At 61.2% G+C, this 55581-nt stretch carries 57 protein-coding genes, 1 tRNA gene and 2 pseudogenes (1 of these 60 only partly in view); 25 read left to right on the top strand and 35 right to left on the bottom strand.

Annotated elements, in window-relative coordinates; genetic code table 11:
- The 3 genes from FHX03_RS10435 to FHX03_RS10445 form a co-directional block, all read right to left on the bottom strand.
- A partial coding sequence (locus FHX03_RS10435; protein WP_281413097.1) for a calcium-binding protein occupies positions 1-1152 on the bottom strand: 1152 nt, incomplete at its 3' end.
- Between the two features lie 17 nt (positions 1153-1169).
- Positions 1170-1538, bottom strand: a complete 369-nt coding sequence (locus tag FHX03_RS10440) for a hypothetical protein (RefSeq protein ID WP_131710887.1) — start codon at positions 1536-1538, stop codon at positions 1170-1172.
- 436 nt (positions 1539-1974) lie between these two features.
- Positions 1975-2730, bottom strand: a complete 756-nt coding sequence (locus tag FHX03_RS10445) for an autoinducer binding domain-containing protein (RefSeq protein WP_097625447.1) — start codon at positions 2728-2730, stop codon at positions 1975-1977.
- A 318-nt stretch (positions 2731-3048) separates the two neighbouring features.
- Between FHX03_RS10445 and tnpA the strand changes: the two are divergent.
- A pseudogene (tnpA, locus tag FHX03_RS10450) lies at positions 3049-3479 on the top strand (IS200/IS605 family transposase).
- A gap of 149 nt (positions 3480-3628) precedes the next feature.
- Here tnpA and FHX03_RS10455 read toward each other — a convergent pair.
- The 5 genes from FHX03_RS10455 to FHX03_RS10475 form a co-directional block, all read right to left on the bottom strand.
- Positions 3629-4831 (bottom strand): ABC transporter permease, encoded by a 1203-nt coding sequence (locus tag FHX03_RS10455; protein ID WP_097625446.1) that lies wholly within the window; start codon positions 4829-4831, stop codon positions 3629-3631.
- The gene (locus tag FHX03_RS10460) at positions 4821-5537 is read right to left on the bottom strand and encodes an ABC transporter ATP-binding protein (RefSeq protein WP_097625445.1); all 717 of its coding nucleotides are present in this window, start codon (positions 5535-5537) and stop codon (positions 4821-4823) included. Before FHX03_RS10460 ends, FHX03_RS10455 begins: the two co-directional genes overlap by 11 nt.
- Positions 5538-5549: 12 nt before the next feature.
- Positions 5550-6842, bottom strand: coding sequence for an efflux RND transporter periplasmic adaptor subunit (locus FHX03_RS10465; protein WP_183853560.1), 1293 nt, complete (start codon positions 6840-6842; stop codon positions 5550-5552).
- 160 nt (positions 6843-7002) lie between these two features.
- A complete protein-coding gene (locus FHX03_RS10470) occupies positions 7003-7377 on the bottom strand; it encodes a GFA family protein (protein ID WP_183853562.1) in 375 nt (124 codons plus the stop codon).
- Positions 7378-7385: 8 nt separating this feature from the next.
- Positions 7386-7595, bottom strand: a complete 210-nt coding sequence (locus FHX03_RS10475; protein ID WP_183853564.1) for a hypothetical protein — start codon at positions 7593-7595, stop codon at positions 7386-7388.
- Positions 7596-7966: 371 nt separating this feature from the next.
- Here FHX03_RS10475 and FHX03_RS10480 point away from each other — a divergent pair, with 371 nt between their 5' ends.
- A complete protein-coding gene (locus FHX03_RS10480; RefSeq protein WP_071086825.1) occupies positions 7967-8149 on the top strand; it encodes a hypothetical protein in 183 nt (60 codons plus the stop codon).
- A gap of 535 nt (positions 8150-8684) precedes the next feature.
- Here the strand turns inward: FHX03_RS10480 and FHX03_RS10485 are convergent.
- The 5 genes from FHX03_RS10485 to FHX03_RS10505 form a co-directional block, all read right to left on the bottom strand.
- Complete coding sequence (locus FHX03_RS10485; protein WP_183777707.1) at positions 8685-9764, bottom strand: ABC transporter ATP-binding protein; 1080 nt, start codon at positions 9762-9764, stop codon at positions 8685-8687.
- Positions 9765-9792: 28 nt separating this feature from the next.
- Positions 9793-10842: a carbohydrate ABC transporter permease gene (locus FHX03_RS10490; protein WP_183853565.1), complete on the bottom strand. Its 1050-nt coding sequence runs from the start codon at positions 10840-10842 to the stop codon at positions 9793-9795.
- A complete protein-coding gene (locus FHX03_RS10495; RefSeq protein ID WP_097625440.1) occupies positions 10839-11876 on the bottom strand; it encodes a carbohydrate ABC transporter permease in 1038 nt (345 codons plus the stop codon). Before FHX03_RS10495 ends, FHX03_RS10490 begins: the two co-directional genes overlap by 4 nt.
- 11 nt (positions 11877-11887) lie before the next feature.
- Positions 11888-13147, bottom strand: a complete 1260-nt coding sequence (locus FHX03_RS10500) for an ABC transporter substrate-binding protein (RefSeq protein ID WP_183853567.1) — start codon at positions 13145-13147, stop codon at positions 11888-11890.
- A 65-nt stretch (positions 13148-13212) separates the two neighbouring features.
- A complete protein-coding gene (locus FHX03_RS10505) occupies positions 13213-15732 on the bottom strand; it encodes a hypothetical protein (RefSeq protein ID WP_183853569.1) in 2520 nt (839 codons plus the stop codon).
- 185 nt (positions 15733-15917) lie between these two features.
- Between FHX03_RS10505 and FHX03_RS10510 the strand changes: the two genes are divergently transcribed.
- Entirely contained in the window at positions 15918-16976 is a 1059-nt protein-coding gene (locus FHX03_RS10510; protein ID WP_097625437.1) for a LacI family DNA-binding transcriptional regulator, read from the top strand.
- On the opposite strand, the gene FHX03_RS10515 is transcribed toward FHX03_RS10510, so the two are convergent.
- The 5 genes from FHX03_RS10515 to FHX03_RS10535 are packed head-to-tail and all read right to left on the bottom strand — an operon-like array spanning position 16963 to position 22094.
- Positions 16963-17706 carry an ABC transporter ATP-binding protein gene (locus tag FHX03_RS10515; RefSeq protein ID WP_097625436.1) on the bottom strand — a complete coding sequence of 248 codons (744 nt, stop codon included), beginning with the start codon at positions 17704-17706 and terminating at the stop codon, positions 16963-16965. The two genes, FHX03_RS10510 and FHX03_RS10515, sit on opposite strands and share 14 nt — an antisense overlap.
- On the bottom strand, positions 17703-18548 hold the full coding sequence (locus FHX03_RS10520) for an ABC transporter ATP-binding protein (protein WP_183853942.1): 846 nt from the start codon (positions 18546-18548) through the stop codon (positions 17703-17705). The genes FHX03_RS10515 and FHX03_RS10520 overlap by 4 nt, the downstream gene beginning before the upstream one ends.
- A gap of 1 nt (position 18549) precedes the next feature.
- Positions 18550-19452, bottom strand: a complete 903-nt coding sequence (locus FHX03_RS10525; RefSeq protein ID WP_097625434.1) for an ABC transporter permease — start codon at positions 19450-19452, stop codon at positions 18550-18552.
- Entirely contained in the window at positions 19449-20477 is a 1029-nt protein-coding gene (locus FHX03_RS10530) for an ABC transporter permease (protein ID WP_054183148.1), read from the bottom strand. Before FHX03_RS10530 ends, FHX03_RS10525 begins: the two co-directional genes overlap by 4 nt.
- A gap of 21 nt (positions 20478-20498) precedes the next feature.
- Positions 20499-22094, bottom strand: coding sequence for an ABC transporter substrate-binding protein (locus FHX03_RS10535; protein WP_183777711.1), 1596 nt, complete (start codon positions 22092-22094; stop codon positions 20499-20501).
- Between the two features lie 133 nt (positions 22095-22227).
- On the opposite strand from FHX03_RS10535, the gene FHX03_RS10540 reads away from it, so the two are divergent.
- The 3 genes from FHX03_RS10540 (at position 22228) to kdgD (ending at position 24940) form a co-directional block, all read left to right on the top strand.
- Positions 22228-22938 (top strand): FadR/GntR family transcriptional regulator, encoded by a 711-nt coding sequence (locus tag FHX03_RS10540; RefSeq protein ID WP_183853570.1) that lies wholly within the window; start codon positions 22228-22230, stop codon positions 22936-22938.
- 65 nt (positions 22939-23003) lie between these two features.
- Positions 23004-23978, top strand: a complete 975-nt coding sequence (locus FHX03_RS10545; RefSeq protein ID WP_183853572.1) for a mannonate dehydratase — start codon at positions 23004-23006, stop codon at positions 23976-23978.
- Positions 23979-24013: 35 nt separating this feature from the next.
- Entirely contained in the window at positions 24014-24940 is a 927-nt protein-coding gene (gene kdgD, locus FHX03_RS10550; protein ID WP_183853574.1) for a 5-dehydro-4-deoxyglucarate dehydratase, read from the top strand.
- A 113-nt stretch (positions 24941-25053) separates the two neighbouring features.
- Here kdgD and FHX03_RS10555 read toward each other — a convergent pair whose 3' ends face one another.
- The 4 genes from FHX03_RS10555 to FHX03_RS10570 all read right to left on the bottom strand — a co-directional run bounded on the left by FHX03_RS10555 (position 25054) and on the right by FHX03_RS10570 (position 29313).
- The gene (locus FHX03_RS10555; protein ID WP_409565139.1) at positions 25054-26265 is read right to left on the bottom strand and encodes an ABC transporter ATP-binding protein; all 1212 of its coding nucleotides are present in this window, start codon (positions 26263-26265) and stop codon (positions 25054-25056) included.
- Positions 26151-26999 carry a carbohydrate ABC transporter permease gene (locus FHX03_RS10560; protein WP_097625428.1) on the bottom strand — a complete coding sequence of 283 codons (849 nt, stop codon included), beginning with the start codon at positions 26997-26999 and terminating at the stop codon, positions 26151-26153. The genes FHX03_RS10555 and FHX03_RS10560 overlap by 115 nt, the downstream gene beginning before the upstream one ends.
- Positions 26992-27930: a carbohydrate ABC transporter permease gene (locus tag FHX03_RS10565; protein WP_097625471.1), complete on the bottom strand. Its 939-nt coding sequence runs from the start codon at positions 27928-27930 to the stop codon at positions 26992-26994. The genes FHX03_RS10560 and FHX03_RS10565 overlap by 8 nt, the downstream gene beginning before the upstream one ends.
- Before the next feature lie 78 nt (positions 27931-28008).
- Positions 28009-29313 (bottom strand): extracellular solute-binding protein, encoded by a 1305-nt coding sequence (locus tag FHX03_RS10570; RefSeq protein ID WP_097625427.1) that lies wholly within the window; start codon positions 29311-29313, stop codon positions 28009-28011.
- A 199-nt stretch (positions 29314-29512) separates the two neighbouring features.
- Between FHX03_RS10570 and FHX03_RS10575 the strand changes: the two genes are divergently transcribed.
- Genes FHX03_RS10575 through FHX03_RS10585 form a run of 3 tightly spaced genes read left to right on the top strand, consistent with a single transcriptional unit; the run spans position 29513 to position 32506 of the window.
- Positions 29513-30712 (top strand): ROK family transcriptional regulator, encoded by a 1200-nt coding sequence (locus tag FHX03_RS10575; protein ID WP_097625426.1) that lies wholly within the window; start codon positions 29513-29515, stop codon positions 30710-30712.
- A 34-nt stretch (positions 30713-30746) separates the two neighbouring features.
- Positions 30747-31847, top strand: a complete 1101-nt coding sequence (locus tag FHX03_RS10580) for a Gfo/Idh/MocA family protein (RefSeq protein WP_183853578.1) — start codon at positions 30747-30749, stop codon at positions 31845-31847.
- 17 nt (positions 31848-31864) lie between these two features.
- Positions 31865-32506 carry a ThuA domain-containing protein gene (locus FHX03_RS10585; RefSeq protein ID WP_183853580.1) on the top strand — a complete coding sequence of 214 codons (642 nt, stop codon included), beginning with the start codon at positions 31865-31867 and terminating at the stop codon, positions 32504-32506.
- Between the two features lie 187 nt (positions 32507-32693).
- Here the strand turns inward: FHX03_RS10585 and FHX03_RS10590 are convergent, their stop codons facing one another.
- Positions 32694-33173, bottom strand: a complete 480-nt coding sequence (locus tag FHX03_RS10590) for a DUF2938 domain-containing protein (protein ID WP_183853582.1) — start codon at positions 33171-33173, stop codon at positions 32694-32696.
- A gap of 240 nt (positions 33174-33413) precedes the next feature.
- On the opposite strand from FHX03_RS10590, the gene FHX03_RS10595 reads away from it, so the two are divergent.
- Positions 33414-34211 carry a creatininase family protein gene (locus tag FHX03_RS10595; RefSeq protein WP_097625422.1) on the top strand — a complete coding sequence of 266 codons (798 nt, stop codon included), beginning with the start codon at positions 33414-33416 and terminating at the stop codon, positions 34209-34211.
- Between the two features lie 128 nt (positions 34212-34339).
- Here the strand turns inward: FHX03_RS10595 and FHX03_RS10600 are convergent, their stop codons facing one another.
- A complete protein-coding gene (locus FHX03_RS10600) occupies positions 34340-35290 on the bottom strand; it encodes a LysR family transcriptional regulator (RefSeq protein WP_097625421.1) in 951 nt (316 codons plus the stop codon).
- A gap of 181 nt (positions 35291-35471) precedes the next feature.
- Between FHX03_RS10600 and FHX03_RS10605 the strand changes: the two genes are divergently transcribed.
- The 7 genes from FHX03_RS10605 (at position 35472) to FHX03_RS10635 (ending at position 41968) form a co-directional block, all read left to right on the top strand.
- On the top strand, positions 35472-36488 hold the full coding sequence (locus FHX03_RS10605; RefSeq protein WP_183853583.1) for an ABC transporter substrate-binding protein: 1017 nt from the start codon (positions 35472-35474) through the stop codon (positions 36486-36488).
- A 72-nt stretch (positions 36489-36560) separates the two neighbouring features.
- On the top strand, positions 36561-37385 hold the full coding sequence (locus FHX03_RS10610) for an ABC transporter ATP-binding protein (RefSeq protein WP_097625419.1): 825 nt from the start codon (positions 36561-36563) through the stop codon (positions 37383-37385).
- Entirely contained in the window at positions 37385-38236 is an 852-nt protein-coding gene (locus FHX03_RS10615; RefSeq protein ID WP_097625418.1) for an ABC transporter permease, read from the top strand. Before FHX03_RS10610 ends, FHX03_RS10615 begins: the two co-directional genes overlap by 1 nt.
- A complete protein-coding gene (locus tag FHX03_RS10620; protein WP_183853586.1) occupies positions 38236-39549 on the top strand; it encodes a cytosine deaminase in 1314 nt (437 codons plus the stop codon). The genes FHX03_RS10615 and FHX03_RS10620 overlap by 1 nt, the downstream gene beginning before the upstream one ends.
- Position 39550: 1 nt before the next feature.
- Complete coding sequence (locus FHX03_RS10625; protein WP_097625416.1) at positions 39551-40957, top strand: FAD-binding oxidoreductase; 1407 nt, start codon at positions 39551-39553, stop codon at positions 40955-40957.
- Entirely contained in the window at positions 40957-41538 is a 582-nt protein-coding gene (locus tag FHX03_RS10630) for an NAD(P)H-dependent oxidoreductase (RefSeq protein WP_183853588.1), read from the top strand. Before FHX03_RS10625 ends, FHX03_RS10630 begins: the two co-directional genes overlap by 1 nt.
- Before the next feature lie 37 nt (positions 41539-41575).
- Positions 41576-41968, top strand: coding sequence for a RidA family protein (locus FHX03_RS10635; protein ID WP_183853590.1), 393 nt, complete (start codon positions 41576-41578; stop codon positions 41966-41968).
- 37 nt (positions 41969-42005) lie between these two features.
- Here FHX03_RS10635 and FHX03_RS10640 read toward each other — a convergent pair whose 3' ends face one another.
- Positions 42006-42518, bottom strand: coding sequence for a MarR family winged helix-turn-helix transcriptional regulator (locus FHX03_RS10640; RefSeq protein ID WP_097625413.1), 513 nt, complete (start codon positions 42516-42518; stop codon positions 42006-42008).
- Between the two features lie 44 nt (positions 42519-42562).
- Between FHX03_RS10640 and FHX03_RS10645 the strand changes: the two genes are divergently transcribed.
- Positions 42563-44077, top strand: coding sequence for an FAD-dependent oxidoreductase (locus FHX03_RS10645; protein WP_183853592.1), 1515 nt, complete (start codon positions 42563-42565; stop codon positions 44075-44077).
- A gap of 21 nt (positions 44078-44098) precedes the next feature.
- Here the strand turns inward: FHX03_RS10645 and FHX03_RS10650 are convergent, their stop codons facing one another.
- Positions 44099-44779 (bottom strand): TetR/AcrR family transcriptional regulator, encoded by a 681-nt coding sequence (locus tag FHX03_RS10650; protein ID WP_183853594.1) that lies wholly within the window; start codon positions 44777-44779, stop codon positions 44099-44101.
- A gap of 158 nt (positions 44780-44937) precedes the next feature.
- On the opposite strand from FHX03_RS10650, the pseudogene FHX03_RS10655 reads away from it, so the two are divergent.
- Positions 44938-45635: pseudogene (locus FHX03_RS10655) on the top strand (SDR family oxidoreductase).
- Positions 45636-45694: 59 nt separating this feature from the next.
- Here FHX03_RS10655 and FHX03_RS10660 read toward each other — a convergent pair.
- The 3 genes from FHX03_RS10660 to FHX03_RS10670 all read right to left on the bottom strand — a co-directional run bounded on the left by FHX03_RS10660 (position 45695) and on the right by FHX03_RS10670 (position 46490).
- The gene (locus tag FHX03_RS10660) at positions 45695-45961 is read right to left on the bottom strand and encodes a hypothetical protein (RefSeq protein WP_097625409.1); all 267 of its coding nucleotides are present in this window, start codon (positions 45959-45961) and stop codon (positions 45695-45697) included.
- Positions 45961-46131, bottom strand: a complete 171-nt coding sequence (locus FHX03_RS10665; protein ID WP_010069037.1) for a hypothetical protein — start codon at positions 46129-46131, stop codon at positions 45961-45963. Before FHX03_RS10665 ends, FHX03_RS10660 begins: the two co-directional genes overlap by 1 nt.
- 101 nt (positions 46132-46232) lie before the next feature.
- Positions 46233-46490, bottom strand: coding sequence for a DUF982 domain-containing protein (locus FHX03_RS10670; protein ID WP_003586584.1), 258 nt, complete (start codon positions 46488-46490; stop codon positions 46233-46235).
- A gap of 386 nt (positions 46491-46876) precedes the next feature.
- Between FHX03_RS10670 and FHX03_RS10675 the strand changes: the two genes are divergently transcribed.
- Positions 46877-47704, top strand: a complete 828-nt coding sequence (locus FHX03_RS10675) for a nickel-binding protein (RefSeq protein WP_183853596.1) — start codon at positions 46877-46879, stop codon at positions 47702-47704.
- 153 nt (positions 47705-47857) lie between these two features.
- Here FHX03_RS10675 and FHX03_RS10680 read toward each other — a convergent pair whose 3' ends face one another.
- A complete protein-coding gene (locus FHX03_RS10680) occupies positions 47858-48151 on the bottom strand; it encodes a DUF982 domain-containing protein (RefSeq protein WP_097612589.1) in 294 nt (97 codons plus the stop codon).
- 309 nt (positions 48152-48460) lie between these two features.
- On the opposite strand from FHX03_RS10680, the gene FHX03_RS10685 reads away from it, so the two are divergent.
- Positions 48461-48643 (top strand): hypothetical protein, encoded by a 183-nt coding sequence (locus FHX03_RS10685; RefSeq protein WP_097625407.1) that lies wholly within the window; start codon positions 48461-48463, stop codon positions 48641-48643.
- Between the two features lie 706 nt (positions 48644-49349).
- Here the strand turns inward: FHX03_RS10685 and FHX03_RS10690 are convergent.
- Complete coding sequence (locus FHX03_RS10690) at positions 49350-50843, bottom strand: FAD-dependent monooxygenase (RefSeq protein WP_183853598.1); 1494 nt, start codon at positions 50841-50843, stop codon at positions 49350-49352.
- 116 nt (positions 50844-50959) lie between these two features.
- Entirely contained in the window at positions 50960-51817 is an 858-nt protein-coding gene (locus FHX03_RS10695; protein WP_183853944.1) for a LysR family transcriptional regulator, read from the bottom strand.
- 107 nt (positions 51818-51924) lie between these two features.
- On the opposite strand from FHX03_RS10695, the gene FHX03_RS10700 reads away from it, so the two are divergent.
- Positions 51925-52383, top strand: coding sequence for a DUF3237 domain-containing protein (locus FHX03_RS10700; protein ID WP_097625405.1), 459 nt, complete (start codon positions 51925-51927; stop codon positions 52381-52383).
- A gap of 304 nt (positions 52384-52687) precedes the next feature.
- On the opposite strand, the gene FHX03_RS10705 is transcribed toward FHX03_RS10700, so the two are convergent.
- A complete protein-coding gene (locus tag FHX03_RS10705) occupies positions 52688-52858 on the bottom strand; it encodes a hypothetical protein (protein WP_165503887.1) in 171 nt (56 codons plus the stop codon).
- 178 nt (positions 52859-53036) lie between these two features.
- Complete coding sequence (locus tag FHX03_RS10710; protein ID WP_097625404.1) at positions 53037-53240, bottom strand: CsbD family protein; 204 nt, start codon at positions 53238-53240, stop codon at positions 53037-53039.
- 151 nt (positions 53241-53391) lie between these two features.
- Between FHX03_RS10710 and FHX03_RS34395 the strand changes: the two genes are divergently transcribed.
- Positions 53392-53619 (top strand): hypothetical protein, encoded by a 228-nt coding sequence (locus tag FHX03_RS34395; RefSeq protein ID WP_246699220.1) that lies wholly within the window; start codon positions 53392-53394, stop codon positions 53617-53619.
- Positions 53620-53760: 141 nt separating this feature from the next.
- On the opposite strand, the gene FHX03_RS10715 is transcribed toward FHX03_RS34395, so the two are convergent.
- Positions 53761-53836 (bottom strand) — tRNA-Lys (locus FHX03_RS10715).
- A gap of 257 nt (positions 53837-54093) precedes the next feature.
- Between FHX03_RS10715 and FHX03_RS10720 the strand changes: the two genes are divergently transcribed.
- Positions 54094-54975, top strand: a complete 882-nt coding sequence (locus FHX03_RS10720; protein WP_183853599.1) for a GyrI-like domain-containing protein — start codon at positions 54094-54096, stop codon at positions 54973-54975.
- Between the two features lie 158 nt (positions 54976-55133).
- Positions 55134-55581, top strand: partial view of a cytochrome c biogenesis CcdA family protein gene (locus tag FHX03_RS10725; RefSeq protein ID WP_097625401.1) — the 5' portion only. It continues 302 nt past the right edge of the window; 448 of the gene's 750 nt are visible here — the first part of the coding sequence; the start codon lies at positions 55134-55136; its stop codon lies beyond the right edge, outside the window.

Consider the following 55581-nt stretch of genomic DNA (forward strand, 5'->3'; position numbering starts at 1 on the left):
ATTGCCCGTGCCGACGAAGTTGACACTGCCGGTGAAGGTCAGCCGCTCGACATTGGCGTAGCCCGCGATGCTCAACGTCCCCTGCGCCGTCTGCACCGTGTCGTCGCCCTCGCCCGCCGCTTCGACGACGGAGACGCCCTGAACGCCGAGGATGTAGACGTCGTTCCCGGCCCCGCCCTGCAGCACGTGCCCGGGTCCCGCCGAGACCAGCAGATCGTCATAGGCCGAGCCGATCGCCTTCTCGATGTTGGCATAGGTGTCGCCGGCAGCATCGCCGCCGCTGCCCGTGCTGGTCCAGAAGTCGACGTTCACCGCAGCCGTCGAGGTCGAATAATCCACCGTGTCGACGCCGGCGCCGCCGTTGAAGAAGCTGGCGTCGGAGCCGCTTACGAAGGTGTCGGCAGAACCCGTGCCGATGAAACCCTCGATCGAGGTGAAGGTGTCGCCGACCGCATCGCCGGTGTACACGCCGGTCTTCAGGTTGATCGTCACAGCCGACGTGCTCGAGCTATAGCTCGCATTGTCAGCGCCGTCGCCGCCATCCAACTGGTCTGCGCCTGCGCCGCCGATCAGGATGTCGGTGCCGGCGCCGCCGAACAGCTGGTCATTGCCGGCGCCGCCGTCCAGGGTATCGTTGGCGATCCCGCCGGTGATGATGTTGTCCAAGGCATTGCCCGTGCCGACGAAGTTGACACTGCCGGTGAAGGTCAGCCGCTCGACATTGGCGTAGCCCGCGATGCTCAACGTCCCCTGCGCCGTCTGCACCGTGTCGTCGCCCTCGCCCGCCGCTTCGACGACGGAGACGCCCTGAACGCCGAGGATGTAGACGTCGTTTCCAGCCCCGCCCTGCAGCACATGTCCTGGCACCGCCGAGACCAGCGTGTCACCATAGGCCGAGCCGATCGCCTTCTCGATGTTAACATAGGTGTCGCCGGCAGCATCGCCGCCGCTGCCCGTATTGGTCCAAAAGTCGACGTTCACCGCAGCCGCCGAGGTCGAGTAGTCAACCGTGTCGACACCGGCGCCACCATCCAATCGGTCCGCCCCTGCGCCGCCGATGAGGATGTCGTTGCCTCCGAGGCCGGAGATCTGATCATCTCCGCTAGTGCCATTCAAAGTATCGTTACCTGCCGTTCCCGTAATGACTGCCATTTTAGCCCCCTGTCGATTCAAATGTGGAAAAGAAATGATGTTGGTCGTCCCGAGACACGTGCTCGACGTGGTCGCTGATTGGCTTCAGGAAATAAGGGAGGACCATTCGATCCGTCCTGCGAATGAAAACCTGCGTGGACCGGTAAGAGCTTGAGATCGCGAGCTTTTGCCGTTCGTCTTGAGATATCGTCTGAAATCACAGCAAAGGCGTGTTTTGTCAGCGCACCATCAACCACTGCAGCCATGCGTAGCATCACGTGCGAGCGAATGACCTCCATCAAGAGTCCTGTTGCGAGGAGGATTGGGGCGATCAGGGCCGGAACGCTCTTGCTCAGCATCGCCTGATCGCAGACCTCGACCATGAAAATCGGTTTGGTGAGCTCCAACTATTGATTAGGCGTGAAAAGAGAAACACGCCACCTGAAGCGGCAAGGCAACTCCGATACTCCTGAGGCTGTTTCCTACCCAGCACCTGCATCCTTCTCGCCGCTATAACTCCCCATGAGATCGTTAGGATGACAGAAATTCAGGTGCAACTTTTAATTTAAAATCTTGACATAAGGCGGAACTCATGCCCGCTATAGTGTTAAACCTCGGATGTAAGTATCGATAAAATATCTATTTTTGATTGAATTCAATCTCTTAAGGTAACATTCGAATTCAATGAAAAAGAAATTCGAATAGCTGCAAATCGAGTCATCTCCGAGAAATTATTCCACAACATTTCAGAGCACGAGCCGCGGCCTCAGAAAGCGCCAACGAACGACGCATAGGAATTGCGACGACAAGGCGGACGGAGCTACTTCTCTCCCGTCTTCGGAGCTATTTGAAAATGATCGAGGTCGGAATAATGCCGAGCGCAACGGCGAGATAGCCGGCATGACGCGGCCCGCGCGCATCGAGTTTTTCCGTGACGGAATTCAAGACAGCTCGCACGGCGGTGCCCGAAACCGAACGCATATCGCCAATCTGTTTGACTTCGTGGCCGGCGACGTAAAGCGCCAGATAATCGGTTTCCTTGGCGGTCAATGCGGAAATGCGAGAAGCCTGCGCTGCGGGTTTTGTCTCGATCTCAGCCGTCCTGACCTGAATGGCTTTGCCGATCTGAATGAGCGATGGCAGAGTACGGCCCTTGAACGTCGCCCAATCGTCCCCCTCGAGATTTGATGTGACGCTGAACAGCGCCCGCCCGGCCTGGGCATCGACAAGAGGTATGGAGACGCCATTATTGCCGACGCCATGGCGCTCGGCTTCCGCGAAGAAGGACGCGGTTTCCTTCGACACAGACTTCAAGTGGCTCCAGTCTAACGGTTGAGATGCTTTGCGTGCGGCGATCTCGATGGGGTCGGTGCGAACGTAATTTTTCGACTGATAGAGTTTCTTCCACCTGTCGGAATAGGTCTCTGCAACGAGCCGTTCATTGGTCACCCGGCCCGGAATGAAAAGAGCTTGATAGGCAAGATTGGCAGCCCCGACCAATGCTCGCAGTTGGTGGACAATTGCTGAGAGATGGCCAATTTCATGGAGGTTGCGGATGCAGTGGAATGCTTCCTGCAGGATACGCTGATCGACAGACATTTTCTTCCGAAATCAATATTTCTAATCAGCAGCAGGCCGAAGCGGCCCGCATGCTTTTGATATACATTTATTACACGCGGATTTTACAGTTTGGGTTGTATTTATCCAGTCTGCATTATTGCGATGCAGAATTGACAATTGTCAGGCGACACTGCGGAGGGAATCTTAAGCATTCGGACAGCTGTCCATCCAGCACGGCTAAACGAACGTGAGAGTTCCCCCGGCTGTGCCGGGGTGGCAGTAACAGTTTGACATTTGCTGGAGCCCACCGCGACTTTTCCTTTGTGAGCCGCCAAGCACACGAAAGGTCAAGTCACGATGGACGAGTTTGAAAGTTTAAGCCACAGCAGATGGGAGTGCAAATATCACGTCGTTTTCATCCCGAAATACCGTCGCAAGACGCTTTACGGCGAGTTGCGGCAGCACCTTGGCGAGATATTCCGGAAACTGGCTGAACAGCGTGAAAGCCGTGTGGAGGAAGGGCATTTGATGCCGACCATGTGCATATGATGCTGTCGATCCCGCCAAAATACGCGGTCAGTCAGGTTGTTGGATACATGAAGGGCAAGAGCGCCATCCACCTTGCGCGGGTTTACGGTGAGAGAAAGCGCGGCTTTACCGGGCAGCACTTTTGGGCGCGTGGGTACTTCGTGTCTACCGTCGGTCGTGATGAGGAGACGATCCGCGATTATATCCGCAACCAAGAGAAGGAAGACCACAGGCTTGAGCAATTGAACCTGTGGCGTTGAACGGCCACCTTCAGGTGGCGCATTGAAACCGGGGCCGCGTCAGCGTCCCCATCCAGCCGCTTTGAGCGGCTCACATCTTAAAGCCCCCGGCTTTGCCGGGGGATACTTACTCGTGAGATCCTCATGCACCATGACGCATTCATCATGCGTCACTCGTGCCGCAGCGCCTCGATCGGGTTCAGCTGTGCTGCCCGTCTCGCCGGGAAATAGCCGAAGATCATGCCGATTGCGGCGGAGAAGAGGAAGGCGACGGCGACCATCAGGGGGCTGAAGACGAAGGGGACCTTCATCAGGGTCACCGCGCCGAAGCCGAGGCTCAAGCCGAGCACGATGCCGGTGATGCCGCCGAAGAGCGAGAGCGCCACCGCCTCGACCAGGAACTGGGTGAGCACCTGGTTTTCGAGTGCGCCGATCGCCAGGCGAATGCCGATCTCGCGGGTTCGCTCTGTGACAGAAACCAGCATGATGTTCATGATGCCGATGCCGCCGACGAGCAGGCTGATCGCGGCAACCGCGCCGAGCAGGCCGGTCAGCAGCGTCGTCGTGCCGGTCATCGCCTCGGCGATCTGGGTCATGTCGTTGACGTTGAAATCATCCTGCCGGCCGGGGATGATCTTGCGGCGCTCGCGCAGCAGATCTTCGACATCGGACTGCACCTTGGCGGTGGAGACCCCGTCGCGGGCCGAGATGATGATCTGCGGCACATTGCTGTTGCCGCTGATGCGCCGCTGGAACACCTTGACCGGCATGATGACGACATCGTCCTGATCGGTCCCCATGCCGGACTGGCCACGCTTGGCGAGCACGCCGATGACGGGGCACGAAACCTTGCCGACGCGGATCTGCTGGCCGATCGGGTCGGCGGCGCCGAAGAGCTGCGAGCGCACAGTCTCGCCGATGATGCAGCGGGACTGGCCCCGCTCCTCGGCGGGGGTGAAATTGCGGCCGAGCGCCAGGTTCCAGTCCTGCGCGACGAAATAGTCGTTGGTGGTGCCGGAAACGCTGGTCGAATGGTTCTGGCCGCCTGATATCACCGTCGCTGTCGACTGGTTGAGCGGCGCGACCGCCCTCAAGCCGCTGATCTGGTCGCGGATGGCGGCGACGTCCTTGACGCTGAAGCGCTTGGCTTCCGAGCTCGCCCGGCCGGGACCGAACTGGCCGGGGCGGACGAAGAGCATGTTGGTGCCGAGCCGCGACAATTCCGTCGAGACCTGCGCGGTCGTGCCATTGCCGATCGTCACCAGCGCGATGACGGCGGCAACGCCGATGACGACGCCGAGCACGGTCAGGAAGGAACGCAGCATGTTGCGGCTGATGGCGCGCAATGCCAGTTTCAGCGTCTCAAAGAACATGATCCGCCCTCCTCCGGTGCTCGACTTCCGTCTCCAGCTTGCCGTCGACGAAACGCAGCAGCCGCTGGGCATAGGCGGCGATATCGGGCTCATGGGTGACCATGACGATGGTGATGCCCTGCTCGCGGTTCAGCCGCGTCATCAGATCCATGATCTCGACGCTGGTCCTGGTGTCGAGATTGCCTGTGGGCTCATCGGCGAGGAGCAGCGCCGGCTCGGTAACGATGGCGCGAGCGATAGCGACTCGCTGCTGCTGGCCGCCTGACAGTTCCTGTGTCTTGTGATGTTCGCGCCCGGTGAGACCGACCAGCGCCAGGGCTTCGCGGGCCCGCTCGCGCCGCTCGCGCACCGCCATGCCGCGATAGATCAACGGCAGTTCGACATTTTCGACGGCCGAGGTGCGCGACAGGAGGTTGAAGCCCTGGAAGACGAAGCCGAGCATGTGGCGGCGCAGCAGCGTCAGCTGGCTGCGGTCGAAGCCGCTGGTCGGAATGCCTTCGAAGATGTAGTCGCCGGCGCTCGGCACGTCGAGGCAGCCGAGAATATTCATCGCCGTCGACTTGCCGGAGCCAGACGGCCCCATGATCGCGACGAATTCATGGGCGTTGATCGCCAGGTCGACGCGGTCGAGCGCGCGGATCGCCGCCTCGCCCTCGCCGTAGATTTTCGAGACCTGCCTGAATTCGATGAGCGGCGGGCTTGCCATCCGTCTCTCCGCCTACTTCGCACGCGTCGTGGCGTCGGTCACCAGTGCGTCGTTTTCCTTGATTTCGCCGGAGACGACCTGGGTGAACTGGCCGTCGGAGGAGCCGACCTGGATGACAACAGGTGCGGGCCGGCCGTCGCGCAGCACCCAGACGCGCCGCTCGGCGCCCGTCAATGCCTGACCTGAATTGCCGCCGCGCTGGCGCGGCGGGCCGAAGATGCCGAAAATGCCGCGGCCGCGCCTTTCCGCCTGCGCCGGGGCGTAGCGCAGCGCAGCGTTCGGCACCATCAGCGTTTCCTTGACGGCTTCCACGGTAATGTCGGCCGTCGCCGTCATGCCAGGGCGCAGCAGCAGATCGGCATTGTCGACCGAGAGCACCGCCTTATAGGTCACGACATTGTTGACCACTTCGGAGGCGAAGCGGATCTGCTCGATCTCGGCCGGAAAGCTGCGGTCGGGATAGGCGTCGACCGTAAACTTCGCCTTCTGGCCGACGGCGATCTGGCCGACATCGGCCTCATCGACATCGACCTGCAGCTCCATCTTCTTGAGGTCGCCGGCGATGGTGAACAGGATCGGCGCCGAAAGCGAGGCTGCGACCGTGGCACCCGGATTGACGGCGCGGGTGAGGATCACGCCGTCGATCGGCGAGACGATCTTGGCCTTGGCAAGATTGACCTCGGCAAGCTGCAGGTCGGCCTCCGAGGCGAGCACCTCGGCTTCGTTGATCTGTTTGGCGGCGACGGCGGAATCATATTTGTAAGTGGCGTCGTCGAGGCTCTGCTGGGTGGAGACGTTGCTCTTGACCAGGCTCTTCAGCCGCTCGAGCGAGGTGCTTGCGGATTCCAGATCGGCATTGGCCTTGGCGACGTTCGCCTTGGCAGAATTCAGCTTGGCGCGCGAACTCTTCACATCCGCCTCCAACTTGTTGGTATCGAGAAGCGCCAGCACGTCACCCGCTTTGATCGTGCTGTTGTAATCGACATTGACGTCGCGGACCGTGCCGGAAAGCTCGCTCGATATATCCACCTGCTCGGTCGGCTGCACCGAGCCGGTGGCGGTGACGAGCACCGTCAGATCGCCGCGTTTTGCCGGCTGAGTGGCATAGCTCACTTCTCTTTGCCCGCGGCCCATATAGAAATAGGCGGCGCCGGCTACGGCAGCGACGAGGATCAGCAAGATGAGCAGGCGTCCACGCCAGCGGCTGCGCTTGCCCTGACGTCCCGATGCGGCAAGCACCGCTGCGAGATCGGACGCGCCGCTTGTCTGTGGCCCGGTCTTCTTGCCGGTTCCTGTGTCGTTCATGTCATCCTCGATCAGTCATTGGCCGTCTCGGCCCTTGCAGCGAAATAAGCATAGCGCAGATGAACCGGGCATTAGCGTTGCCGCCGAAGTGGCACGGAATTGCGGATGGGGGAAATGAAATATTGGTAAGAAAAGTCAAGTTTTGGCGCGGAAGCGCTCGTCAGTCGGCATCGCCGGCGGATTGCCCCGCGCCCGGCAGCGGATTCAGCCAAGGTTCGCGCCGCGTGATCCAGATTTCATGATCCGGCGCGAGGTCAGTCGGTGGGCTGTCGAGCGAACCGAGACGGAGTTCCGCCGCCTCCTCCCGCAGGCAGAAAAGCCTGCTGCCGCAGGCGGGGCAGAAGCTGCGGCCGGCAAACGTGGCGATCTCGCCGCTATGGGCAAAAGCCCGGCGCGGCCAGACCGCGAAGAAGACGAAGGCCGAGCCGCTCGATTTGCGGCAATCGGCGCAGTGGCAAAGGCCGACGCGAAGCGGCTCGCCTTCGACGCGATAGTCGACTGCCCCGCACAGGCAGCTTCCCGTCCGGATCCGCATGGCGGCCGTCAGGCGTCGAGACTGGTGGGCAGTCCCGGCGGGCGGCGCTTGGCCGCCATCAGCAGATCGAGTTCGGTGGCGGATGGGCCAAACTTGTCGTAGAGGCGTTTTGCCTCCTTGTCATCCAACCGGTATTTCCTGGCAGATTCGCCGATACTGTAGGGGCGGCCACGCAACACTCTTCGCGCCGGGGTCGCCGTATTCGGTGCGTCGGTCATGGGTTTCTCCTTTCATTCCATGCCCTTTAAGTTAGAGCGATGGGGTCGATTGGAAAGAGCCGACGAGCTGGAGCGGGCTTCCGGCGTAGATCGATCGGGCTGATCGCGGAACCTTCCTGCCGCCAGACGCATTGTCGAATCGAGGTTGCGGGCCGCGCCAAGCGGACGCGGCGGCGCCGGAGAACATCGGGATTTTTCCGCTTTCTCCCGATGGCCAACGAAACGGCAGGCGAGCTCCCTACCCGCCCGGTCCGCTTCCTCATTCCTCATTTCGAGACGATCACGAAATATTAAAATGTGGAACGCATGCGGTGGAGCGAGGTTTTTCTTTCGAGGTCGACGTGGCCTCGTTCAAACCCAAGGAGAACCGAATGGCAAACCAAGGTGGAACGCATGAACAGCACGTCAAAGCCGGGCAGCAGAGTCACAAGAACGACGCCAATGCCCGCAGCTCCTCTTCAGGTGGCCGCGACGCGCAGTCCAGCGGATCCCGCGGCGGCAGCCATGAACAGCATGTAAAAGCTGGTCAACAGAGCCACAAGAATAGCCACTAAAGCTGTCTTGATGTGAAAATTCGGCCCGCGCCTCCATTCCGGCGCGGGCTTTTTCTTTTAATCCGTGCCACTTGGTTTGCACCACGCGCTTCGGAGCAGAATGTCAGCAGATCAGGACGTTACGCCCCATAGTGTTCGCGGGGCCGTCTTGAACATCGATCAATACTTCGGTAGCATTGAAACTGAAATTCAATACCTGCAGGAAAAATGACTAAAATTAACCTCGACGCGCCTCAGATTGACTTACTCTTTCAATCCTTTTCTGGGCCGCCTTGGTATTTGCTATCTCGTCGTGCCTGGTTTTATTAATTTATTTTATATTATTCTATAGCGAAAGCGATTTCCGCCTTCTGTATGTATTCCTAATCCTCGCTGCTCCATCGTCGCTACTCGCATGCATTTATTTCGCGGTCGGGCTGTGGTTGCGGAAAAGAATCTCCGATTAGCCGTCTTGGCGGCGGAGAGACCAAGCTCAAATGAAGACTTCCCTGTCAACATCAATCACAGCTCAAAACCCCGGACGTCCCTGAGCGTCTCAGGACAGACGCCTTCCGTCCTCGCCGAAGAGGTGCAGCACGGCGGGATCGAGATGCAGCGGCAAGCTGTCGCCCGATTTCATCCGTCGCTGGCCGGCAAAGACGGCGATAAGCTTCTTTCCACATGCGTCGGCGTGGACGACGGTCTCCGAGCCCAGTTCCTCGACGAGGAGGATGCGGGTGTCCAGCTTGCGCGCGTCAGTCCCATCGGCAAGGGTGATGTGCTGCGGGCGAATGCCGATGCTGACCCTCTTGCCGATTAGGCGCGTTTCCTCAGCAATAACGGAAAGGCGATGCCCGCCGACGGTTTCGACCTCGGTGAGATTGCCGTCATGGCCGATAATTGCGCCCTCCAGGAAATTCATGTGCGGGGCGCCGATGAAGCCGGCGACGAAGCGGTTGGCCGGCTTGTTGTAGAGCTCCAGCGGCGTTCCCACCTGTTCGATCCGGCCACCTCTGAGCACGACGATGCGGTTTGCAAGCGTCATCGCCTCGACCTGATCGTGGGTGACATAGATCATCGTCGCCTTCAGCCGCGCATGCAGGGCGGCGAGTTCGGCGCGCATGCTGACCCTGAGCTCGGCGTCGAGATTGGAGAGCGGCTCGTCGAGCAGGAAGGCATCAGGCCGGCGGACGATGGCGCGGCCGATTGCGACGCGCTGGCGCTGGCCGCCGGAAAGCTGGCCCGGGCGGCGCTGCAGGAAGGGCTCGATCTCCAGCATGCGGGCGGCGTCAGCGATGCGCGCTTCGATCTCGGCCTTGGCCACCTTGGTATTCTCGAGACCGAAGGCAAGGTTTTCCCTGACGCTCATATGCGGATAAAGCGCATAGGATTGGAAGACCATGGCGAGGCCGCGGTCGGCGGCGCCGATCTCGGTGACATCCGTGCCGTCGATAGCGATGCTGCCGCTTGTTGGCTTATCGAGGCCGGCGATGAGGCGCAGCAGCGTCGATTTTCCGCAACCGGAGGGGCCGACGAAGGCGACGAACTCGCCGTCCTTGACCTCAAGCGAGACATCGCGGATGACCTCGACGGAGCCGAAATTCTTGACGATGTTTCTGAGCTCGAGCCCGCTCATGCACTCTCCTGTATTTTTGTAGCCTGGCCTATTTCAGGCCGGAGCCGGCGATGCCTGTGGTGATGAAACGCTGCAGGAAGACGAAGATCAGCACGACGGGGATCATCGAGACGACGGTCATGGCGAGGATATAGTGCCATTGCACATTGAGCTCGCCGGCATAGACGTTGAGGCCGACCTGCAGCGTATACAGTTCCTTGCGCGAGAGCACGATCAGCGGCCAGAGGAAATCGTTCCAGCGCCAGACGACCGAGAAGATCGCCAGCACCGCAAGCGCCGGCGCCGACAGCGGCAGGATGATGCGCCAGTAGATCTGCCATTCGCTGGCCTTGTCCATGCGTGCGGCGTCGATCAGCTCGTCCGGGATGGTCAGCATATATTGGCGGAGCAGGAAAACACCTGTGGGGGTGGCGACCGTCGGCAGGATGACGCCCCAGAGGCTGTCGAAAAGGTTCAGTGTGCCGATGACGGAATAGAGCGGCACGACGATCACCGAGAGCGGCACCATCAGTGTCGCCAGGATCATCAGCATGACGGCGGTGCGGCCGGGGAACTGGTATTTCGACAGCGCGAACGCGGCCATGGAATTGACGAGCAGCGTGATCGCCGTCGCCACAACAGTCACGAAGACGGAGTTGCGCAGGAACAGGAAGAAATCGAAGCGCTGGAACGGTTCGGTGTAGTTGCCGGCAGCGAATTCCACCTTCCGCACCGAGGTGCGGTCCTTGATGTTCGCCTTGACGATCTCACCCGGCTGTTTCGGATCGACCATCTGACCGACAATGCCGATGCGGCGGACTTCGGCGAGCACCCGGCTGCTGCCGTCCGGCATCGTCACGTTATAGAGCGGCAACGGCTTGTCGTAGCCCGGCACGACTGCCTGTTCGGTGACATAGGGCAGGAAGGACGGCGGGAATTCGGCAAGGGCGGCCGGCGTCTTGAACGAGGAGAAGACCAGCCAGACGGCCGGACCGAACATCAGGAAGACGCCCGAGATCAGCCAAATCCAGGTGACCACGTCGGTCCAGTGCCAGCCGCGGCCGCGGCGGCGAAGGAGAAAGGTGCCGACAGCACTCATTGGCGTTTCCCCTTCTTCTCGTTGCGGCTGCTTGCGGCAAGCTGAATCAGCGTCAGAATGACGAGCACGATGCCCATGAGGATCGAGGCGGCCGAGGCAAGCCCCGGATTGCGCAGCGAACTCGCAAAGCCGGTCTCGTAAATATACTGGGTGATGTACATGGTGCTGGTGCCCGGCCCGCCACCGGTCAAGACGAACACCTCGTCGAAGATCTGCACGGCGCGGATCAACGCCAGCACCAGGACGACGATGAGGTTTGGCATCAGGAGCGGCAGGGTGATGCGCCGGAAGATGCGGGTGGGGCTCGCCTTGTCCATCGCCGCCGCCTCATAGAGATCCCTCGGGATTGCCTGCAGACCGGCGAGCAGGATCAGCGCGTAAAAGCCCATATGCGCCCAGACAGAGACGAAGACCGCGAAGAAGAAGGCCCAGAAACGATCGCTGAGCCAGGAGAAGGGCTCGAAGCCGAAGGGGCTCAGCGCATAATTCAACAGTCCCTGGCGCTGCAGGATCCATTTCCAGATCAGGCCGACGACGACGGGCGAAAGAAGCACGGGGAAGAAGAAGACGGCGCGCCAGAAGCCGCGATTGGAAAGCTCGCGATTGAGGATCAAAGCCGTCGCCAGCGCGGCGACCAGCATCGCCGAGACCTGGAACACAACGAAGACGGCAGTGTTGCGCACGGCCGCCCAGAATGTGTCGGCAGCGCAGGTCGAAGGGTCGAGATAAGAACCGCAATCAAACAGGATGCGATACTGCTCGGCGCCGACATAGGTCCTGTTCGGCAGGAAGATGGCGCCGCCGCTCGTCGTCGAATAGATGAAGTTGATGACCAGCGGCAGGAGCACGAAGACCGTAAAGATCAGCATGTTGGGCGCCAGGAAGACGCCCGCCATGCCGTTCAGCCCGGTCAGCTTCTGCCAGCCGCGCATGGGAATATCGACGATACCCATGAAGAGCCGGACAGGTGCCGAGAGCGCCTGCCGCAGGCCGGCTTTCGCCGGCGGTTCGGAAGAAACCGTCTTTCCCGCCATCTATTCGTCCGTCAGTTGGCGCCGACCTTGGCCTTGATGTCCTCGTCGATGCGGGCATAGGCGTCATCGAGCTTCATTTCGCCGGCGATCACCTGGCTGATGCGGGCGACGATGGCGCTGTAATAGGCATCCGACCACTTCCAGCCCGGAAGCTTCATGGCCGGCGCCGCCGTCTGATCGGCCGCGGCGACGAAGGCCTTCAATGCCGCCTGCACATGCGGATCGTCGGTCTTGAAGTCCATCTGGCCAGCGGCGACATCCTTATGCGCCGGAATGAACAGGCTGCGCTCGGCGAATTCCTTCTGCACGTCGACGCTCGCCAGGTAATCCATCACCTTGGCGACGTCCTTGGGGTTCTTGGTGTATTTGACGGCGACGAGACCCGCGCCCCCCTGCATGCCGGTGCAGGCCGCCGTGCCACAGGGGCTTCCGGCCATGACCCAGTCGAAACTGTCGCCGATCTTCTGGGCGAAGCCCGAAATCTGCCAGCTGCCGGAATAATAATAGGCAAGGCCGCCATTGATGAAATCTTCGGCGGCGGCGCGATAGGTGGTGCCGGCAGCGCTGACCCAGACATCCTTGTTGACGATGCCCTCCTCGTTCCACTTGACGAAGCGGCTGAGGAATTCCTTGGCGCCCTGATCGATCGGCGCCGGCTTGCCGTCGGCGGCGATATAGTTGGCGCCATAGGAAATGTTCGGGCCGGAGACGCGATGGCCGGAGCGGTCGATCGCCATGGCGAAGACCTTCTGGCTGTCGGCGACCTTCTTGGCGGCCACTGCCCAGTCGTCCCAGGTGGCCTTCGGGCCAGGAATTTCGACACCGGCCTGATCGAACAGCGTCTTGTTGACGAAGCCGCCGGTCAGGGTGATCTGCGTCATGAAGCCGGTAATGGCGTTCGAGCCGTCTGGACGCATCCAGTCAGCCTGGGCGCCGAAGTTGTCGTCCCAATATTTCGCATCGGCAAGGAGCGGGCGTAGATCGAGCCAGTGCTGCGCCTGCGCCTTCAGATTGGTGACGCGGGCTATGTCAGGCCCCTTCCCGGCTTCGAGCTGCACCGGCAGCTGTTCCTTGACGGCGTCGTAGGACACTTCGTCGAGGATGACGTTGACGTCGGGATTGGCCTTCGAGAAGCGCGCCAGCAGGTCCTTGATGACAGCGCCTTCGCCGCCGTCGGAATACCACATGATACGCACGTCGCCGGCATGGGCGGCAACGGAACTCAAGAGAACCGCAGCCAAGGCCGCGCCGATCGATTTCATTCTGGTCATTTTCTCCTCCTCCTGACCGATGAATGCGTTGCCCGGCCGGGTCCTCCACCTGCCGGGCATGTCGTCTATGAGGCCGCGCGCCGAGGCTGCCTGCCTGGTATCTCAAGATGTACCGCGTCTCCCCGCACCGACCAGTCCGACGGGCGAAGAATGCGGCCTTCAGCGCGCACGGTGCCGTCCTCTTCGAAGACGATCTGACCATAATCCGGATCGATGACGATCAATGCGCCCTCATTGTCGCGGCGGGCCGCGAGCGTGGCGAAACGCGCCCGCATGCCGTCGAGGCCGCCCTCGCGCCCACAATCGGAGAGACGGACGATCCAGCAGCCCTTGCGGCCGGACAGGCGCAGCTCGACATCCGTCGTCGGGCCGTGTTTCACCGGTTCGAGCGCGCCATTGCCGATCAGCATCGCAAGCCCGTTGCCGGCGCGGGCGAGCGCCAGATTGCCATCGACCACCGTGTCGTCGAAAGCTTCGATTGGGAACCAGGCATGAGTGAAATCCGGCTGGCCCTCATGGATGTCGAAATCGAGAATGGCGAGATCACGATATTGATGGACGCGCGGCAGCGTTCCGCAGCCACCCCAGAAGCTCGGCCGGCCGTAGCCGAACTGGATGGTCTCGCCGGGATGATTGATCCAGACCTGCGCTTCCGGCCGGTCGTCGAGGCGCAGGTGCAGCACCGTCTCCTGATAGCCCCATGCGCCAGGGCGATAATGGGCGATGGTGCCGAGCGCGGTGTCGCGCGTCTTGTAGTGATAGAGGGCGGCAAAACGGTTCTCGCCCTGGGAAAAGGTCCATTCCTGCGCGTCGTCGGCGTCATGCGCGGCGATCGCGGCAAGGGATTCGGGGAAATGCAGGCCGTGGTCGCGGATGCAGACGGCAAGCTGCGGCAAAGCGTGGACGCGCCGGCCATACCAGCCGCGGCCCCAGAGCAGCCGGGCGATGCCCGAGAGTTCGACCGAGCGGCCGGGACGCAGCGTATGTTCGTAGGAGCGGCCCTGGCTGCCGGTCAGCATGCCGTGATGGGCCGAACGGGCGACGATCTCCATCAGGCGGACGATGCTGGCATTGGCGCGAGCGCGGATCATCTCATCGGGCGCGCAGGCGGCAAGCGCCGTCAGGCCCTTGAGGTCGATCGGGAAATAGGGAACGGAATTCCACTCGGCCATTTCCCAGCGCTCGAAATGATCGAGCCAGGCGCGGACGCGCTCTTCGCCGACCTTCATCTGCTCGGCGCCGGTGCGGCCGGAACGAATGAAGACGGCGTCGGGGAAAAGCCTGCCGCCGAGATAGGCGGCGGTATGGAAGAGCAGCGCGTGGTTTTCCGAAAAATACCACTGAACGTCGTTGCCCGGCTCGTCCATCCAATAGCGGTAATTGAGAACGGCCTGCTCGATCCTGCCACGCAGTTCCGCTGACAGCAGATCGCTCCAGCGCGTATAGGCAAAAAGCAGCGGCACCAGCACGAAATCGGCGCAGTCGTGGCAATCCTCGATGACCGGCAGCATGGCCGAAATCATTGACTCGGTCTGCTCGCCACCCTGCCCCAGAGCCAGACGCGCAAAAGCACAGACCGTGTCGGGCTCGGAATGGGCGGCGACTTCGGCAAGCGCCTCGGCAACGCGGTCTTCCAGCACAGCCGGCGCTTGCCCCTGGCGCTGGGGATGACAGATCTCGACGCCGAGCGTGCGGCCGACCGACAACTCGCCGGTTTTGAAGGTGATGCGGAAATGGCGGAAATCGGCGGGCATATCAGCCGAGGTGCCGAGTTCCAGCTTGGTTGCTCCCGCTTCCAGCGCGAAGTCATAGTCGAAGCGCTCGACCGACATGAAGTCACCTTCGATCTCGACATGACAGCTCAGCGCCAGTGGCAGCGGCGCGGGAAACAGGATCGTCACATCCTGGCCGAGATAGGCGGTGCGGTCGAAGCGCATGCCTTCGAGGATCGTCTCCAGCGCATCCGCAGCAGCGGCGGCCACCGGAACGGGGACAGCGGTTTCGACCTCCGGCCCGTCGAGATAATCCAGCTGGAAATAGAAGCGGGCGTCACGCTCGGCGAGATCGTCGAAATAGATGCTGATCTCGTTGAGGCCGGCTGAAAGTTCGACCTCGAAGATCTGCTGGGCTTCCAGATTGCGCTCGTAAGGCGCCATGAAGCCCTGCTCGCGGCCGTTGACGAAAAGGATGGCGCCGCCGCAGGTCGACAGGCGAAGCGTAGCAGATCCGGCCGTGCGGGCATCGAGGAAGGTGCGCGCCCAGCAGCCGATGCGCGTCGGGCGAAACCAGAAGCCGGAAAGATCGACGCGCGGCGAGGCAAAGGGAAGCCACCAGCGGATGGGTTCGAAGTCGTCGGTCGGTTGTGGTCTTTGGCCGGAGAATGATTTTTTGAATTCAGTGCGGCAAGGATATTCATGCGGGATGAAGTTCTTCGTCTTGGTGACGAAGAAAAACGGATCCATCCTGCCTTCCATCGGCCGGTCGGCGACATCGTAGCGCTTTTGTGAGAGGTGGCCGAGCTGCCAATAGACGATCTGGGTCTGTTTGCCGGTGGCGCGGCGAAGATGGGATTTATCAGCGGTCATGTTTCAACTCGCTCGAGCCCTGAGACGTTGGAAACGCCGACGCGTGGATGACGGTCAAGCCGCATCTTCAAAGCCTCCCTGCTCTGCCGCTTGTCGCGGACTCCTCATGTGCAATTGTGCATAGGCATTCCGTTTGCGCAATCTGAAAGATTTTTGCATAAGAGTAGGTGAACGAGGAGAACGACATGTCAGCGGAGGAGAAAAAAGGCAGGCGCACACGTCTCGACGACATCGCCGCCCGCTGCGGCGTCTCGATCAGCACAGTCTCACGCGCCTTGGCGGGCGAAAAAGGCGTCCGGCCGGAGATTCGCAAGCTGGTACTGGAAACGGCAAGCGCGGTCAGCTACGCCCTGCCGGCGAGCGTCGCCGGCAAGAAGGTTATGCTCGTCGCCTCCGGCGCGGCAATGATCGACTATGTCCGCAACCAGTTCACGCTCCATGTGCTCGAAGGCTTGAATGCCCGCGCGGCCGCCCTCGGCATCGAACTGGCGATGCGCCCGGTGGCCGATAAGGCCGATGAAGCCCGTGTCGTCGCCGAGATGCGGGACGACCCAGGCTTTGGCGGCATGCTGATCCTGACCGTCGACGAGGAAGATATGCTGGCGGCAGCCGCCGGTCTCGGCAAGCCCGTCGTGCTCGTCAACAGTGACGATCCCTATATGCGGCTTTCCAGTGTGACGCCCTGCAACCGCTCGGCCGCCTTCATCGCCGCCGAGCGGCTGATCGAGGCCGGGCACCAACGCATCCTGTTCATGCTGCGCCCGGGACGGCGGACGATCGAGCGGCGGCTGGAGGGCTGGCGCGATGCCCTGCAGCATCACGGGCTGCAGGCCGATGCCGATCTGGTGCTCGAGGTCGACGACTGGCTGCCGGAATTGGCCGCCGAGGCGGTCACCCGCCTCGTCCGCGACAAGGGTCTGTCCTTCACCGCCATCCTGACGGCGGGCGACAGCCTCGCCAACGGCGCCGTGCGCGGATTGCAGGCGATGGGGTATGCCGTGCCGCAAGATATCTCCGTCATGGGCATCGACGACCTGCCGCAATCGGCCTTTCTCAATCCGCCGCTCTCGACAGTGCATATTCCTATGCGCGAACTCGGCGCCACCGCGCTCGATCTGTTGCGCGACATGATGCTCGGCCTGGCGACGCCGCGGCGGCGTGTCGAGCTTTCCTGCCATCTCGTCGAAAGAGGCAGCGTCGCGGCCGTCAGCGGCGCAGCAGCGCGAAATATCAGGCCTCGATAAAGCTCGCTTCGAACAGTTCGCGGGCATAGGCATCATGCGTCACGCCGGCCTGCAGATCCTGTTTGGTGAGTTCGTCGACGAAACAGCCGTTCTTCATGATCAGCACCCGGTCGCACATATGGGCGATGACCGCGAGGTCGTGGCTGACGAGCAGATACGTCAGTCCCTTTTCGTCACGCTGATCAGCCAGCAGGTTAAGGATTTCGGCCTGGACGGAGACGTCGAGCGCCGATGTCGGCTCGTCGAGAAGCAGGATGGGCGGCGAGAGGATCAGCGCCCGGGCGATCGCCACGCGCTGCCGCTGGCCGCCGGAAAGCTCATGCGGAAAACGATTGGCGAAGCTTGCCGGCAGGCCCACCTGGATCAAGGCCTTTTCGACCTTCGACCAGATCTCCGAATGGCCCATGGCGCGCAGCGGTTCGGCCAAGGCGGTGCCGATGCGATGTCGCGGATGCAGGGATCCATACGGATCCTGAAACACCATCTGGGCAAATTTCAGCTCCTCGCGGGAGCGATGCTTGCCGATCGGTCTGCCGCCGAGCTCGATCTGACCGGTCCACCCGGCCTCCATGCCGGCGAGGCAACGCAGCACCGTCGACTTGCCGCAGCCGGATTCGCCGACAATGCCGAGCGTCTCTCCCTGCTTGACCTGAAAACTGATGCCCCTGACGACATGGTTGCTGGACTTGCCGGAGGCAAAGACGACATTGAGGTCGCGGACATTGATCATTGCGCCGTCTCCAGATCGAGTTTCGCCCTGTCGAGAACCGCCAGCCGGCGCACCGGGTTCTTCGGGTCCGGCAATGCGGCTATCAGCCCGCGGGTATAGGGATGGCGGGCCTCTTCCAGACTGGTCAGCGTCTCGACGATACGGCCGGCATACATGACGATGATCCGCTCGCAGAAGGCCGCCACCATGCGAATGTCGTGGCTAATCAACAGCAGGCCGGAATTGTGCTCGCGCACCAGCTCATCGAGCAGCAACAGCACGTCCTTGCGGACGCTGACATCGAGCGCCGAGGTCGGTTCGTCGGCAATGACCAGCTTCGGCCGCGCCAAGAGCATCATGGCGATCATCACGCGCTGACCCATGCCGCCCGATATCTGATGGGGATAAAGCGCCGTGACCCGATCCGGATCGCTGATGCGCACACGCTCCAGCATGGCGCGGGCGGCGTCTTGCGCCGGGGCCTTGCCGAGACCGAGGTGAAGGCGCGCGGCCTCGGCGATCTGCTTGCCGATCGAGAGCACCGGATTCAGCGAATAACGCGGATCCTGCATGATCAGCGCGATGTCCTTGCCGCGAAGCGCGCCCATCTGCCGCTCGCTCTTTGACAGCAGGGGATCGCCGCCGAGATCCAGGCGTTCGGCGGAGACCACCGCTGCCGGTGGCAGCAGGCGCATGATGGCGCGCCCCGTCGTCGATTTGCCGGAACCGGATTCTCCGACGATGCCGACCCGTTCGCGCCCGACGTCGAAACTGACATTGGAAACGGCGGGCACGGCGCCGCGGCCGAAGCGGACGGTCAATCCTTTGACGGAGAGAACGGGTTGAAGATCACGATCTCTCATTTCACGATCTGGCATGGCGGGGATCCAGAATGTCGCGCAGAGCATCTCCGGCGATGTTGAAGGCAAGGCTGGTGAGAAGGATGGCGATACCCGGCATGACGGCGACCCACCAGTAATCCAGCATGAATTTGCGGCCGTTGGAGATCATCGCGCCCCATTCCGGTGCCGGCGGTTGCGCGCCAAGGCCGAGAAAGCCGAGGGAAGCCGCCGTCAGGATGATGCCGGCCATATTGAGGGTCAGGCGAACGATGACCGAAGGAACGCACATCGGCGCAATATAGAAAAGAAGAATGCGGATCGGCGAGGCGCCGTAAAGGCGGGCGGCGACCACGTAATCGGCGTTTCTGACGACAAGGGCCTCGGCGCGCGCCAGCCTGGCGATCGGCGGCCATGCGGTCAGCGAGATCGCGATGATTGCCGTGGTCAGGCCGGCGCCGAGTGCGGCGGCAAAGGCCAGCGCCAGGATCAGCGACGGGAAAGATAGGACGATATCGGTGGCGCGCATCAGCAGCGCGTCAGTGCGGCCGCCGAAGAAGCCGGCGACGACGCCGATCAGCAGGCCGATCGGACCGACGATTAGGGAGATCGACAGCACGGTCTGGATGGTGATGCGCGTGCCGAAAATCAGGCGGCTCAGAATGTCGCGGCCAAATTCGTCGGTGCCGGCCCAATGCGCCAGGCTCGGGGCCTGCAGGGCATCGCCGAGCGATTGCACGACCGGATCATAAGGCGCCAGAAGCGGCGCGAAGATCGCGATCAGGCACAGCAGGCCGAGGATGACGAAGCCGGCAAGGCCAAGCGGTTCCGCAGCCAATTTGCGGCCGGCGCGCGCAAACGAGGCCGCGACGCGGGTCGAGACACTTGGTGGGCGGATCTGAATGTCAGTGCGGATGGCGTCGCTCATCGGGCCGCCTCCCGCATGCGCGGATCGAAGACGGCATAAGCGACGTCGGCGAGGAAGTTTAACAGCATGAAGATGAATCCCACGATGATGGTGCCGGCCACGATGGCGTTCATATCGCCGATCATGAGGGCGTTCGTCATGTACTGGCCGATGCCCGGCCAGGAGAAGACGATCTCGGTGACGACAGCGCCTTCCAGCAGCCCGCCATAGGAAATTGCCAGGATGGTGATCAACTGCACCGCGATGTTCGGCAGGACGTGGCGCCAGATCGTGCCGAAGGGGCTCACACCCTTGGCACGGGCGGCGATGACATAGTCCTGGCTCAACTGCTCCAAGGTGAAGCTGCGAGTCATGCGGGTGATATAGGCCATCGCCGCATAGGCGAGGATGATGGCGGGCAGAATGATATGGCCGAGCGCATTCCAGAAGATTTCCGTCTCGCCCTGCAGCAGGCTGTCGATCAGCAACAGGCCGGTCTGCGGCGTGACGAGGCCTTCATAAAAGACATCGATCCTGCCGGGCCCGCCGACCCAGTTGAGGCCGGCATAGAAGATGACCAGCCCGACGATGCCGAACCAGAAAACCGGGATCGAATGCCCGACGAGGGCCACCACCCGGGCTATCTTGTCGATGAAGCTGTCGCGAAACAAGGCCGCGACCAGGCCGAGCGGCACGCCGACGAATGTCGAAATGATCACCGCCAGCGTCGCCAGTTCGAATGTCGCCGGAAATGCCTGGGCGAGGTCTGAGGAGACGGGATTGCCGGTGAGCACGGCAGTGCCGAAATCGCCATGCGCCAGCCCGTTCAGATAGAGGAAGAACTGCTGGTAAATCGGCAGATCGAGCCCGAGGCGGGCCCGCATCGCCGCATAGGCGGCGGGATCGGCGAGCTCGCCGACGATCGCGCCGACCGGATCAGTGGGCAGGACGCGGCCGATCACGAAGGTCACACAGAGGAGAATGAACAGGCTGACCAGCAAATGCGCCAGGCGTCGGCCAAATTCGGCTACGGAGAGTTCCTTCATGATCGGCTGTCCTCCCGAGTCTTACTGGGTTTCGACCTTGGTTACGTTCTCGAGACGCGTCATTTGAGACGGATGTCCGACATATCCCTGGACCTTGCCGGTCAGGACGATCGGCTCAAAGCGCTCGAACATCGGCAGCACCGCCGGCTTCTGTTCGACGAACATCTTCTGCATCTGCACGTAGAGTTCGCCGCGCTTCTTGGCGTCCGGCTCCATCGATGCTTTCGCCGTCAGCGCCGTCAACTCGGGAATATCCCAGGCCGACCGCCAGACGAAATTGCCGGCATTGTTGGCCTCTTTCGAGTTGTCGGGATTGGAGGAAAACTGCTCCATCGAGCCGAGCACGTTCGGCATGTAGGCGCTGGTCTGCGGGATCAGCAGATCGAAATCCCGGGCGCGATGGGCGGCGATGATTTCCGAACCGTTGCCCTGCTGGATGTCGATCTTGATGCCGACCTGGGCAAGGGAAGCCTGAATGGCGGTGGCAAGATCGATGCGCGGTGTCTGGGCGATTGTCTTCAGCGTCAGCGAGAAGCCGTCCTTATAACCCGCCTCTGCCAGCAGCTGCTTGGACTTCTCGACGTTGAGCTGCCAATCCGGGCTCGGGATAGCATATTCGAAATTCTCCGGCACGGGCACGGTTCTCGCCCGTCCGTAGGGGCCCATAATCGTCTTCTCGATGCCCTTGTAGTCGATGCCGTAGGCGATTGCCTCGCGGACCTTGGGGTTGGAGAGGAATTGGTTGCCGGCATTCATCGACAGCACGTAGAAACCGCCTGTCGGAATGCGCTGGATGGCAAAACCCTGCTTGGCCTGGAATGTCGCGAGATCGGAGGCCGTCAGCGCACTGGCAATATCGATATCGCCGCGCTCCAGCATCAGCCGCTCGACCTGGCTTTCCGGCACATGGCGGACGATGACGCGACGCATCTTCGGAGCGCCGTCGACATAACCCTTGTTGGCGTCGAGAATGACCAGCTCGTTCGGAGACCAGCGGTTGAGGGTGAATGGACCGGAACCGGCCGAATGCGTACGCATCCAGGCATTGCCATAGTCATTGTCGACGGCGTGGCTTTCGACCTCGACGCTGTCGACCACGCTGGTGGTGGTCGTCGTCAGCCGGTAGAGCAGAAGCTCCGCCGTCACCTGGTCGGAAAGATCGATACGCACCGTCTGGTCGTCGACCGCCTTGACGAGCTTGTCGACATTGTTCTTGTCGTAGCCGACGCGCTTGAGGTTGGCGGCTGCGGCCTGATCCATCTTCAAGAGCCGCCCCAGCGAATAGACGACGTCCTTCGAAGTCACCGGGTTGCCGGACGCGAAATTGGCCTTGCGCAGCGTAAAAGTGATGCCCTTGTCGTCAACCTTCCAGCTTTCCGCCAGCTGCGGAAGGATCTTGCCGTCCGCCGTGCTGGCGACCAGCCGGTCGTAAAGATTCGACATGATCTCAACGGCTTTGCCCTCGGTCGCCTGCTGCGGATCGAGGGACAGAACCTGGGCCAACGACGTTCCGATCACCAGCTGGTCTTGCGGCGTCGCAGCCTGCAGCTGCGGGGCAGCCATGGTCAGGGCGCCGAAAACGGCGCCGACGAACATGCCTTTAGAAAAATGCTTCATTGTCACTCCTCCATGAATTACTATAGAAGACATATTATGTCGCCCGTATGTCGTATTATGATCTATCGAAGTCAGATACGATTGACAAGGCCCGAACGGGAGACTTGAGTGCAATGGGATTGGGGAACAGAAAATGACGACACTCAGCCGTGGCCGGCAAAGACTGGCGCAGCAGGTCATCGATCAGCTGCGGGCGCAGATCGAGGCTGGCATGCTACGGGTCGGCGACCAGCTGCCGACCGAGCCGCAGCTTGAAGCGACCTTCGGCGTCAGCCGCACCGTGGTGCGCGAGGCGATCGCCGATCTCAGGTCGGCCGGCTTCGTCAAGCCGATCCAGGGCAAAGGAGTGTTTGTCGCGGATCCGAAATCTCAATCGGTGCTGCCATTGACGCCGGTGGAAATCAAAAGCATCCCCGAAACCCTTGAGTTGCTGGAGTTTCGCATGGCGGCCGAGGGTGAAGCGGCGGCGATTGCCGCCTATCGCCGCACCGCCGAGCAGGAGGCGGCGATCCGTGAGGCCAACCGCCGGATGGCGAGCCTGATCGAGACCGGGCAGCAAACGGTGGAGGCGGATTACGCCTTCCACATGGCGATCGCCGCCGCCACCAACAACCGATTCTATGTCGATGTGCTGCGCCAATTCGGGCCCAAAGCGATCCCCCGCGGCCAGTTTCCGACGCTGCCGGAGGCCAATGACCGCGACTATCTGCAAAAGGTCTATGCCGAGCATGTCGAAATCCTGTCGGCCATCGCCGATCAGGATCCGGAGCGCGCCCGCCAGGCGATGCGTGCGCATATGATGGCCAGCCAAGGTCGCTATCGGATGCTCTCCGAGCAGCAATAGGGCTCGACTCTCTTCGAAATTCATATTATGTCATATGACATTGTGTAATTTCGAAAGAGACTCAAATGTATCTGGGAACACAGGTCGCCGCGCGGGATGACGACGATTATCGTATCTTCGCGCAACTGGGTGTGAAGCATATCAACGCCGATCCGCCGGGAGAACCGAGCAGTTGGACGCTTTCAGACCTCGAGCGCCATCGCGACAAGGTAGAAAGCTTCGGCCTGATCCTCGACATGATCCAGCTGCCGCTGCCCTCGCAGCCGATCGAGAAGGCGTCCTATCCCGATATTCTGCTCGCCGGCCCGGAGCGCGACAGGCAGATCGACGCCGTCTGCAAGCTGATCGAGAATACCGCAGCGGCCGGCATTCCGGCGGTGAAATACAATCTCAACCTGATCGGCATTCCCCGCACACCCGATGAGCCGGGACGCGGCGGCTCGATGAATGCCAGCTTCCGCTGGGACAAGACCGATCAGCAGGCAGCACCCGGTCTTGCCGGCGTTCTCTCCGAAGACGAAAACTGGGAACGGATCGACTATTTCCTCGAACGCGTCGTGCCGGTCGCCGCGAGCAACCGCGTCAGGCTCGCCTGCCATCCGCACGATCCCTATACGCCGCCCGGCTTTCGGGGCGTGACGCGGGTGCTCGGCACCGTCGAAGGCCTGAAAAAGTTCGTGCTGATGCGGGAAAATCCCTATCACGGCCTCAATTTCTGCCAGGGCTCGATCGGCGAGATGCTGGAAAATCCCGGCAAGGAGATCGACGACGTCATCCGCTGGTTCGGCGAGCGCAACAAGATCTTCAATGTTCACTTCCGCAATATCCGCGGCGGCAAGCTCTCCTTCATGGAAACCTTCCCTGACGAAGGCGACATGGACATGGTCCGCTCGGCCAGGATCTACAAGGAAGTGGGCTTCAAATACATGCTGATGCCCGATCATGTGCCGACCGTCAGCGGCAAGGACCCTTCCGCCACCGCATTCGCCTATTGCTACGGCTATATCGCGGCCATTCTGCAGACGCTCGAAAGCGCCTGAGACCGCCAATTTCAACAGCTAAGGAACAGGACTTCATGATGAACCCGATTGAATTGAAGAAGGCCGTCGGTAGTGGTCTCCTCTCGTTTCCGGTGACGCATTTCGACGATCAGCTCACATTCGACGAGCCAAAATACCGTCGTCATGTCGAATGGCTTTCGGGGTATGACGCGGCTGCGCTGTTTGCCGCCGGCGGCACGGGAGAGTTCTTCTCCCTCAATCCGGCCGAAATCCCTCAGGTCGTCCGCGCCGCCAAGGCCTCGGCCGGCAAGACGCCGATCATCTCGGGCACCGGTTACGGCACATCGCTCGCCATCGAAATCGCCAAGGCGGCGGAAAAGGCCGGCGCGGACGGATTGCTGCTTTTGCCGCCCTACCTGATGTTTGCCGAACAGGCCGGCCTGATCGCACACGTGAAGGCAGTCTGCCAATCGGTTGGCATCGGTGTGATCGTCTATAACCGCGACAACGCCGTCCTGACGGCCGACAGCATCGCGCGGCTCGCCGACGAATGCCCGAACCTGATCGGCTTCAAGGACGGCGTCGGCGATGTCGACAAGGTCATCGAGATCACCACCCTGCTCGGCGACCGTCTGGTCTATGTCGGCGGCATGCCGACCCACGAGGTCTATGCGCAAGCCTATTTCGCCGCCGGCGTGACGACCTATTCCTCGGCCGTCTTCAACTTCGTCCCGGCGCTGGCCCAGCGCTTTTACGGCGCCCTTCGCACCGGCGACCAGGCAACCGTCGACGAAATCCTGAAGAGCTTCTTCTTCCCCTTCGTCGCCTTGCGCAACCGCAAGAAGGGCTATGCCGTCTCGATCATCAAGGCGGGTCTTCGCGTCCTCGGCCAGAACCCCGGCCCGGTTCGCCCGCCGTTGACGGACCTCACCCCGGAAGAGCTGACACTCTTGGAAAAGATCGTCCAGGCCAACGGCGTCTCGCGGATCGCGGCGGAGTAGTCGCGGGTTACCTTTTCAACGACAAAACCGCCGGGCTTGCTCGGCGGTTTTGTCGTTGTCAGCCATCCGTTAAATCACGCCCAACAGCCTATCGCACAAAACGCGCGCAGCAATCAAAGCGCCACGCCACTGCCGCGGTCGAAAACATGCACCTGGTCGCTGGCGATGCTTGCCTCGAACACCGCGCCGTAGCGGGCGGGGTATTCACCGTCGACCATGGCGGTCACCTGCTGGCCGGCGAGATCGAAGACCACATGGGTCTGGGCGCCTGTGGGTTCCACCAGCATGGTGCGGCCGGCAAGCGGCGTGCCGGCCGACAGGCCGGGAACGAGATGTTCGGGGCGCAGGCCGATGGTGACGGCCTGGCCGGGCCTGACCCGGCGGTCGGGCGCAATAAGGATTGCTGTGCCGTCTTCGAGGCGGGCGGCGGGCGCGCCGTTTTGACCCTCCACCGTGCCGTCGAGCATATTCATCGCCGGCGAGCCGATGAAGGCGGCGACGAAGAGGTTGGCCGGCTTTTTGTAAAGTTCGAGCGGCGTGCCCGACTGCTCGACCCTGCCCTGATTGAGCACGACAATGCGGTCGGCGAGCGTCATCGCCTCGATCTGGTCATGGGTGACATAGATCGACGTCGTCTTCACCTTCTGGTGCAGCGTCTTGATCTCCGAGCGCATCTGCACGCGCAGTTTCGCATCGAGGTTGGACAGCGGCTCGTCAAACAGGAAGACGGCCGGATTGCGCACGACGGCGCGGCCCATGGCGACGCGCTGGCGCTGGCCGCCGGAAAGCTGGGCCGGCTTGCGGTCGAGCAACTCGGCAAGATCGAGCATGCGGGCAGCCTCGGCAACGCGGGCCTCGATCTGGGGTTTGGCAACGCCGGCGAGCTTCAAGTTGAAGCCCATGTTTTCGGCGACCGTCATATGCGGATAGAGCGCATAGGACTGGAAGACCATGGCGATGTTGCGCTCGCGCGGTGTCATCGCGTTGACGATATTGCCGCCGATCGCGATCTCGCCATCGGTGATTTCTTCCAGGCCGGCGATCATCCGCAGCAGCGTCGACTTTCCGCAGCCGGACGGACCGACCAGGGCGACGAATTCGCCATCCTCGATATGAAGCGAAATGCCGTGGATAACGTCGACGGCGCCATAGGCCTTGGTTACATCGTGCAGTGAAACGGATGCCATGATTGCAACTCCAATAGTTCGGCTCAGGACTTGACGGCGCCGGCGGTCAATCCGGCGATGATGTGCCTCTGGGCGACGAAGAAAACGATGATTGTCGGCAGGATGGTCAGGGTGATGAAGGCCAGCACCAATTGCCATTCCGTGCCGTATTCTCCGCGATAGACCATGATGCCGAGCGGCCAGGGATATTTCGATTCCGAGTTCAGCATGATCAGCGGCAGGATGTAGCTGTTCCAACTGCCGACAAAGGAGATGATGCTGACGGTCGCGACGATCGGCCGGGAGAGCGGCAGCGAGATATGCCAGAAGAAACGGAGATAGCCGCAGCCATCGACGAAGGCCGCCTGAAACAATTCTTCCGGAAGGTTGCGGAAATAGTTCCGGAACAACAGGATGCTCATGCCGAGGCCGAAGGCGACCTGCGGCAGCACCACACCCCAATAGGTATTCAGCAAGCCGAGATCGCGGATGCGGATGAACAGCGGCAGGATCGCGGTCGCTGCCGGAAACATCAGGCCGAGCAGGAAATAATTGAGCAGGAAGGACGAACCGAAGAAGCGCACATGGGCAAAGGCGAAGGCCGCCATCGACGAGACGATCAGCGTCAGCAGCACGGTGAGCGCTGCAATGATCAGCGAATTGCCGATCTGCAGCCAGTAGCGCTCGCCGAACAGAATGTCGGTATAATTCGCCCACTGCCATTCCGTCGGCAGGCCGAAGGGATTGGTGCGCAGGTCGCCCAGCGTCTTGAAGCCGCCAAGCGCCGTCGTCAGCAGCGGGATCAGCACGATGGCGGCAATCAGGGTCAGCGACACGTAGAGGTAGATGCGGGTCGATGCGCGCATGCGGATGGAAGAGCTCGTATCAGTCATGGCGCATGAAGATCCTTTTGTAACCGAAGGCGAGCGTTACGCAGATGATGAAGAGCACGACGCCGACGGCGCTGCCGAGACCCACCTGCATGCGCATGACGCCATAGGTGTATAGAAAGGTGACCATTGTCTGGGTGGAGTTGGACGGGCCGCCGCCGGTCAGCGGCATGATCATGTCGAAAAGCTGCAGCGAACCGACGACGGCGAAGAAGATGGACAGGCGCAGGGTCGAACCGAGCAGCGGCAGCGTGACATAGCGGAATTTTTGCCAGCCGGTGGCGCCATCGATTTCGGCCGCCTCAAGCACGCTCTTGTCGACCGATTGCAGCCCTGCGATAAACAGCATCATGTGAAAGCCGAAATATTTCCAGACGATGACACCGAGCACGGCATAGATCGCCAGGTCCTTGTCGGCGAGCACATAAGGATTGGCGAAGCCGAAGAAGTTGGAAATGGCGGCAAACAGGCCGTAATCGCCATCATAAACGAAACGCCAGATCAGGCCGGCGGCAACGTCCGCCAACACATAGGGCAGGAAGAAGATCAGCCGATAGCCGACGACGCCCGGAATGCGGTGGGCGAGCATGGTCGCAAGCCAGATGGCGAGCGGCACCTGGATGCAGATCGAGATGACGATGATCAGGCCGTTATTGACCAGCGCCTGGGTGAAGGCCGCATTGCGGAACAGGACCTGGAAATTGCGGAGTGCGATGAACTCGGTCGGCGTGCCGTAGCCGTTCCATTTGTAGAGGCTGTACCAGGCCGCCTCGCCCATCGGCATGATGACGAAGAGCGTGAAGAGCAGCAGCGCCGGCGGCAGAAACAGCAAGAGCACCGCCAGCCGGTCATGGGCGACCGAACTTCTGCTGTTTGCGGCTCTTCGTGCCGGCCTTGCGGCAGTCGTTATCGAGGGAACGGAAATATTGGCCATGGTCCTGCTTTCGTTCGTCGGCAGCAATGCCGGCGCTCCACTGGATCTGGAGCGCCGGGAAGGCTCTGCGGGCGCCGGTTATTGTTCCAGCTCGAAAGCGTCCTGGATCATCTGGGCGCCGTCCTTGGAATTCATCTGGCCGGAGACGATTTCCACCGAGACGTCGTTGACGACACGGCCGACGGCCGCACCGAGATCCTGATCGAAAAAGTTCTGATGCCAGGTCGAACCGGCAAGCTGTTTGGCCGATTCGGCCAGCAGCGGATTGACGACGCCGTCATCGGCGCCGACGGCAACGGGAAGCAACATGCCGGCCTTGGCCATCGCCCGTTCATTCTCCGCGCTCGTCAGGAAAGCGAGGAAATCGATCGCTTCCTTGGAGGCCTTCTTGGTGACGGCCCAGCCGTTCAGGCCGCCGAGCGTATCGGTCGGCTTGCCGGCGCCGCCCTCGACCGTCGGGAAGACGAAACGGCCGATATTGTCCGGTGCCAGCCCCTTGCCGTCGCCGGCATTCTTGCGCTGGTTGGCCTCGGTGGCCTCAAAGCCGAGGATCATCGCCGCCTTGCCGTCACCGAAAACGCCGAGCGTCTGCGGCCAGGTGGCGCCGAGATAACCGGGCTGGAAAGGCTCGAGCTTGCCGAGTTCGGCAAGGTCGTCACCGGCCTTGATGATGGCGGGGTCGAGGAAGCCTTCGCCCTCGCCGTTCTTGGCGGCGTCGAAGACCTTCTGGCCGCCTTCGCGCATGACGAGATAGCTCCAGTAGAAATGGATCGGCCATTTCTCGCCGCCGCCGCCGGCAATCGGCACGATGCCGGCCGCCTTGATCTTCTTCACCGCAGCGAGGAAATCAGCCCAGGTCTTGATGTCTTCGGCCTTGACGCCAGCCTTGGCAAACAGCGCCTTGTTGTAGAAAAAGCTGACCAGACCGACCTTGTAGGGAATAGCCCAGGTCTTGCCCTCAAAGCTCAGGCCGTCGACCGAGGCCGGCGTGTAGGCCTTGCGCAGCTTGCCGCCATCGGCATCGAGCGCTGCCGTCACATCCTGCAGCGCGCCGGTCTCGGACTGCTGCTTCAACACGCCGCCGCCCCAGCTGAAAAAGAAATCCGGCACGTCGTCGGATTGCAGCAGCGTGGGAAGCTTGGCCTTGAAGGCCTCGTTTTCGAGGAACTGCATCTGGATGTCGACGTCCGGATGCTGGGCTTCGTATTTCTTGACGATGTCTTCCCAGGCCGCGACGTTCTTCGGGTCGAGCTCGAGATGCAACCATTTGACCACCGTCGTCGCGGAGGCAGCACCCGCACCCGCCAGCAACATGCCGGCTGCCGCGGCCATGGATACGATGCGCCTGCCGCCGAAAGCGGCGTTCTTCAGCATAAAATTCATGATTTTCCTCCCAGGGGACCTATCCTCACAATTTTTCCCCAATGCGGATTAATTCACCGGAGCTTTTGCCGGATGTCAACCCAATTGCCGCTATTTTTACCAAATGTGCTTGACAGGTCCGTGGGATTGCCTGCTATTTATTTCGTAACCCGTTAAAAATATTGGCTTCCGCCCAACGAACGATGCCGGCTAGTTTTTCATGAAGACCGCAGATCCAGAATTGATGCGCGCGATCAATCGCTTGAACGTGCTCGACACCATCCGGCGCCATGGTCCGATCTCGCGCATCGAGATCAGCGAACGCACCGAACTCTCGACCACCACGGTTTCCGCCATTACCGCCTCGCTGCTCGACGACGGGCTGATCCTGCCGCGCCACGAAGGCGATATCCGCAACGAGGCGGTGCGCGGCAGGCCGCGTGTGGCGCTGGAGCTCAATCCCGACGCCGCCCGCGTCGTCGGTGGCAAGATCGCCGCCAACCGGATGGTCTTCGTCGTCACCAATTTCCGCGGCGACGTGCTGTCGAAACTCGCTTTGCCGATCCGCCTCGACCGGCAGCCGATCGGAGTCATCGCCGATCTGGTCGAGGACGGCGTGCGGCGCTGCGTCGTCGATGCCGGGCTGTCGCTCGAAGATGTCGACAGCGTCTGCCTCGGCTTTCCCGGCGTCATCGAGCACCGCACCGGCTACATCAGAAGCAGCCCGATCTTCCGGGACACCAATGTCGATTTCGCCGCCGAGATGTCGACGCGGCTGTCGACGCCGACCATCGTCGAAAGTGACGCGCATGCCATCACGCTTGGCCATCACTGGTTCGGCAAAGCGCGCGATCTCGAGGATATGGTATTGATTTCATTGGAGCAGACGCTGGGCCTCGGTGTGCTGCACGGCAACAGCCTGTTCCGCGGCGCCGGCGGTCTCAGCCACAATCTCGGCGACCTCGTGCTCGGCATGGGGCCGAATGGCGTGGTGCGGCTGTTCAGCCAGGCCGGCGAAAGCGCCATCCTCGGCGAACAGCAGGCCGACGGGCGTTTTGCCGAAGCGATCCGGCTCGGGCGCGGCATGACTCATGCCCAGGCCCTGATCAAGGCCGATGACGACCGGCTGATCGGCGCCGCCATCCGCGCCGGCGAAGCGGTGGGATTGACCATCGCCAATATCGTTACGCTGTTTGCGCCGCCGCGCGTCATCCTTGTCGGGTCGAGCCTGGCGCTCGGCGAACCCTTTTTGAACAGCCTGCGCGATGCCTATGCGCTTGCCATTCCGCCCTCACTGAAGGGCGTGAGCGAACTCGTCTTCGACGATTCGAGCGATGATTTCTGGGCTCAGGGTGCCGCTGCGGTGGCGCTCTACGAACTCTACGAATCGCCCTGGAGCACCACCGGGCCGGCACTCTGACGGGTGTCACAATCACGATCAGATGGAGGAATTCATGGAAAGAGTCGGTATCGGCATCATCGGATGCGGCAATATTTCGGGCGCCTATCTCAAAGCGATGGCCTCCTTTCCCATTCTCGACATCCGCGGCGTCGCCGATCTCAACCGGGAACTGGCGGAAGCCAAGGCGCGTGAATTCAACGTTCCCGCCAGAACGGTCGAGGAGCTTTTCGCCGACCCCAAGGTCGAAATCATCGTCAATCTGACGATCCCCAAAGCCCATGTTGCCGTGGCATTGCAGGCGCTCGAGGCCGGCAAACATACCTATTCGGAAAAGCCGCTGGGGATTAATTTCGCGGAAGGGAAAAAATTGGCGGAGGCCGCCAAGGCCAGGAATCTGCGCATCGGCGCAGCCCCCGACACCTTCCTCGGCGGCGGTCATCAGACGGCGCGCGCGCTGATCGACCAGGGCGTCATCGGCCAGCCGGTCGGCGGCTCGGCGAGCTTCATGTGCCCGGGCCATGAGCGCTGGCATCCGAACCCGGCCTTCTATTACGAATTGGGCGGCGGGCCGATGCTCGACATGGGTCCCTATTACATCACCGACCTCGTCAATCTTCTCGGGCCGGTCGCTCAAGTGGCGGGCTTTGCGACGACGCCGCGGCCCGAACGGCTGATATCAAGCGAGCCGCGCAACGGCGAGCGCATTCCCGTGCACGTGCCGACCCATGTCACCGGCATGATGGCTTTTGCAGGCGGTGCCGTCGTTCAGATCGCCATGAGCTTCGACGTCGCCGGCCACAAGCATGTGCCGCTCGAGGTCTACGGCACCGAGGGCACGCTTATTGTGCCCGATCCCAACAAATTTGAAGGCCCTGTCGAATATCTGCGCAAGGGCGGCCAATTCGAGGATCAGCCCCTCACATCTCCCTATGCCGATGGCAATTACCGCTCGCTCGGCGTCGCCGACATGGCGCATGCGATCCGCTCCGACCGGCCGCATCGCGCCAATGGCGATCTGGCGCTGCATGTGCTGGAGGTCATGGAAGCGTTCCACACTGCGTCTGAGACCGGCCGGACGGTGGCGATCTCAACGGCGGTGGAGCGCCCTACCCCCATATCGCAATCCATCGTCGACGGACGGCTGGCGAAATAATTTCAGGAGGAATGACTATGCGTGAAGCACTGATCGTCTGGGGCGGCTGGAGCGGCCACGAGCCGCAGGAATGCGCCGAAATCATCAAGGGGATGCTCGAGGAGGACGGCTTCAAGGTCTATCTCGAACACGGCACCGAGGCCCTTGCCGACCCGTCCGTGCATGACCTCAGTCTCGTCGTGCCGATCATGACGATGTCGAAGATCGAGAAGGAGGAGGTCAAGAACCTCGCCGCCGCAATCGAGAGCGGCGTCGGCATCGCCGGTTATCACGGCGGCGCGGGCGACGCCTTCCGCGACTCCGTCGATTACCAGTTCATCATCGGCGGCCAGTGGGTGGCCCATCCCGGCAACATCATCGACTATACCGTCAACATCACCCGGCCGGACGATCCGCTCATGGAGGGGATTGCCGATTTCCCCTATACGTCGGAGCAATATTACATGCATGTCGACCCCTCGAACGAGGTGCTGGCGACGACGAAATTCACCGGCGAGCACGCCTACTGGATCGACGGCGTCCTAATGCCGGTCGTCTGGAAGCGCAAATACGGCAAGGGCCGGGTTTTCTATTCCTCGCTCGGCCATCAGGCCAAGGAGTTCGACGTGCCGGAGATGAAGACGATTTTCCGCCGCGGCGCCAATTGGGCAGCGCGATAGTTGTTCGGTTCGCGGGGAACAAAGACCCCTCCCAGACGGGGGAGGGACTCAGATGCCGCACCGCTTCACATAAACTCTATCGTATCAATCCGTCGAACGGCACCAGCCAATACGACTTCTGCTTTCGGTCGCCGCCGGACACCACAGCTTAGTCCCTCCCCCTTGTGGGGAGGGGTTTTTGGCAATCTCAACGCAGGATCAACGCCGTCCCATAAAGCCCCAGCGCAAACACCGTATGCGCCAGCAGATTGAAGCACCGCACCTTATTCGGGGTCGGATGTTTGGAAGCGGCCCAGCCGATGCCGAGGCCCGGCTGCAGCAGGAACCACCCTGCCCCGACGGTGATGATGCCGAATATCCAGGCGGGGAGAAATGTCGGGACGGCCAACCAGCCCTGCCCCATGACGAGCGCGAAGATAACGCCGTAGAGAATGCCGACGGCGTAGTGGCTGATCCAGCCGAGCGCCAGTTCATTGGCATAGGGCTCGGCATCGGCGATGCTGTCGTGAAAGACCTTGCCGCGGCGGAGATGCCAGAACCAGCGGCCGACCGGCGCCCAATTGGGCGCCGTCTGGCCGAAGACCTTGGTGAGCACGATCGCCCAGAGGTCCATCAGGATGGTTGCGCCGGCGCCGATCGCCAAGCCGCGCCACAGAATATCGAACATTGGGAATCACCGGAGAGCGTTAAATTGCAGAGACGCCAGCAAACCATTGCAGGCGCGTCGGCGCAATGGCTCCAGTGAATTCCTCGCGCATCCGGGGATTATATGACAGTGCCCCGCCCTCTGGGCGATGGCCGATGCTGCATCATCCGCAAAAAGGCATCGGTGCGGGCGCAAATTGATGCTTTTCGCGTGCAGCGATATTTCCTACTCACTGTCGAAACGGCAATGAGAGGCGCGGCGATGGCAATGCCATTTTACTGGAACGAACTGAATAGCTCCGATTTCGCCGGACTTTCGCCCGACACGACCATTGCCATCCTGCCGATCGCCTCGACCGAACAGCACGGTCCGCACCTGCCGATCGCGACCGATGTGGCGATCGCCAACGGCATGCTGGCCGAACTGCGGAAACAGAAGCCCGACGACCTCGATTTTCTGGTCCTGCCGACGCAGGAGATCGGCAAGGCGAACGAACATATCTATGGGCCGGGAACGCTGTCGCTCGATGCTGAGCTGCTCATTCCCGTCTGGACGGCGATCGGCGCCAAGGTTGCCGAAGCCGGCATTCGCAAGATGGTCATCGTCAATTCGCATGGCGGCAATGTCGACATCATGAGCATCGTCGCGCGCGAGTTGCGCGTCCGCTGTCAGATGGCCGTCGTCTCAACGCAATGGGGCCGCTTCGGTCATCCCGAAGGCATGATCGGCGAAGACGAGTTGAAATACGGCATCCATGGGGGCGAGGTCGAGACCTCGCTGATGCTCTATTTCCGCCCCGATCTGGTGCGGATGGACAGGGCGCAGAATTTCACCTCCAAGGCCGAATGGATGCGCGGACAATCGAGATATATCCAGCCGCTGCCGCCGCATTCGCTTGCCTGGATCGCCCACGACCTCAATCCGCACGGCGTCGTCGGCGACGCCTCGCGCGGAACGGTGGAGAAAGGCGAAGCGATCTGCCGCCATCAGGTCAAGGGCTTCATCGAGTTGCTGTCCGACCTGAAGCGCTATCCGCTTTCCAGCCTCTATTCACAATAACGCCGGCGAAAGCGACCAAGAGCATTAGGCCGAAAAGTGTGTGCGGTTTTCGGACGACATCATGCTCTAACCCTTTAATTTAGAACAGGATTCATATTTAGGTCGACCCCTAGAATATGAATCCTGTTCTAAGGTGCGACAGGCTTTTCCATCACGATATGACCTTTGGCCTGCAGTTCCTGCACGAGGCCGGCAAGTTCGGCGAGCAGGTATTCGACGAACAAGCTGGTGGCTGAATCGAGCGGCGCGCGGGCGCGGGCAAAAAGCTTCATCGGCTGCTGGCGCGCATGCGGTTCGGCGATCGCCCGGAAAACGAGCTCGCCCTGCCTGCATTCGGTGATGACGTCGAGCGGATTTAGTATCGTCAGCCCCGCCCCCGATTTGACCAGCTTCTTCAACATCTCCGACGCATTGGTCTCAAGCACCGGCTCGACATGCACGTCGAGGCGCGCCAAGGCCAGATTGATCACATCACGCAGGCTGGTGCCCTGCTGGGCCAGCACCAGGCGCTCCTGGACGATATCCGCCAGATTGATTGGGCCTGAACCGATCAGGTGATGGCCGGGCGGCAGCACCACGCCGATCGGGATATCGAAACTGCCAAGCGTTCGGATGCCCGGTGTCGCCGGAATGTTGAAGCCGAGGCCGATATCCACCTCGCCCGACAGCACCGGAGTGACCGTCATCGTGCCCGCGTCATTGCGCAGCTGCATGAAGACGCGCGGATGCTCCGACTGGAACCGAGCGATGATGTCAGGCAGAGGGCCGGCGGCAAGGCCAACCGTGGTAACGATGCGGACCTTGCCGGCCTGCTGCATCTTCAGGCTGCGGATACGCCCTTCCAGCCGCTCGTAATTCTTCAGCACTTCGCGAATATGTTCGATGCAGAGTTCACCGGCTGCCGTCAGCCGCAGGCCGCGCGGCAGCCGCTCAAAGAGCGGCGCGCCCATTTCCTCCTCCAGCGCGAGAATCTGGCGGTTGATCGCCGATGACGCCACATTCAGCCGCGCCGCCGCCTTGCGGATCGAACCGGTGCGGGCGATCTCATTGATGTAGATGAGCTTTCGGGAATGCAGCATGGCAACCTCGTTGCATGAAAATAAAGCAGACGCACAAATTAGGCACAGGCTGCCGTTGAGATGCCAAAAAGGCATCGTTGCGCACGAAATTTGATGCTTTTCAAAGAGCAAAGCAATCGCTCCAATGAAGAAAATCCGGCGTCATCACAGGCGTTGCGAACTCAAAAGGGGAACGCTGATCATGCCCAATGCACTGAAGAATACGGTCTTTTCCGCCCTTATGGGTTTTGGTGGCGCGCTCGTCGCTACTGTTGCGGCGCATGCGGCCGACAAGGTCAGCTACGGAACGAACTGGCTGGCGCAGGCCGAGCACGGCGGCTTCTACCAGGCGGTCGCCGACGGCACCTATGCGAAACACGGCCTCGACGTCACGATCGTGCAGGGCGGCCCGAACGCGGCCAACAGCGCGCTGCTGATTTCCGGCAAGATCGATTTCTACATGGGTGGGCCGCAGGGTGAGATCTCGGCGGTCGAACAGGGCATCCCGCTCGTCGATGTCGCGGCGATCTTCCAGAAGGATCCGCAGGTGCTGATCGCCCATCCGGATACGGGTATCGACAAATTCGAGGATCTTGCCAAGCTCAAGACCTTGTTTCTCGGCAAGGACGGTTACCTTACCTATTTCGAATGGATGAAGGCGAACTTCAAGGGCTTCAAGGACGAGCAGTATAAGCCCTACAATTTCAGCCCCGCGCCCTTCCTTGCCGACAAGGAATCCGCCCAGCAGGGCTACCTCACTTCCGAGCCCTACGAGATCCAGAAGCAGGCCGGCTTCGAACCGAAGGTCTTCCTGCTCGCCGACAACGGCTATTCGCCCTATTCGACGATGATCACCACCACGCAGACGATGATCGACAGCAAGCCGGATGTCGTCCAGCGCTTCGTCGATGCCTCGATCGAGGGCTGGTACAACTACCTCTACGGCGACAACAGCAAGGCGAATGAGCTGATCAAGAAGGACAATCCTGAAATGACGGATGGCCAGATCGCCTACTCGATCGCCAAGATGAAGGATTACGGCATCATCGAATCCGGCGACAGCCTGGACAAGGGCATCGGCTGCATCACCGACGCGCATTACAAGGCGTTCTTCGACGAGATGGTGGCGATCAAGGTGTTCAAGCCGGAGACCGATTACGGCAAAGCCTTCACGACGAAATTCGTCTGCAAGAGCATCGGAATGGCGATGAAGAAGTAGGCCCCTCCGACGTCGGCCAATGGTCCGCCTGAGGTGGCGGACCGCATACTCCCCTGGTGAATGAGACAGGCAATGCCGTTAGCAAAGGCCCAGGCCTTATCCCCGCAAGAGACGCGCAAGCGGCCGCTGGTCGTGATGCAGTCGGTCTCGAAGGTCTTTTCCAGCGGCACTGTCGCCCTTTCCGACATGTCGCTCACCGTCGAAAGCGGCGAGTTCGTCAGCCTGCTCGGCCCTTCGGGCTGCGGCAAGTCGACAGCGCTGCGCATCATCGCCGGCCTTGGCGACGTGACGTCGGGGGCGATTGACTGGCCGAGTTCGCGCATCAATGCCAGGGGCCTGCCGGAGGGCGATATCGGCTTCGTCTTCCAGGAGCCGACGCTGATGCCGTGGAAGAACGTGTTCGACAATGTCCACCTGCCGCTGAGATTGAGGCGGGTTTCGAAGGCGGCAGCGCATGGAGAGATCATGCAGGCGCTGACCACCGTCGGCCTCCAGGATTTCGCCAAAGCCTATCCACGCGAACTTTCCGGCGGCATGAAGATGCGCGTCTCGATCGCTCGCGCGCTGGTCACGAAACCGAAGCTGCTTTTGATGGATGAGCCCTTCGCCGCGCTTGACGAAATCACCCGCCAGAGGCTGAACGACGACGTGCTGCGGCTGTGGAAGACGACAGGCATCACCGTCATCTTCGTCACCCATTCGGTCTATGAATCCGCCTATCTTTCGAACCGCATCGTGGTGATGAAGGCAAGGCCCGGCCGTGTGCATGCCGATGTTCCGCTGACCACCAGCCTGGAACGCGACGAGCATTACCGCACCTCGGAAGAATACCGGAAGGCCTGTGAGACGGTCTCCCTTTCGCTGATCGGGGCAATCAACGCGGCGGGAGAGCATTGATGCATGACGAAACGGATACGCCGCCGCGGCTCCTTCATCTTTCCGTAAATGCAGCAGGCGCAAGACGCCGCGATCTCGCGCTGCGCATCGCCATCCCCTTCCTCGTTATCGGCCTGCTGGTCCTGATCTGGTATGCTTATGTGAAGCTCTCAGGCGTGCCGCCCTATATCCTGCCGGGTCCGGCCGCCGTCGCAAACGCCTTCGTAACGGACTGGGATACGCTTGCCCCTGCCCTCTGGGTCACCACCAAGATCACCTTGCTGTCGCTGATGCTGGCCCTTGTCGGCGGCGTCGGCTTTGCGATCTTCCTGGTGCAGTCGCGCTGGATCGAGCTTGCCTTCTATCCGCTTGCCGTCATCCTGCAGGTGACGCCGGTCGTGGCGATCTCGCCGCTGATCCTGATTTATGCACCGTCGACCCAGGTGGCGCTGCTAATCTGCGCCTTCCTCGTCGCCTTCTTCCCGATCCTTTCGAATATGGTCCAGGGGTTGAAGAGCGTCGACCACAATCTCATCAATCTCTTCGAGCTTTACGGCGCCTCGCGCTGGCAGACGCTGCTCTTCCTCAAACTGCCCGCCGCCCAGCCCTATTTCATGACGGGCCTCAGGATCGGCGGCGGCCTGGCGCTGATTGCCGCCGTCGTCGCAGAATTCGCGGCCGGCTCGGCGGGCGCCGGCTCCGGCCTTGCCTTCCGGCTGCTCGAAGCACAGTACCGGCTCAACATTCCGCGCCTCTTCGCCGCGCTGCTGATGCTCTCCCTGCTTGGCGTGGCGATCTTCGCCGTCACCTCGTTCATTTCCTGGCTCGCCCTGCATCGTTGGCATGAGAGCAGCCTGAAACGGGAAAACTGATGACCCATTCCTTCATTTCGCCGCCCAATGCCGGCCGCTTCGTGCTGAGCAATGCGACGCTGCCTGCCGTCGCCATCGAGGGATTTGACGCGCCGGCGATCGAGGGGCTGGTCAAGGCGGATATCGTCATCGCCGATGGCGTCATCTCCGCGCTGCTGCCGGCGGGTGCAGCCCCGGTGGAATTGCCACGATCCGATCTGAAGGACGGCATGGTCTGGCCCTGCTTCACCGACATGCACACCCATCTCGACAAGGGGCATATCTGGCCGCGCAACGCCAATCCCGACGGCACCTTCACTGGCGCCCTGGACGCGGTGCGAGCGGACCGGGAGGCGTACTGGTCGGCAGCGGATGTCGGCAAGCGCATGGAATTCTCGCTGCGCTCGGCCTATGCGCACGGCACCAGCCTGATCCGCACGCATCTCGATTCGCTGGCGCCGCAGCACCGCATTTCCTTCGAGGTTTTTGCCGAGATGCGCGAGGCCTGGAAAGACAGGGTCGCGCTGCAGGCGGTGGCGCTCTTCCCGATGGAAAATATGGTGGACGCGGACTATTTCGCCGATCTGGTTGCCGTCGTGCGCGAAAAAGGCGGGCTGATCGGCGGCGTTACCCGGATGAATCCCGATCTCGACAGCCAGCTCGATGTGCTTTTCAGGGCTGCCGCCGATAAGGACCTCGACGTCGATCTTCATGTCGACGAAAGCGACGATCCCGCCGCCGAGACGCTGAAGGCGATCGCGCAAGCCGTGCTGCGCAACCGGTTCGACGGCAAGGTGACGGCAGGCCATTGCTGCTCGCTCGCCAGGCAGGACGAGGAGGCGGCAAAACGCACGGTCGAGCTCGTCGCAAAGGCCGGCCTCTCCATTGTCTCGCTGCCGATGTGCAACCTCTATCTGCAGGACCGATATCCCGGCCGGACCCCTCGCTGGCGCGGCGTCACCCTGTTCAAGGAACTGGCGGCCGCCGGCGTTGCGACAGCGGTGGCCTCCGACAATACCCGCGATCCCTTCTATGCCTATGGCGATCTCGACCCGGTCGAGGTGTTGCGTGAAGCAGTCCGCATCCTGCATCTCGATCACCCGCTGGACACGGCCGCGCGCGTCGTCACTACCTCGCCTGCGGATATTCTCGGCCGGCCCGACAAGGGGCGCATCGCCGCCGGCGCGCTGGCCGATCTCGTGCTCTTCAGCGCCCGGCGCTGGGGCGAATTTCTCTCCCGTCCACAGTCCGACCGCGTCGTGCTTCGTCGCGGCAAGGTGATCGACCGCAGCCTGCCGGATTACCGTGAACTCGATAACATCGTTGGAGCCTGACATGCCGGATTATCAAACGATCAAAAAGGAACTCGAGGGCATCGCCATCGAGGACAATCCGGCGCTGGTGCGCCAGAAGAGCCGCGATTTTTACTGGTATTCGCCGATCCTGAAAGCGCAGCTCGACAATGTGACGGCCGATCTCGTCGTCACGCCGAAAAACGAGCAAGAGGTCATCCAAACGCTGAAGGTCGCCTTCGCCCATGGCGTGCCGGTGACGCCGCGTGGCGCCGGCACCGGCAATTACGGCCAGGCCATGCCACTTTCCGGCGGGATCGTGCTGAACCTTGCCGCCATGGACAGGATCAAAGAAATCCATCCCGGTCGGGTGGTCTGCGAACCAGGCATCGTCATTGCTCAACTCGACAAGCAGACCAAGGCGCATTCCGGTCAGGAACTGCGTTTCCATCCGTCGACGGCGCAGACGGCAACGGTCGGCGGCTTCGTCGCCGGCGGCTCCGGCGGCGTCGGTTCGATCACCTGGGGCGGACTGCGCGATCTCGGCAATATTCTGCGTCTGCGCGTCGTTACCATGGAGGCCGAGCCGCGCGTGCTCGACCTAACCGGCTGGGATCTGCAGAAGGTCAGCCATGCCTACGGCACCAACGGCATCATCACCGAAATCGAAATGCCGCTCGCCCCTGCCTATGATTGGGTCGACGTGCTTGTCGGCCATGACGACTTCATGGCTTCGGTGCGCTTCTCGGATGCGCTGGCAAAATGCAACGGCATCCTCGTCAAGGAAATCGCCCCGATCGCGGCGCCGATCCCGCACGATTATTTCACCCGCCACAGACCCTATATCCGCAAGGGCCAGTCGGTGGTGGTGCTGATGATCGCGCCGCATTCGATGGATGCCTTCCTCGCCTTTTCAGCCGCCCACAAGGGCGAGATCATCTTCCGCTCCGACACGGTCGAAAGCATGAAGGGTATTCCGCATGCCTATGAGCTTGCCTGGAACCACACGACGCTGCGTGCCTTGAAGGTCGATCCCGGCTTCACCTATCTGCAGGTTCAGTATCCGGGCCCGGATCACGTCGCCAAGGTCGCCAAGATGGTCGAGATCTTCGGCGACGAAGTGCCGGGCCATCTCGAATTCATCAGGTTCGACGGTCAGATCCAGTGCTCCGGCCTGCCGTTGGTGCGCTATAGCACGGAGGAACGCCTCGAGGAGATCATCAAGATCCACCAGGATCACGGCTGCCCGATCTTCAATCCGCATCGTTATACGCTTGAAGAAGGCGGCATGAAGCGCACCGACAAGGTACAGCTCGCCTTCAAGCAGGAAACGGACCCGAGAGGGCTGTTGAACCCCGGCAAGATGATCGCCTGGGAAAATCCCGATTTCGATTTCAATGCCGGCAAGAATTATCTCTTCCCGGGGCTCGCGAGCGTCATGGAGGCCTGATGAGAGTTCTGGTTCTTCACTCGCATCCGGTCGAGGAAAGCTACGGCAAGGCGCTCTACAAACAGACGCTGGAGAGCCTGCAAAAGGCCGGTCACGAGGTGGATGCGTGCGATCTCTATGCCGAGAATTTCGATCCCGTGCTCTCCCGACACGACCGGCTCGCCTATCACGATTATCCCGGCAATACCGAGCTGGTGAAACCCTATGTCGAGCGGCTGAAGCAGGCCGAAGCGCTGGTGCTGGTGACGCCGATCTGGAATTTCGGTTTCCCGGCGATCCTGAAGGGCTATTTTGATCGCGTCTGGCTTCCCGGCGTCTCCTTCGAACTGGTCGACGGCAAGGTGGAATCGCGGCTGCGCCACATCAGGAAACTCGCGGCGGTGCTGACATACGGCGCGACGCCGTTTCGCGCCTTCGCCGCCGGCAACCCGCCGAAGAAGATCGTCAAGCGTGTGCTGAGGGCGCAGATCAATCCGCTGCGGCCGGTTACCTTTCTTGCCCATTACGACATGAACAACTGCACGCCGGTAAGCCGGGCCAGTTTTTTGGAGAAGGTGAAGACGGCGATGGAGCGGTTTTAAGAGCCCGCAGCGTCCTCGTTGCACTGAGGAAAGGCCTATGAAGAAGATTTTCAATCCCCCGTCCGTCCGCCGTCCGTTCGGAAATTACAATCACGGGCTGCTGGTGCCGCCGGGCGCTTCGCTGCTCGTGACCTCGGGGCAGCTCGGCATCGGTCTCGACGAGAAAGTGCCGGAGTATATCGGCGCTCAGGCAGAACTTTGCTTCGAGGCCATCAAGGCAATTCTCGCCGAGGCGGAAATGAGTTTTGCCGACGTCATCCGCATCTCAGGTTTTGTGACGAAACGTGAGGATTTCCCCGCCTATATGGCCATGCGGGATCGCTATACGCTCGATCCGAAGCCGGCCTCGACGCTGATCATCGTCAGCGGCTTCACCCGCCTAGAATTCCTCGTGGAAGTCGAAGTCACCGCCGCCAAACTGTTTTGCTGAGGCGAGCCCTCGGGATGCACCCAGGGACGCACCCTCGTCACCCGCCCGCTCCCTGGGACTCTGCCACGTTACCGCCAGTATCATCGCCGATATCCTCTGCAAACTTCCGCATCAGCCGCACGAGCTCATTGAAGTCGTGCTCGTCCCAGCGCTCGAAGATGGCGCGGCCGATCCTTTCACGCGCCACGTCGATGCGATCGGTCATCGCCTTGCCTTTCGGGCTGATGACCGCCTCGCGCACGCGGCGATCGGCGGCACTTCCGCGACGCTCGACCAGGCCGAGGCTTTCGAGCTTGGCAACCTGACGGCTGACGGTGGTGTAGTCGCGCCCGGCGCGATCGGCGAGCTCGACCACACCGATCGGGCCGAGGCGTTCCACCGTGACCAGCAGCGGAAACAGCGCACGATCGAGTGAAATCCCCGCCTCGCGCACCATCTGCTCGTCGCGCTGCGGCCGGTTCATGACGCTGACAATCTCGATCAAAGCCCCATGCAGTTCACGCAGCCTTTCCGACATATGTGTATTATGCACATTATTTCTTGACGGCATATCGATTCTCCTATTATGTGCATAATACACACATGGAGATGGCAATGACACAGAATTCTACGGTGGACGTGCTGATATCAGGTGCCGGTGCAGCTGGCCTGACGCTGGCGATCGAGCTGGCGCGGCGCGGCGTCAGCTTTCGTCTGATCGAGAAATTGAACGACCCGTTCCGCGGCTCGCGCGGCAAGGGCATTCAGCCGAGAACGCAGGAAGTCTTCGAGGATCTCGGCATCCTCGACCGGATCGTCGCGCTCGGCGGCGCCTATCCCCGGCAGCGGGAATATCGCGACGATGGAAGCTTCTGCGAATCCGACGCCGTCCTGCGCGAGGAGCCGACGCCTGCCGAGCCCTATCATTTTCCGCTGATGGTGCCGCAGTTCCTGACCGAGGGCGTGATGCGCGAGCGCCTCCTCGAACTGGGGCACCGCCCGGACTTCGGATGTGAACTCATCGGCTTCGAGCAGGATGATGCGGGCGTGACGGCGCGGCTCCAGGGTCCGTCCGGGCAAGAGACGATCCGCGTGCGCTGGCTGGTCGGCGCCGATGGCGGGCGCAGCTTCGTGCGCCACGCGCTTGATATCGGCTTTCCCGGCAAGACGCTCGGCGTGCGCGCCATCGTCGCCGACGTCATGCTGACGGGTCTGGATCGCGACGCCTGGCATCGGTTCGGCGAAGGCGATATGCAGCGGCAGATTGGGCTTTGCCCGCTCGCCGGAACGGAGCTGTTCCAGATCCAGGCACCGATCCCGCTCGAAGGTGAGATCGATCTTTCCGCGGCGGGTCTGACCGCGCTGGTGGCGGAGCGCACCGGCCGCGACGATATTCACGTCCACTCGGTTTCCTGGGCGTCGGCCTTCCACATGAATGCCCGGCTTGCCGATCGCTACCGGCTCGGCCGCGTCTTCCTGGCCGGCGATGCCGCCCATACGCATCCGCCGACCGGCGGCCAGGGTCTGAATACCAGCGTGCAGGACGCCTATAATCTCGGATGGAAGCTGGCGGCGGTCGCCGGCGGCGCGCCGGATGCGCTGCTCGACAGCTATGAGCAAGAGCGCCGCCCGATCGCGGCGGCGATGCTCGGTCTTGCCACCGGTCTTCTCGATGCGTTGAAGCGCGGCGATCTCAGGCGTGGCCGCGAGGTCCATCAGCTCGATATCGGCTATCCCGAATCTTCCCTCTCATTGGAAAAACCGGCCCGGCGCGGCGGCCTGCTGGCAGGCAACCGTGCGCCCGATGCACCGCTCATGGCTGCGGCCGGCCAGCCGAGACGTTTGTTCGAACTGTACAAGGGCACGCACTGGACGTTGCTCGGCTATGAGGTCGACCAGGCAGCCGTGCCATCGCGCAAGGGATTACATATTCACAGGATCGGCGGGAGCGGCGACCTCATCGATCAAAGCGGACACTTCCTTAACGCCTACGCCCTGACGCCGGGCGACTTCGTGCTGGTGCGTCCGGACGGTTATATCGGCGCAATTGTCGCATCCCGTGAAGCTTCGGCGCTGGAAGACTATCTCGCCCAGTTGGGCCTTGGCCTGACGGCGGGAGAACGGTCATGAGGCGATAAGCTGACCGCGCCTTTATCGGTCACAGCGCATTCCCGGCTCGCTGACCTCGCATTCCCGGTCGTTCAATTCCGGCTGCGCAACCAGATATGAGCGAAACATGGTCGTCAGCTGCCTTTCGGCCTCAAGACCATCGGCCGCGGACAAAACGCGGTGGCAGAAGGGCGGGACGGTTCCGTAAAGCGCTGCCGTCAGGGTTTGAGCAAGCAGGCCCGGATCGGCGAAACGGCCGTCCGCTGATGTGGACAGCATCGCCTCGATGGCCCCTGCGCTCCGCCGGACCGCCGCCTCGATCAACGCGCGGGCGTCGAGTTCCATGGCGATGCGATAGAGGGCTGGGGAAATCTCAGCCTGCGCCAACTGCGTTTGAAGATAGGCCTTTACCACGGCCTCGGCGATCAACTCTTTCGCAGCGCACCGGTTTTGATCACGCGCTTTCTCGATGGCGCCGGCCAGCATTTCGAGGTGTCGCTCCAGCACCGCGAAGAGCAAGGCCTGCTTGTTCGGGAAATACTGGTAGAGCGTTCCCACAGAAACGCCGGCACGGCGAGCCACTCGCGTGGTGTTCAGACGGATGAGGCCATCGCTCGACAAAACCTGAAGGGTTGCCTCGAAAATGGCGTCGACAGCGGCGATGGCTCGGCCCTGACGCGGGGATTTCCGGGGGGTTAGCGGTGGCGGAGAGCCCGTTCCCATAAGCGAATCCAAAAGCTGAAGGATGTTTCATATATAACTTCCGGCCCCGCTGCTCCAGCAATCCTGCACGCCATGCCGGGGTCTTCAGACGTAATTTGGAGACGAATGTGGGTAAATTGGACGGTAAAATCGCAGTCATCACCGGCGGCAACTCGGGAATGGGACTGGCGACAGCCAAGCTCTTCGCACGAGAAGGCGCAAAACTCGTTATCACTGGCCGCGATCAGGCGACGCTGGATGCCGCGGCGCAAAGCATCGGCAATGGTGTCGACGCCATCCGCAGCGATATTTCCAGGATTGCAGATATCGATGCGCTTCGCGACCATGTCGTAAGAAAGCATGGTCGCGTCGATATCATCTTTGCGAATGCCGGCGGGGCAAAGCCAAACCTGTTCGAATACATGTCGGAGGAAGAATTCGATTTTTCCATCGCCAACACCTTTAAGGGAACCTACTTCACAGTGCAGAAACTCGTTCGGCTCATGCACTCCGGCGGCTCGATCATCCTCAACACCTCGACGCTCAGCAGACAAGGCCGCCCCTATGTCAGCGTCTACTCCGCGGGAAAGCCGCCATTCGCTCGCTGGCACGTTCGCTGACCGTGGAACTGAGTGAGAAACGGATCCGCGTGAATGCCATGGCTCCAGGCTACATCGATACCGATCAGGCGCGTAAAGCAGGCGTGAGCGAAGAGATGATCGAGCAGACGAAGGTGCAGGTGCATGCTCAAATTCCGATGCACCGCAGCGGCACGGTCGATGAGATCGCCAAAACAGTGCTGTTTCTCGCCTCCGATGACTCGGCCTACATCACAGGCTCTGAATTGTGCGTCGACGGTGGCTGGGCGCAGATCTGACAACGCTTTCCGCGGCTCTCCGTGAGGCGCGGCCTGAAACGGCGGGAGGCCCTCTCGTGTCAGAGGGCGTCGCGCTTGTATCGCGGTGTCCAACCGCGGGTCATTCCGCGGCTCATCGCCCGCTCCGCCAGAGCCAATTGCTGGCGGAGATGTTTGCAGTCGTCGAGCAGCGAGCGGATCGCCGCCTTAGCATTGTCGTCATGCCAGGCCAGCACGGCTTCGACTTCCCAAGCACGATCGGGCCAAGCAGCATCGGGCCAAGCAGGATCAGGCAAGGCCAGATTGGGCGACATGGGATCGGGCTCCTGGATCTTTGCCGGCTGCATCAGTTCAGCGCCAATGGCAATTGAACCGGACGCGGCAAGGGCGGCAGCGGCCGGCTGAGTTCGACCTTTCTCTGCCAGGCGGCGCGGCGCAACTGATCGCGCTCGCGCGCCGCACGCGATGCTTCGACAAGGGCTAGGGCGTTGGCGATCACTTGTTCCGTATGCGTCATGACCATCTCCAATGTTCCTGTTTTGTTCTAATTTAGCCTCTCGGCCGAAAATGTCAAGTCGGGCGGATCTGGCGTTCAGGACAATTGGATCAGGCGGGTGTTCAGTCAGCAGCTTCAATGACGGCGATGCCGGCTTCCTGAGCAGCCCTGATAAAGGATGCCCGCACCTCTTCCGGCGGGAGATCGCCGATAATCGCATCCAGGCAGGACTTCACGGCTTCGAAATAGTCTTCGCCGTCATCGACCGGCCACTCGTGCAGCAGCGTGCGCGCAGCGTCCCACACAGAGTTAATAACGGCATAATGGCCAAGCCCCATTGAGGCCAAGCCGACCGGTCGAAAATTTGCCGTCTGTCTCACTTTGCTACAGCTTTTCCAATTTCGGTGAGCTTACGAGTTAAAGATGCAATTTGCGTGCCGTGGGGTAGGCGGGAGCGGACATTCTCCTCGCCCCCTCCAGCAGGCGCTTTGAGAACATGCAACGCTTGAAGTGCTCTGATCGGCGTCGAGAACCCCGCAACTGGTATCAAACGGCTGATTATGGTAAATATCAGGCTTCTCCTGCCGAGCCTACTCATTAAAAGCCGGCCTTTCCCGAGTATTCTATAGAATTTACAGCAACGCATCGAATTCTCCGGAAGCAACAGCCTTTATATTCATTCATTGATTGTGCCAAAGGTGGACGCGAAAGCGTCCAGATCGTAGAATGCCATCGCTTGCACGCAACGGATCTGGGAGGACACGCGATGCCTATCTTCATGGATCGGCACTTTCTCGAGGGAACGTCGGCGGCCGACGTTGCGCAGGCGCATCGCATGGATCTGGACATCCAAGATCGCTACGGCGTCAAGTTCCTGACCTATTGGTTCGACCAGCGCCGCGGGACCGCCTTCTGTCTCGTGGATGCCCCTGACATGGAAACCGCCCAATGTGTGCATCGCGAGGCGCACGGCTTCGTCGCCGGCGAGGTCGTTGAGGTCGCTTTGTCGGCTGTCGAGGCGTTTCTCGGCCGCATTCATGACCCCGATCCGGCGCCTGGCCAATCCTCCGCCGAGATAGATCCCGGCCACCGGGCAATCCTCTTTACCGATATCGTCGGATCGACCGAGATGACCGCGCGGCTCGGCGACCGCATCGGGACTGAAATGGTGAGAGCCCATGACGCGATCGTGCGCCGATGCCTCGGCCAAAATTCCGGCCGCGAAGTGAAGCACACCGGCGACGGCATCATGGCGGCCTTTTCCGCGACCACTGCCGCCGTCGAATGCGCCATGGCAATCCAGAAGGAATTCCAGCTTTACAACGGCGGAAACACCGAGCCGATCCATATCCGCATCGGGCTGGATTGCGGCGAGCCGGTCGAGGACAGTAACGATCTGTTCGGCTCGACCGTACAGCTCGCCGCACGCCTCTGTGCGGCCGCATCAAGTGACCAGATCCTCGTCTCAGAGAATATTTTTAGGGAATACGGCGCCGCCGATCTCTTCGGTCACGCCTCGCGCCGGCGGCTCAAGGGCTTTTCGAAGCCTGTGATGGTGTTCCGCTGCGACTGGGCGAATGACGAGCTTGCTTGAGATTCCGTCGAGCCTGCGACCACCGGAGGACATCTGTCTCTCGTAGTGAGTGTCATGACGCTTTCTGGCGAAGAATAGGCGGCCGCCGAGCAGCCTGAACGCAAGACGCGCCGCACATGACGTGACGGCGCGCCCCCTGCCTACTCACTATCATCAGGCATTCCCGATATTTCGATCCCCCATTAGTTGCTCGAATTTGGGGGCGCCCTCGACTTTGGCGAGCACACCCGACATCTTCAGAAAACGCCGGAAATTCTCGCGCGCAGCGCTCAGCGGGAAACGGCCGCTGGCCGTGTCCCTGCACGCCTTCAACAGCGTGTCATATGCCAGACCTCGTTTGTCCTGCGGCCATTCATCCAGAAAATCGAAGATTTCATCGAGACATGTGATCTCCGCGATGAAATGCTGACGATGAAGCAAAACCGGATCAAACCGAGTTTCCGCCATAGTATCCTCCCATTTATATTACTTTTTTATGGGATAATATTACTGAAAAACCTTGATTTATTCAAGACAAAATCACCTGCCTTTAGCCAAAAGCATCCGCAACTACTTCCATAACGGCAGAATAGCCCGATCAGCTTATCTTGAGTGAATTGGTCAGCGATCTAGGTTCAAAAGCACCAAGATCTAGATTGATTGATCCATCGCACACGTGTTCAGCCAAACATGATCAATCGCGCCGTAAGTTTGGTATAGGCTCGTGAGCGGCATGGCAGAATGCGACCAAGATCAACTCCACAAGGGAGAGCCCAGATGAACCGATTTCTGACTTTCGTAGCCGTCGGCGCACTGCTTTGTGTGTCCGTGATCACGTCTTCCTGCACCTCGCCCGGCAAGCACGATCGTGAAGATTTCCAGTATCAACGGGACACGTCGATCAACCCGGCTTGCGCAGGTGGTTTCAGACCCGGCAACGCCCGCTCGTGCAGTTATTGAAGGTCTGGGCCGCAGACCTTCGTTCAGCGCCTCGCTGCGATTGCCGGACCGCCGAAGCAAGCTGCTGCCGGGCCCCGCCTTGCGGGAGAGCAGTCGCGGCATCATTGCGTCGAGGAGAAGCGCGAGACGGCAGTAGGAATGGTTAGGGAACCGCAAGCCCCGCCGCGCAGTTAAGCCAGCGGGTCACGGTTGGCTCAATTCAAACAGGAGAGCGTTCCCAATGAACAATTTGATCTGGCTTGTCGGCGCTGTCGTCATCGTGCTCGCAATTCTGAGCTTCTTTGGCTTTCGCTGATTTAAAGACCTTACCGATGTAAATTGTGGCGACGGGCCTTCTCTCCATTCAGATGGAGATGGGACCCGCTGGCGCCAACGGATCGATAAGCTTCGGAGCGACTTGTCTCTGTTGGCTTGACGTGACTGGGCCTATTTGCGCGCCTTGTCCGCCAAGGTCGATCTAAGATCCGCTGCCCTTTCATCGACAATCCACCGAATGTCTGTCGGATAGGCTACATCACCCCGCCGGCGCGCTTCCCAGAGCCGACTATCTCGCCAATTCCTTCAGCCAGCCGCGCCCCTGGGAGGCTTTCGGCATCAGCCGCCGGACATGGGAGCGCCGCGGCAAACCCGTGCCGGGGACCGAGGCGATATCGGATTGCGGTTCGATGCCACTGGCCGCTTAGACTAGGCCGCAGTCTTTTCGGCATTAGCCAGGTGGTCCGAACCAGGTCGTCATCGCCTCGTGGAGACCATCCGGCTTGCCCTCGCCCACCCACGCCACATAGCCGTCGGGCCGGATCAGCACTGCGGCTGGGGCAGAGACCGCGCCCAACGCCGGCAGCTCCCATGCGCCATCATAGCTGGCCTCAACCAACTGGACGCGGGCCGACCACGGCGTGATGTCAAGGCTGCTGGGTGTGCCGAAATTCAGAAGCGCTGCCCGCGCATTTCGGAGCAGCGCATTGACGCGCAACGGGCCATCGGGCGTGATGAGGTCGAGGTCGGGCATGCGGCGGCCGAGCAGCGGGTGGCCCTCGCCGAGATCGTAATGGATGGCCAGTCCGGACATTTCGGCGGCGATCTTTTTGCGCGGCTCGTCCATGGCGAGGAGTTCCAGGACGATGTCCCGCAAGGCTTCGCTGCGGTCATCGGTCCGTTGCAAGGCGACCTGCGCCATCGTCGTGCGCAGCACGCGGGCAGCCACCGGATGGCGCTCGGCGTGATAGCTGTCGAGCAAGCTTTCCGGCGATATTCCCTTCACCACCTGCGCCAGCTTCCAGCCGAGATTGACGGCATCCTGCACGCCGGTGTTGAGGCCCTGCCCGCCCACTGGAGAATGCACGTGCGCGGCATCGCCGGCCAGGAAGATGCGGCCCTTGCGATAAGCCTCCGCCTGCCGCGACATGTCGGTGAACCTGGAAATCCACCTAAGGCTATGGATTCCATAATCCGTGCCGCATGTTTCGATCAGGGCTTGCCTGAAATCGCTGAGCATCGGCTCGGCCGTGCCGCCGGCACTCTTTTCCGTCACCATGACATTGACCGGGCCTTCGCTGGCAAAGACGACCTTGCCGTCGCGAATTTCATATTCCTCGCGGCCGAAGGCGTGCAGGCCGAGCACTGTGCGATGGACGCCGAGCGGCGGCTCCACCTCCATCTCGGCCTCGGCGAGAATATTGCTGGTGGTCGCATCCCATCCCGGAAATTCAATGCCGGCGATCTTGCGAACCAGGCTGCGGCCGCCATCGCAGCCGACGAGGTAGCCTGCCCTGAGCTTGAAATCATCGGAAAGTTCGACGGTGACGCCGGTGTCGTCCTGTACGAATCCGGTCAACTCGCAGCCACGATAGATCGTCACCGGCAGTTCGCCGACCCATCCGGCCAGAATGCGCTCGATATGCTTCTGCCGCAGCGCCAGCCCGTAATTGTGCCGGGTCGGAAAATCGCTGATATCGAGCCGCGTGACCGCAAACCCGGTAACCTGGGCGATCTGCCCTTCCGCGAGGAACCGGTCGACCACGCCGCGCTGATCGAGAACCTCAAGCGTGCGCGCGCTGAGACCGCCGGCACGCGAACCGACGATTTCCTGGTTCGGCCGGCGTTCGACGATCGCGACGTCGACACCTACCAGGGCCAATTCGCCCGCCAGCATCAGCCCCGTCGGCCCTCCTCCGGCAATCACGACAGCATGTTCTCTCATCCGCAAACTCCTCGGTTTGGATGTCCAGGCGCGATATAGGAGTTCAGGTGCTACCGGGAAGCCAAACTGATCGGGCTGGCCTGTTGTCGGTTTTGCCTGTCGCAGGTTGTTCCCTATCAGGCTGGCTCGTGAGCCCGCTCACAAAGCCATGCGCAGAGTTGCCTGGGCGCGAGACGGGAGTCGTCGGCGCGCATCAACGCGAAATGCCAGGCCGGCCCGGTCAACACATATTGAAAGGGTGCGATCAGCAGTCCCTTTTCCAAAAGCGGTCGAAACAAGGACGGCGACAACAGCGCCACGCCGACACCTGCCACCGCCGCACTGGCATCCAGTTCGTGCGTGGGATAGTCGACCATCACGAACCGCAGAGCCGGCGGCGTCTCGCATTGAGCGCCCCTGAACCAGGCATCCCAATCCGGGTGCGGCAAAAGCTCGAAATCGGCCAGCTCATTCGGCCTATTCAGGGTTCTTGTTCCAAGCAGAGAGGGCGCCAGCATCGGAGTTGCCTCAACCGGCGCGAGCCGATACTCGTCAAGCCCTTCCCATCCGCCACGCCCTGTCCGTATGGCGACGTCAAATGCGCTGGGATCGCGAATATCGGCGGAGACATCGACCTCGATCGGTGATGTTCCTCCTGAGTGATATCGTGACAGCCGGGGTGCGAGCCAACGCGAGGCGAATGTCGGAGGCGCTGTCAGCCGGAGCGGCGGCATGGCCGCCTGGAACTCGTCAAGCGCGCCGGCAATGCCATCCAATGCCGTCCGAATTCGGCCCGCCAGAACAGTGGCAGCAGCCGTCGGGACAACGCGGCGCCCGGCGCGCTGGAACAGCGACTGGCCAAGGTCGGCCTCCAACGTACGGATACGCAGGCTGACTGCCGCTGGGGTAAGGCATAAACGCTCTGCCGCGCGGGCAAAGCTGCCGACAGAAACGCACGCTTCCAGAATTCGCAAGGACTCCAACGGCGGCCGCATAATCTCTTCGCTTTTCATAAGTTTTTCTTGTGATGCTCACAAGCAAAGCGCGTTTTGGCGACAGAGCGCTTGCGGCTAGGGTTGAAGTCAACGATAGGCGATCTGACATGACCCTGCAATCTCGGCCCTTATTCAGACTTTTCATGACACTTCAGCCGGCCCTGGAGCTCGGCCAGACGCCGGCCGGAGGCCGCCGCATATTTTCCGTTTCCGGTGGATATTTTGAGGGCGAGCGCCTGAAGGGCGAGGTGTCGCCGCTGATTGGCTCCGATCTGCTGCTTGCGCGCGCAGACGGCACGTTTCAGCAGGATGTCAGGCTCCTGCTCGTCGCCGATGACGGCGATCTGATCTTGATGACCTATCGCGGCATCAGGCGCTCCACCGCGGCCGTTGATGAGCGTCTGGCACGCGGCGAAGCGGTCGACGCCTCCGAATATTATCTGCGGACAACTCCCTGGTTCGAGACGGCCGCGCCACGGCACGCGTGGCTCAACCAAATCGTCGCGGTTGCGCAGGGCGGACGGTGTCCGGGCGGCGTTGAGTATGACGTATTTGAAATTCTCTAGATGTGCTCCTAGGCCATCGGCGATGGGTAAACATCAAGCCGCAACGGCTTCTTTCAGCGGAGGCTGATTCCGTGTCGCAGGTAATTCTCCCTATAAATAAAGACCCTACTGGTTGGAACGACTTGCGACAGGGGTTTCTGCCCTGCTTTCCAAAGCCATGTTGCTTGCCGCTTGCTGCCTTCTTGCCGTGGAACCCGAACTTTTCAACACGACCAGACCGGGTTGGAAGCCCGTGTGGCAGGCACTCTCCCGGCCACCGTTTGTTCTCGAGGGGCGATCAATCAAATAGTTGGTGTGATGTGCCTCAATGCGGAGCCGCGGTTTTTTGCGGAATCGTCTCAGCCGCTGGTCGCTCGGACGGATCGGCGGGATGGCCATAAATCGTGTAGGCGGCGCCCGCCAGAACGCCCAAGACGAGAAGGGCGAGTACGTACAACATCATTCCGCGGATGGCTGTTTTCGGTGTCTTGTCCATTGGGATCTCCAGGATTGCTCAGTGCTCAAATTCACTGCGCGCGCTTCTGGTTCCGAGAATGGAGGTCTGTCGATGATCGCTTTTCTCACATGCCAGGTTGCGCTTCATCGAAGGCGCGACCGGCGCGCACAAGCCGCCGGCGAATGCCGGCGGCTTGAGATAGGCGATGTCTCTCTGATTACCAGGGCTGGCGGCCGTACCAGTCGTCTATGTCTCTCTTCGCACGGTCTTTTTCGTAACCGTAGCGCTCCTGGATCTTGCCTTCGAGCTGATCGCGCTTGCCAGCGATAACGTCAAGGTCATCGTCAGTGAGCTTACCCCACTGCTCCTTTACCTTGCCCTTCATCTGCTTCCAGTTACCTTCAACACGGTTCCAATCCATGGGTATTTCCTCCTATCGTTGGAATAGAAGAACGGGGATGGAGGTTAAGTGTTCCGATCCATAAATGGACAACCCGAAAGATGCAGTCACCCGGGAACAATCAGATCCAGATCCAGTTTAACGTGCACCCTTGTCCGTAGCGGAGGCGACGATGTGGGCAATCCTGATCGGTGCGGCTCTCATAATTGGAGGACTTCTTTTTCTCTTTCGGTCGACGCCCAGCCGAAGGCCGAGTGACTCGCGCCAGATGCCGCAAGGCGGCAGCACACTGGAACCGCGGCACCAGGGCCTCAGGTTCCTGGGCGTATCGCAAAATTGGCCGGCCCTGGCTGTGATTGCGGTTGGCGTGCTTCTATTGGCTTTTGGCGGATATTCATGACCACCGGCTATGTGTGTCCCACCCCGCACGGTTGAACCAGGCGACCAGCAGCGCCATGAATCGGTCGACCAATTAGACCGACCGTGCGACTGTGCGGTCGTCGCAAAAGCCGCACGCAACACCAGTATCTAATTGATTTTATGGTGAGAGCGTCGGGGTTCGAACCCGAGACCTACTGATTAAAAGTCAGTTGCTCTACCGGCTGAGCTACGCTCTCCCTCTCCGCGGGTGAAGCACCCCGGCTGGAAGTGGGCGGAACATAGGCAGGCGACCCATTGCGGTCAACCGAAAAATTCAGCTTTTTCCGGCAGTCGGCACATTTCTTGCGGACGCAAGGCACATGACGAGAAAATCGGCGGTGAGCTTGTCATCGAATCCTTGGCGATGCTCTGCGACCCGTGAGAAAACCGCAAGATCGGTCGAGCGCATCAGGCCGGCCTGCGCTTAGTTGATGCTGCCACGGAGAACAGACGGATGAAGGCGGCGCTTCAAAACTACCATGCCCGGATGCAGCGGGTGCTTGACTACATAGACCGCCACCTGGACGACGATGTGGACCTGGAAACGGTGAGCGGCGTTGCGGCATTCTCGAAGTTTCACCTCCACCGGCAGTTCACGGCGACCTTCGGTCTGTCTGTGCATCGCTATGTCCAGCTTGCCCGGATGAAGCGCGCTTCGCACCGGCTGGCCTACAGGGATGCGCAAAGCGTCACCGAGATAGCGATGGATGCCGGTTACGACGCACCGGATGCCTTCGCCCGCGCCTTTCGGCAACGGTTCGGGCAATCGCCTTCGTCGTTCCGGAAGTCTCCCGAATGGGAGCCGTGGCTTGCGGCCTTCGGGCCTCTCGATAACGCTAGGAGCAAGCGCATGCAGAAGAATTTTACCACTGACGACGTGACGATTCGATATGTGCCGCCGACGCCGGTGGCGATCATCGAGCATCGGGGCGACCCGACGACGCTCGGCGCCACCATCCAACGGTTCATCGTCTGGCGCACGGCCGCAGGCCTGCACCCCAGGACAAATCCGACCTTCAACGTCTGGCGTTCCGAGCGGCGTCCCGCCTCGCCTGCAGATTATAGCGTGGACCTTTGTGTCGGGACCGATCAGCCGATCGCGGCGAACGGCGATGAGATCAAGGCCGGCGAGATCCCCGGCGGACGCTGCGCCGTGCTGCGCGTCGTCGGCAACACCGATAATCTGGAGCCCGCCGCGCTCTATCTCTATCGCGACTGGCTTCCGCTGAGCGGCGAAGAAACTCGCGATTCCCCGATCTATTGCCAGCGGCTGAGCTTCTTTCCGGAGGTGCCGGAGCATGAGGCGGTTGCGGAATTGTTTCTGCCGCTGAAATAGCGCTCTCTGGTGGCGGCCTGTCGCTTCTGATCGCAAGATACGGACAGGCCGCTATCCCCCCATTTGCGGCTCAGGGCTCGCCAAACGCAAAAAGGTGATTGGCAATCCACGGCCTGCAAAGCTAGGAACATCATGCAGATTGCAGCCGGAGAGAATGCGTGTCGATTGCCGATATTTCCCTGTGGAGCGCGCTGATTGCCGGGGCGCTTTCCTTTCTGTCGCCCTGCGTGCTTCCCCTCGTCCCACCCTATCTCTGCTATATGGCCGGCATTTCAGTCGAGCAGTTCCGCGGCGGCGGTGCGGTTGCCGTCTCGCCGGACGTCCGACGCGGCGTGTTGTTTTCCGCTCTGCTCTTCACGCTCGGTTTTGCCACCGTCTTCGTGGCGCTTGGCGCCGGCGCCTCCAGCATTGGCATGGCGCTTCGCCAGCATCTCGACCTGTTGTCGAAGCTCGGCGGTCTGATCATCATCGTCATGGGGCTGAATTTCCTCGGCCTTTTCCGAATCGGCATCCTGGCCCGCGAGGCGCGCTTTCAGGGTGGCGGCAAGCCGGCGACGTTGACGGGGGCCTATATCATGGGCCTTGCCTTCGCCTTCGGCTGGACAC

The organism is Rhizobium sp. BK456 (assembly GCF_014194045.1).
Classification (GTDB): domain Bacteria; phylum Pseudomonadota; class Alphaproteobacteria; order Rhizobiales; family Rhizobiaceae; genus Rhizobium; species Rhizobium redzepovicii.

Coding starts and splice junctions, on each gene's coding strand:
- kdgD (WP_183853574.1), top strand. CDS start 24,014: ATGATGAACCCGATTGAATTGAAGAAGGCCGTCGGTAGTGGTCTCCTC.
- FHX03_RS10480 (WP_071086825.1), top strand. CDS start 7,967: ATGGCAAACCAAGGTGGAACGCATGAACAGCACGTCAAAGCCGGGCAG.
- FHX03_RS10690 (WP_183853598.1), bottom strand. CDS start 50,843: ATGAGAGAACATGCTGTCGTGATTGCCGGAGGAGGGCCGACGGGGCTG.
- FHX03_RS10510 (WP_097625437.1), top strand. CDS start 15,918: ATGTCAGCGGAGGAGAAAAAAGGCAGGCGCACACGTCTCGACGACATC.
- FHX03_RS10705 (WP_165503887.1), bottom strand. CDS start 52,858: ATGGACAAGACACCGAAAACAGCCATCCGCGGAATGATGTTGTACGTA.
- FHX03_RS10600 (WP_097625421.1), bottom strand. CDS start 35,290: ATGCTGCATTCCCGAAAGCTCATCTACATCAATGAGATCGCCCGCACC.
- FHX03_RS10585 (WP_183853580.1), top strand. CDS start 31,865: ATGCGTGAAGCACTGATCGTCTGGGGCGGCTGGAGCGGCCACGAGCCG.
- FHX03_RS10565 (WP_097625471.1), bottom strand. CDS start 27,930: ATGGCCAATATTTCCGTTCCCTCGATAACGACTGCCGCAAGGCCGGCA.
- FHX03_RS10560 (WP_097625428.1), bottom strand. CDS start 26,999: ATGACTGATACGAGCTCTTCCATCCGCATGCGCGCATCGACCCGCATC.
- FHX03_RS10660 (WP_097625409.1), bottom strand. CDS start 45,961: ATGCAGCCGGCAAAGATCCAGGAGCCCGATCCCATGTCGCCCAATCTG.
- FHX03_RS10630 (WP_183853588.1), top strand. CDS start 40,957: ATGAGAGTTCTGGTTCTTCACTCGCATCCGGTCGAGGAAAGCTACGGC.
- FHX03_RS10465 (WP_183853560.1), bottom strand. CDS start 6,842: ATGAACGACACAGGAACCGGCAAGAAGACCGGGCCACAGACAAGCGGC.
- FHX03_RS10460 (WP_097625445.1), bottom strand. CDS start 5,537: ATGGCAAGCCCGCCGCTCATCGAATTCAGGCAGGTCTCGAAAATCTAC.
- FHX03_RS10515 (WP_097625436.1), bottom strand. CDS start 17,706: ATGATCAATGTCCGCGACCTCAATGTCGTCTTTGCCTCCGGCAAGTCC.
- FHX03_RS10615 (WP_097625418.1), top strand. CDS start 37,385: ATGCATGACGAAACGGATACGCCGCCGCGGCTCCTTCATCTTTCCGTA.
- FHX03_RS10710 (WP_097625404.1), bottom strand. CDS start 53,240: ATGGATTGGAACCGTGTTGAAGGTAACTGGAAGCAGATGAAGGGCAAG.
- FHX03_RS10590 (WP_183853582.1), bottom strand. CDS start 33,173: ATGTTCGATATTCTGTGGCGCGGCTTGGCGATCGGCGCCGGCGCAACC.
- FHX03_RS10495 (WP_097625440.1), bottom strand. CDS start 11,876: ATGGCGGGAAAGACGGTTTCTTCCGAACCGCCGGCGAAAGCCGGCCTG.
- FHX03_RS10675 (WP_183853596.1), top strand. CDS start 46,877: ATGCCTATCTTCATGGATCGGCACTTTCTCGAGGGAACGTCGGCGGCC.
- FHX03_RS10635 (WP_183853590.1), top strand. CDS start 41,576: ATGAAGAAGATTTTCAATCCCCCGTCCGTCCGCCGTCCGTTCGGAAAT.
- FHX03_RS10685 (WP_097625407.1), top strand. CDS start 48,461: ATGAACCGATTTCTGACTTTCGTAGCCGTCGGCGCACTGCTTTGTGTG.
- FHX03_RS10640 (WP_097625413.1), bottom strand. CDS start 42,518: ATGCCGTCAAGAAATAATGTGCATAATACACATATGTCGGAAAGGCTG.
- FHX03_RS10555 (WP_409565139.1), bottom strand. CDS start 26,265: ATGGCAATTGGTGCTGGCCTTCATCACCCTGACCATCCTGCCGACAAT.
- FHX03_RS10535 (WP_183777711.1), bottom strand. CDS start 22,094: ATGAAGCATTTTTCTAAAGGCATGTTCGTCGGCGCCGTTTTCGGCGCC.
- FHX03_RS10505 (WP_183853569.1), bottom strand. CDS start 15,732: ATGACCGCTGATAAATCCCATCTTCGCCGCGCCACCGGCAAACAGACC.
- FHX03_RS10520 (WP_183853942.1), bottom strand. CDS start 18,548: ATGAGAGATCGTGATCTTCAACCCGTTCTCTCCGTCAAAGGATTGACC.
- FHX03_RS10485 (WP_183777707.1), bottom strand. CDS start 9,764: ATGAGCGGGCTCGAGCTCAGAAACATCGTCAAGAATTTCGGCTCCGTC.
- FHX03_RS10525 (WP_097625434.1), bottom strand. CDS start 19,452: ATGAGCGACGCCATCCGCACTGACATTCAGATCCGCCCACCAAGTGTC.
- FHX03_RS10570 (WP_097625427.1), bottom strand. CDS start 29,313: ATGAATTTTATGCTGAAGAACGCCGCTTTCGGCGGCAGGCGCATCGTA.
- FHX03_RS10645 (WP_183853592.1), top strand. CDS start 42,563: ATGACACAGAATTCTACGGTGGACGTGCTGATATCAGGTGCCGGTGCA.
- FHX03_RS10695 (WP_183853944.1), bottom strand. CDS start 51,817: ATGCGGCCGCCGTTGGAGTCCTTGCGAATTCTGGAAGCGTGCGTTTCT.
- FHX03_RS10455 (WP_097625446.1), bottom strand. CDS start 4,831: ATGTTCTTTGAGACGCTGAAACTGGCATTGCGCGCCATCAGCCGCAAC.
- FHX03_RS10500 (WP_183853567.1), bottom strand. CDS start 13,147: ATGACCAGAATGAAATCGATCGGCGCGGCCTTGGCTGCGGTTCTCTTG.
- FHX03_RS10625 (WP_097625416.1), top strand. CDS start 39,551: ATGCCGGATTATCAAACGATCAAAAAGGAACTCGAGGGCATCGCCATC.
- FHX03_RS10650 (WP_183853594.1), bottom strand. CDS start 44,779: ATGGGAACGGGCTCTCCGCCACCGCTAACCCCCCGGAAATCCCCGCGT.
- FHX03_RS10620 (WP_183853586.1), top strand. CDS start 38,236: ATGACCCATTCCTTCATTTCGCCGCCCAATGCCGGCCGCTTCGTGCTG.
- FHX03_RS10530 (WP_054183148.1), bottom strand. CDS start 20,477: ATGAAGGAACTCTCCGTAGCCGAATTTGGCCGACGCCTGGCGCATTTG.
- FHX03_RS10445 (WP_097625447.1), bottom strand. CDS start 2,730: ATGTCTGTCGATCAGCGTATCCTGCAGGAAGCATTCCACTGCATCCGC.
- FHX03_RS10575 (WP_097625426.1), top strand. CDS start 29,513: ATGAAGACCGCAGATCCAGAATTGATGCGCGCGATCAATCGCTTGAAC.
- FHX03_RS10610 (WP_097625419.1), top strand. CDS start 36,561: ATGCCGTTAGCAAAGGCCCAGGCCTTATCCCCGCAAGAGACGCGCAAG.
- FHX03_RS10540 (WP_183853570.1), top strand. CDS start 22,228: ATGACGACACTCAGCCGTGGCCGGCAAAGACTGGCGCAGCAGGTCATC.
- FHX03_RS34395 (WP_246699220.1), top strand. CDS start 53,392: ATGTGGGCAATCCTGATCGGTGCGGCTCTCATAATTGGAGGACTTCTT.
- FHX03_RS10720 (WP_183853599.1), top strand. CDS start 54,094: ATGAAGGCGGCGCTTCAAAACTACCATGCCCGGATGCAGCGGGTGCTT.
- FHX03_RS10680 (WP_097612589.1), bottom strand. CDS start 48,151: ATGGCGGAAACTCGGTTTGATCCGGTTTTGCTTCATCGTCAGCATTTC.
- FHX03_RS10545 (WP_183853572.1), top strand. CDS start 23,004: ATGTATCTGGGAACACAGGTCGCCGCGCGGGATGACGACGATTATCGT.
- FHX03_RS10700 (WP_097625405.1), top strand. CDS start 51,925: ATGACCCTGCAATCTCGGCCCTTATTCAGACTTTTCATGACACTTCAG.
- FHX03_RS10580 (WP_183853578.1), top strand. CDS start 30,747: ATGGAAAGAGTCGGTATCGGCATCATCGGATGCGGCAATATTTCGGGC.
- FHX03_RS10665 (WP_010069037.1), bottom strand. CDS start 46,131: ATGACGCATACGGAACAAGTGATCGCCAACGCCCTAGCCCTTGTCGAA.
- FHX03_RS10475 (WP_183853564.1), bottom strand. CDS start 7,595: ATGACCGACGCACCGAATACGGCGACCCCGGCGCGAAGAGTGTTGCGT.
- FHX03_RS10595 (WP_097625422.1), top strand. CDS start 33,414: ATGGCAATGCCATTTTACTGGAACGAACTGAATAGCTCCGATTTCGCC.
- FHX03_RS10490 (WP_183853565.1), bottom strand. CDS start 10,842: ATGAGTGCTGTCGGCACCTTTCTCCTTCGCCGCCGCGGCCGCGGCTGG.
- FHX03_RS10605 (WP_183853583.1), top strand. CDS start 35,472: ATGCCCAATGCACTGAAGAATACGGTCTTTTCCGCCCTTATGGGTTTT.
- FHX03_RS10470 (WP_183853562.1), bottom strand. CDS start 7,377: ATGCGGATCCGGACGGGAAGCTGCCTGTGCGGGGCAGTCGACTATCGC.